Annotated in this window: 47 protein-coding genes (1 of these 47 running past the window's edge); 26 read left to right on the forward strand and 21 right to left on the reverse strand. The window is 44.0% G+C overall.

What is annotated here, in order from left to right; all coding sequences use genetic code 11:
• Positions 1 to 80 precede the first annotated feature (80 nt).
• The 3 genes from FPZ43_RS16085 (at position 81) to FPZ43_RS16095 (ending at position 2448) form a co-directional block, all read left to right on the forward strand.
• Positions 81 to 899, forward strand: a complete 819-nt coding sequence (locus FPZ43_RS16085; RefSeq protein WP_186461869.1) for a hypothetical protein — start codon at positions 81 to 83, stop codon at positions 897 to 899.
• Between the two features lie 228 nt (positions 900 to 1127).
• On the forward strand, positions 1128 to 2012 hold the full coding sequence (locus FPZ43_RS16090; protein ID WP_146382958.1) for an AraC family transcriptional regulator: 885 nt from the start codon (positions 1128 to 1130) through the stop codon (positions 2010 to 2012).
• Entirely contained in the window at positions 1999 to 2448 is a 450-nt protein-coding gene (locus FPZ43_RS16095) for a DUF983 domain-containing protein (RefSeq protein ID WP_146382959.1), read from the forward strand. Before FPZ43_RS16090 ends, FPZ43_RS16095 begins: the two co-directional genes overlap by 14 nt.
• Positions 2449 to 2469: 21 nt before the next feature.
• On the opposite strand, the gene FPZ43_RS16100 is transcribed toward FPZ43_RS16095, so the two are convergent.
• Positions 2470 to 2826, reverse strand: coding sequence for a response regulator transcription factor (locus FPZ43_RS16100; protein WP_146382960.1), 357 nt, complete (start codon positions 2824 to 2826; stop codon positions 2470 to 2472).
• A gap of 51 nt (positions 2827 to 2877) precedes the next feature.
• The gene (locus tag FPZ43_RS16105) at positions 2878 to 5502 is read right to left on the reverse strand and encodes a PAS domain-containing protein (protein ID WP_146382961.1); all 2625 of its coding nucleotides are present in this window, start codon (positions 5500 to 5502) and stop codon (positions 2878 to 2880) included.
• Positions 5503 to 5802: 300 nt separating this feature from the next.
• On the opposite strand from FPZ43_RS16105, the gene FPZ43_RS16110 reads away from it, so the two are divergent.
• Positions 5803 to 6567 (forward strand): enoyl-CoA hydratase/isomerase family protein, encoded by a 765-nt coding sequence (locus tag FPZ43_RS16110; protein ID WP_146382962.1) that lies wholly within the window; start codon positions 5803 to 5805, stop codon positions 6565 to 6567.
• 61 nt (positions 6568 to 6628) lie between these two features.
• Here the strand turns inward: FPZ43_RS16110 and FPZ43_RS16115 are convergent, their stop codons facing one another.
• The gene (locus tag FPZ43_RS16115; RefSeq protein WP_146382963.1) at positions 6629 to 6952 is read right to left on the reverse strand and encodes a hypothetical protein; all 324 of its coding nucleotides are present in this window, start codon (positions 6950 to 6952) and stop codon (positions 6629 to 6631) included.
• Between the two features lie 2 nt (positions 6953 to 6954).
• Positions 6955 to 7440 (reverse strand): ferritin-like domain-containing protein, encoded by a 486-nt coding sequence (locus tag FPZ43_RS16120; RefSeq protein WP_146382964.1) that lies wholly within the window; start codon positions 7438 to 7440, stop codon positions 6955 to 6957.
• Positions 7441 to 7626: 186 nt separating this feature from the next.
• On the opposite strand from FPZ43_RS16120, the gene FPZ43_RS16125 reads away from it, so the two are divergent.
• Positions 7627 to 8067: a hypothetical protein gene (locus tag FPZ43_RS16125; protein ID WP_146382965.1), complete on the forward strand. Its 441-nt coding sequence runs from the start codon at positions 7627 to 7629 to the stop codon at positions 8065 to 8067.
• Between the two features lie 149 nt (positions 8068 to 8216).
• Here FPZ43_RS16125 and FPZ43_RS16130 read toward each other — a convergent pair whose 3' ends face one another.
• Complete coding sequence (locus FPZ43_RS16130) at positions 8217 to 11243, reverse strand: glycosyltransferase family 117 protein (protein WP_146382966.1); 3027 nt, start codon at positions 11241 to 11243, stop codon at positions 8217 to 8219.
• A gap of 126 nt (positions 11244 to 11369) precedes the next feature.
• Entirely contained in the window at positions 11370 to 11762 is a 393-nt protein-coding gene (locus FPZ43_RS16135) for a DUF5071 domain-containing protein (protein ID WP_146382967.1), read from the reverse strand.
• A gap of 253 nt (positions 11763 to 12015) precedes the next feature.
• Between FPZ43_RS16135 and FPZ43_RS16140 the strand changes: the two genes are divergently transcribed.
• The 7 genes from FPZ43_RS16140 to FPZ43_RS16170 all read left to right on the forward strand — a co-directional run bounded on the left by FPZ43_RS16140 (position 12016) and on the right by FPZ43_RS16170 (position 20254).
• Positions 12016 to 13650: a gliding motility protein RemB gene (locus FPZ43_RS16140; RefSeq protein ID WP_261381105.1), complete on the forward strand. Its 1635-nt coding sequence runs from the start codon at positions 12016 to 12018 to the stop codon at positions 13648 to 13650.
• Between the two features lie 340 nt (positions 13651 to 13990).
• Positions 13991 to 15136, forward strand: a complete 1146-nt coding sequence (locus FPZ43_RS16145) for a BamA/TamA family outer membrane protein (protein ID WP_146382968.1) — start codon at positions 13991 to 13993, stop codon at positions 15134 to 15136.
• A gap of 166 nt (positions 15137 to 15302) precedes the next feature.
• Positions 15303 to 16556 carry a DUF2130 domain-containing protein gene (locus FPZ43_RS16150; RefSeq protein ID WP_146382969.1) on the forward strand — a complete coding sequence of 418 codons (1254 nt, stop codon included), beginning with the start codon at positions 15303 to 15305 and terminating at the stop codon, positions 16554 to 16556.
• Positions 16557 to 16676: 120 nt separating this feature from the next.
• Positions 16677 to 17741, forward strand: coding sequence for a M20 family metallo-hydrolase (locus FPZ43_RS16155; protein ID WP_146382970.1), 1065 nt, complete (start codon positions 16677 to 16679; stop codon positions 17739 to 17741).
• Between the two features lie 160 nt (positions 17742 to 17901).
• A complete protein-coding gene (argH, locus tag FPZ43_RS16160) occupies positions 17902 to 19236 on the forward strand; it encodes an argininosuccinate lyase (protein ID WP_146382971.1) in 1335 nt (444 codons plus the stop codon).
• Between the two features lie 11 nt (positions 19237 to 19247).
• Entirely contained in the window at positions 19248 to 19448 is a 201-nt protein-coding gene (locus tag FPZ43_RS16165; RefSeq protein ID WP_146382972.1) for a YwbE family protein, read from the forward strand.
• Between the two features lie 116 nt (positions 19449 to 19564).
• Positions 19565 to 20254 (forward strand): DUF1345 domain-containing protein, encoded by a 690-nt coding sequence (locus FPZ43_RS16170; RefSeq protein ID WP_261381106.1) that lies wholly within the window; start codon positions 19565 to 19567, stop codon positions 20252 to 20254.
• 335 nt (positions 20255 to 20589) lie between these two features.
• On the opposite strand, the gene FPZ43_RS16175 is transcribed toward FPZ43_RS16170, so the two are convergent.
• Positions 20590 to 21888 (reverse strand): MFS transporter, encoded by a 1299-nt coding sequence (locus FPZ43_RS16175; RefSeq protein WP_146382973.1) that lies wholly within the window; start codon positions 21886 to 21888, stop codon positions 20590 to 20592.
• A gap of 120 nt (positions 21889 to 22008) precedes the next feature.
• On the opposite strand from FPZ43_RS16175, the gene FPZ43_RS16180 reads away from it, so the two are divergent.
• Together FPZ43_RS16180 and FPZ43_RS16185 are read left to right on the forward strand one after the other, a co-directional pair.
• Positions 22009 to 23295 carry a DUF2851 family protein gene (locus FPZ43_RS16180; RefSeq protein ID WP_146382974.1) on the forward strand — a complete coding sequence of 429 codons (1287 nt, stop codon included), beginning with the start codon at positions 22009 to 22011 and terminating at the stop codon, positions 23293 to 23295.
• Position 23296: 1 nt separating this feature from the next.
• On the forward strand, positions 23297 to 23518 hold the full coding sequence (locus FPZ43_RS16185) for a PspC domain-containing protein (protein ID WP_146382975.1): 222 nt from the start codon (positions 23297 to 23299) through the stop codon (positions 23516 to 23518).
• A 296-nt stretch (positions 23519 to 23814) separates the two neighbouring features.
• Here FPZ43_RS16185 and FPZ43_RS16190 read toward each other — a convergent pair whose 3' ends face one another.
• The 3 genes from FPZ43_RS16190 to FPZ43_RS16200 all read right to left on the reverse strand — a co-directional run bounded on the left by FPZ43_RS16190 (position 23815) and on the right by FPZ43_RS16200 (position 26011).
• Positions 23815 to 24120 carry a GIY-YIG nuclease family protein gene (locus FPZ43_RS16190; protein WP_146382976.1) on the reverse strand — a complete coding sequence of 102 codons (306 nt, stop codon included), beginning with the start codon at positions 24118 to 24120 and terminating at the stop codon, positions 23815 to 23817.
• 95 nt (positions 24121 to 24215) lie between these two features.
• Positions 24216 to 25133 (reverse strand): DUF72 domain-containing protein, encoded by a 918-nt coding sequence (locus FPZ43_RS16195; RefSeq protein WP_146382977.1) that lies wholly within the window; start codon positions 25131 to 25133, stop codon positions 24216 to 24218.
• Between the two features lie 122 nt (positions 25134 to 25255).
• Positions 25256 to 26011, reverse strand: a complete 756-nt coding sequence (locus FPZ43_RS16200) for an SDR family oxidoreductase (protein WP_146382978.1) — start codon at positions 26009 to 26011, stop codon at positions 25256 to 25258.
• A 245-nt stretch (positions 26012 to 26256) separates the two neighbouring features.
• Between FPZ43_RS16200 and FPZ43_RS16205 the strand changes: the two genes are divergently transcribed.
• Positions 26257 to 27603, forward strand: coding sequence for a serine hydrolase domain-containing protein (locus tag FPZ43_RS16205; protein ID WP_146382979.1), 1347 nt, complete (start codon positions 26257 to 26259; stop codon positions 27601 to 27603).
• A gap of 18 nt (positions 27604 to 27621) precedes the next feature.
• Here the strand turns inward: FPZ43_RS16205 and FPZ43_RS16210 are convergent, their stop codons facing one another.
• From FPZ43_RS16210 to FPZ43_RS16235, 6 genes are all read right to left on the reverse strand, one after another.
• Positions 27622 to 27807, reverse strand: coding sequence for a hypothetical protein (locus FPZ43_RS16210; RefSeq protein WP_146382980.1), 186 nt, complete (start codon positions 27805 to 27807; stop codon positions 27622 to 27624).
• 285 nt (positions 27808 to 28092) lie between these two features.
• Positions 28093 to 28830, reverse strand: a complete 738-nt coding sequence (locus FPZ43_RS16215; RefSeq protein ID WP_146382981.1) for a DNA-formamidopyrimidine glycosylase family protein — start codon at positions 28828 to 28830, stop codon at positions 28093 to 28095.
• Between the two features lie 42 nt (positions 28831 to 28872).
• Positions 28873 to 29730 carry a YitT family protein gene (locus tag FPZ43_RS16220; protein ID WP_146382982.1) on the reverse strand — a complete coding sequence of 286 codons (858 nt, stop codon included), beginning with the start codon at positions 29728 to 29730 and terminating at the stop codon, positions 28873 to 28875.
• A 78-nt stretch (positions 29731 to 29808) separates the two neighbouring features.
• The gene (locus FPZ43_RS16225) at positions 29809 to 30195 is read right to left on the reverse strand and encodes a helix-turn-helix domain-containing protein (RefSeq protein ID WP_146382983.1); all 387 of its coding nucleotides are present in this window, start codon (positions 30193 to 30195) and stop codon (positions 29809 to 29811) included.
• Between the two features lie 84 nt (positions 30196 to 30279).
• Positions 30280 to 30768 carry a hypothetical protein gene (locus tag FPZ43_RS16230; RefSeq protein WP_146382984.1) on the reverse strand — a complete coding sequence of 163 codons (489 nt, stop codon included), beginning with the start codon at positions 30766 to 30768 and terminating at the stop codon, positions 30280 to 30282.
• Between the two features lie 112 nt (positions 30769 to 30880).
• The gene (locus tag FPZ43_RS16235) at positions 30881 to 32170 is read right to left on the reverse strand and encodes an alkaline phosphatase family protein (RefSeq protein ID WP_146382985.1); all 1290 of its coding nucleotides are present in this window, start codon (positions 32168 to 32170) and stop codon (positions 30881 to 30883) included.
• Positions 32171 to 32325: 155 nt separating this feature from the next.
• Here FPZ43_RS16235 and FPZ43_RS16240 point away from each other — a divergent pair, with 155 nt between their 5' ends.
• Positions 32326 to 32577 carry a DUF3072 domain-containing protein gene (locus FPZ43_RS16240; protein ID WP_146382986.1) on the forward strand — a complete coding sequence of 84 codons (252 nt, stop codon included), beginning with the start codon at positions 32326 to 32328 and terminating at the stop codon, positions 32575 to 32577.
• Here the strand turns inward: FPZ43_RS16240 and FPZ43_RS16245 are convergent.
• Together FPZ43_RS16245 and FPZ43_RS16250 are read right to left on the reverse strand one after the other, a co-directional pair.
• Positions 32574 to 33335: an MBL fold metallo-hydrolase gene (locus FPZ43_RS16245; RefSeq protein WP_146382987.1), complete on the reverse strand. Its 762-nt coding sequence runs from the start codon at positions 33333 to 33335 to the stop codon at positions 32574 to 32576. The genes FPZ43_RS16240 and FPZ43_RS16245 overlap by 4 nt on opposite strands.
• The gene (locus FPZ43_RS16250; RefSeq protein WP_146382988.1) at positions 33332 to 33604 is read right to left on the reverse strand and encodes a hypothetical protein; all 273 of its coding nucleotides are present in this window, start codon (positions 33602 to 33604) and stop codon (positions 33332 to 33334) included. Before FPZ43_RS16250 ends, FPZ43_RS16245 begins: the two co-directional genes overlap by 4 nt.
• A gap of 421 nt (positions 33605 to 34025) precedes the next feature.
• On the opposite strand from FPZ43_RS16250, the gene FPZ43_RS16255 reads away from it, so the two are divergent.
• The 3 genes from FPZ43_RS16255 (at position 34026) to FPZ43_RS16265 (ending at position 38650) form a co-directional block, all read left to right on the forward strand.
• Entirely contained in the window at positions 34026 to 35159 is a 1134-nt protein-coding gene (locus FPZ43_RS16255; protein WP_146382989.1) for an acyltransferase family protein, read from the forward strand.
• A 145-nt stretch (positions 35160 to 35304) separates the two neighbouring features.
• Positions 35305 to 37905 (forward strand): FtsK/SpoIIIE family DNA translocase, encoded by a 2601-nt coding sequence (locus FPZ43_RS16260; RefSeq protein ID WP_146382990.1) that lies wholly within the window; start codon positions 35305 to 35307, stop codon positions 37903 to 37905.
• A 76-nt stretch (positions 37906 to 37981) separates the two neighbouring features.
• Complete coding sequence (locus tag FPZ43_RS16265) at positions 37982 to 38650, forward strand: LolA family protein (RefSeq protein WP_146382991.1); 669 nt, start codon at positions 37982 to 37984, stop codon at positions 38648 to 38650.
• 31 nt (positions 38651 to 38681) lie between these two features.
• Here the strand turns inward: FPZ43_RS16265 and FPZ43_RS16270 are convergent, their stop codons facing one another.
• Positions 38682 to 39443, reverse strand: coding sequence for an NUDIX hydrolase (locus FPZ43_RS16270; protein ID WP_146382992.1), 762 nt, complete (start codon positions 39441 to 39443; stop codon positions 38682 to 38684).
• A 177-nt stretch (positions 39444 to 39620) separates the two neighbouring features.
• On the opposite strand from FPZ43_RS16270, the gene bglX reads away from it, so the two are divergent.
• The 7 genes from bglX to FPZ43_RS16305 all read left to right on the forward strand — a co-directional run bounded on the left by bglX (position 39621) and on the right by FPZ43_RS16305 (position 55923).
• Complete coding sequence (gene bglX, locus FPZ43_RS16275; RefSeq protein WP_146382993.1) at positions 39621 to 41933, forward strand: beta-glucosidase BglX; 2313 nt, start codon at positions 39621 to 39623, stop codon at positions 41931 to 41933.
• Between the two features lie 804 nt (positions 41934 to 42737).
• Positions 42738 to 45953, forward strand: a complete 3216-nt coding sequence (locus FPZ43_RS16280; protein ID WP_222430989.1) for a SusC/RagA family TonB-linked outer membrane protein — start codon at positions 42738 to 42740, stop codon at positions 45951 to 45953.
• Positions 45954 to 45974: 21 nt separating this feature from the next.
• Positions 45975 to 47798, forward strand: coding sequence for a RagB/SusD family nutrient uptake outer membrane protein (locus tag FPZ43_RS16285; protein WP_146382994.1), 1824 nt, complete (start codon positions 45975 to 45977; stop codon positions 47796 to 47798).
• 79 nt (positions 47799 to 47877) lie between these two features.
• Positions 47878 to 51447 carry an FG-GAP-like repeat-containing protein gene (locus FPZ43_RS16290; RefSeq protein ID WP_146382995.1) on the forward strand — a complete coding sequence of 1190 codons (3570 nt, stop codon included), beginning with the start codon at positions 47878 to 47880 and terminating at the stop codon, positions 51445 to 51447.
• A 17-nt stretch (positions 51448 to 51464) separates the two neighbouring features.
• Complete coding sequence (locus FPZ43_RS16295) at positions 51465 to 52784, forward strand: vanadium-dependent haloperoxidase (protein WP_146382996.1); 1320 nt, start codon at positions 51465 to 51467, stop codon at positions 52782 to 52784.
• A gap of 22 nt (positions 52785 to 52806) precedes the next feature.
• Positions 52807 to 54357 (forward strand): FG-GAP repeat domain-containing protein, encoded by a 1551-nt coding sequence (locus FPZ43_RS16300; protein ID WP_146382997.1) that lies wholly within the window; start codon positions 52807 to 52809, stop codon positions 54355 to 54357.
• Between the two features lie 9 nt (positions 54358 to 54366).
• Positions 54367 to 55923, forward strand: a complete 1557-nt coding sequence (locus FPZ43_RS16305; RefSeq protein WP_146382998.1) for an FG-GAP repeat domain-containing protein — start codon at positions 54367 to 54369, stop codon at positions 55921 to 55923.
• A gap of 114 nt (positions 55924 to 56037) precedes the next feature.
• Here the strand turns inward: FPZ43_RS16305 and FPZ43_RS16310 are convergent, their stop codons facing one another.
• Positions 56038 to 56709: a PH domain-containing protein gene (locus FPZ43_RS16310; protein WP_186461870.1), complete on the reverse strand. Its 672-nt coding sequence runs from the start codon at positions 56707 to 56709 to the stop codon at positions 56038 to 56040.
• A 74-nt stretch (positions 56710 to 56783) separates the two neighbouring features.
• Positions 56784 to 57671, reverse strand: partial view of a T9SS type B sorting domain-containing protein gene (locus FPZ43_RS16315; protein WP_146383000.1) — the end only. It continues 1974 nt past the right edge of the window; only the last 888 of its 2862 coding nucleotides appear in the window; the start codon falls outside the window, past its right edge — the gene reads right to left on this strand; the stop codon is at positions 56784 to 56786.

Genomic DNA, 57671 nt, shown 5'->3' on the forward strand with positions numbered 1-57671 from the left:
CGAGTATTAAAGTATCATGTCAATCATAGATAGCTGAAAGTTCAAATGTTTTAATATTTTAGCTTAAGTAACTATCTTATATGGCTCCAAACTTATTTCGAGTGTGTTTGCTTTGCTTGTTTGCTGTGATCTTAAGCGTGCCAGTGTTAGCGCAAGAAAAAGATATTTATGTTGAACCTAAGCTGGTTAACGACAAAGGCATAAACCCCTTCAATTACGACAATAAAGTTTTTGTTGACAACAAGACCTACGTATTTGATTATTTTATTGTAAAAGGTAATGACACCCTTAAATATGCAATTGTACCACAAGCAGACGGAACCAAAACGTGGAAGTATGTGCCCCAGAATGATAAGGACAGCAATACGGTTAGTTACCTTGGCATAAAAACATTAGGAAAAATTGGCCCAATTGTGATGGAAAACCCTAATTACAAGCAAACGGAAGTGTTTCTTTATCATTACAACGCCAAACTTAAGCCTTTAGAGACCGAACTAACCGGTGTTATCGAGAACAAGGCTAATGTTTGGTTACATCCATTTAGGTTCCATGCGTTGGAGATACTGCAGCTGTCACCTTTTCCTTATATCAAGCTCCCGGTCAGAGTGGGCTCTACTTATCTTTGGAATCTGGACATAGGCGAAAAATGGCCCGAATTCAGGGCTTTTGATTGGAAGGGAAAGCTTACGCTTAATTGCAAATATGTTGTAAAAGGTACAGAGAAACTTGCCCTGCCTATTAGGACTATACAAGCAACTAAAGTTGAAGGTATTGCTGAAACTGCCAGTGGGCAAAGTTCCTTAATATCGTATTATAACAAACAATTTGGCTTTGTGAAACTGGTGTATAAAAACTTAGATGGATCAACTATTACCATGACGCTTAAAAAGGTTGATTAGATGCTTTCAACTCGCTTAGTTTAGCTTTTATAAATCTATAAATTAGCATATTTTTTTCCTGCGTGCATTAAAGACAATTGTCAAATACGTCTGTAAGGCAATTGTATTCACTACCAGCAAGCTTTAACCACGCTCTAAATAATATATTAGGGTAAAATCAGTAAAAAGTACCACAACATCATTGTAGGATACCATTGCGCTAAATCATTATAGGGTATCTTTGTATTAATGAAACGAGCATTCCCGGTTTATGATATTTGCGCATTGAGCGACGACCAACAGCACGATTTGCTGGTTAGCCGCTTTGCACCTTACCTGCAAAAGCATCAAAACCTGAGTTTGCCGCATAAACACACGTTTTACCACGTAGTGTATTTTACCAAGGGTGGGGGCAGTCATGCTATCGATTTTAAAAATTTTGCAGTCGTACCAAACCAGATTTATTTTATGGCCCCGGGCCAGGTACACCGCTGGAATTTTGAGGGCGAGGTAGATGGGTACATCATTAATTTTTCCGAGTCTTTTTTTCGTTCGTTTTTACTGAGGCCCGATTACCTCGACACGTTTCCATTTTTTACAGGGAATATCGATGATGAGGTTATAAACCTGCCCGCAGATATGCAGGCTGATGTGACCGGCATATTTGAACAACTCATTAAAGAAAGCAGCCGTAACGGCAAATTGAGCCTGGATATGATGAGGGTTTTGATGATTCAACTGTTTATTGCTACCGCAAGGCAAAGCCCTAACAGCAGCAGAGTTACCGCCCCGAATTACAATTATACTTTGCTGCAAAATTTCAGGAAGCTGGTAGATGAGCATTATATCACATTAAAACTGCCAAAAGATTATGCGGCTTTGCTGTACATCACCCCGAACCATTTAAATGCGCTTTGTAATGATATGCTGGGTATGCCGGCCGGCGAGCTAATCCGCGAGCGTGTTATACTTGAGGCTAAACGGGCGTTAGTAAACCTGGAACTAAGCATTACGCAAATTGCCGGTAAGTTAAACTTTAGCGACAACTCGTACTTTACCAAATTTTTTAAGAAATACGCTGGTTTAACACCCGAAGAATTCAGACATAATAACTTAAACAATGGAAACCAATAATATAAAACCGTTTAAAAATATTTCGGCATGGCAGGGTATAGCAACATCCAAATGCCCCAGGTGCCGAAGGGGGCCTATCTTTGCTACGGGACCATACAGTTTTGGCGGGCAAAAAATGTATGAGCGCTGTTCGCACTGCGGCCTCACTTATGAGCGTGAACCGGGCTACTGGTATGTGGCCATGTTCGTGAGTTATGCCCTTAACGTAGCCGAGATGGTAACCTGTGCAGTAGCCATAAGCGTACTTACAGGTTCTAAATCGCCGTGGTTATACACCGGCGTTATATTAGGTGCAGTATTTTTGCTGTCGCCGTTTAATTACCGGTATTCGCGGGTGTTGTTACTTTACTGGCTTACACCAGGGCTAAACTACGAGGCATGGCGGGCCGAGGCTCCCCCCGTTGATTCCAAGCTACCAAATAATTTAAAGGATTAATATTAAACATGACAGAAGCGCTTACCCAATAAGCGCTTCTATTTTTTTAAGCAATTCATCCATCTCAAATGGCTTAGCTAAAAAATCATCAGCACCGGCTTCCATAGCCGATGATTTAATATCCCGGCTTGCCGAGATCATAATTATAGGCAAGCTGCTGGTTGTATCCTGGGCTTTTAATTGTTTGCATATATCGCGTCCGTCCTCGCCACTCATCCAAATGTCAAGCAGCAACAGATCAGGTAATTGGTCCAGTTGAAAAACCGTTGCACCACTTACGGTAGTAGCAACATCGTAACCTTCAAATTCAAGCAGCATCTCCACAGCGTCCACAATCCCCGGATCATCGTCCGCTATCATTATCTTTTTATTTCTCATTTCAAGTATAGCCGTATTGCACGGCCATTAACATTACATATATCTTATAAACTAATCATCCGCTACTACCGGTAAGGAGAAGCAAAAAGTAGACCCTTTGCCCTCAACGCTATTTACCCACATTTTACCGCCCTCGCGCCTTATTATCTCGTTAGAGATGTATAACCCTAACCCCAAACCGGGGAAAGTATGTTGCTTGGTACCACTTACCCGGTAAAATTGTTCAAACACTTTATTCAACTTATCGCCGGGTATGCCAATGCCAAAATCCTGCACACTTAACAAAATCTCGTTGCCGCTGCGCCTCGTGCTCAAAACTATGCGATTTGCGTGGGGCGAATACTTTACAGCATTACTAATCAAATTGGTTATAACCTGGCCAATTCTGTCTTTATCCGCGTAAATGTAACCTGCATCTTCAGCAAAATCCATCACAAAAATATGCTTGTTGGTGGTGTGCTGTAAATCGTGTGCGGTTTCCTGTACGGCGGTATTGAAATCGAACTTTATTTTATTAAACTGTATTTTACCCGAATTTATTTTGGTGACATCTAATAAATCTCCAATAAGATTGGTTAATCGGTTAATTTGATTGTCCATTTTGGCAACCATTGCTGCCTTTTTATCCTCGCCCTCGCGGCTTAGCATGGCCTCCAAAACCTGCGTATAGGCCTTAATGCTTGTTACCGGCGTTTTTAATTCATGACTGGCAATCCCTAAAAAGTCATCTTTTTGCCGTTGTAATTGCTTTTGCTCGTCAATATCAGTATTGGTGCCAAACCATTTTACAAGTTTCCCTTCGCTAATAAATGGCAAGGCGCGCGATAGGTGCCACTTATAGTTACCGTTTGCATCAATCAGCCGGAATTCATATTGATAGTCGCTGCCACTTTCAATTGCAGCTGTCCATCGTTGCAGGCAGCCTTCCCGGTCTTCAGGATGGATATTGTTGAGCCAATCCGGCCCGAGAATTTGTTCAACAGGCTGGCCAAAAAAATCAATTGCCTGTTGGTTTACATAATCAATTTCGCCGGTTGGTTTTGCAGTCCATAGTTGTACCGGCATGAAGTCGGTTACAAACTCAAATTGCTTTATCTGGTCGTTAAGTGCACTGTTTTTAAGTTGCAGTTCAATGTCAATTTTTATGGTTTCGGTAACATCGGTACATGCCCCTACATAGCCAATAAGGCGGCCATCCTTATCATGCTGGGGTACGCCTGTTGCCTGGCACCAGCGTATGTCACCGTTAATATGCCTTATCCTAAACTCGGCCTCATACGGACGATGAGCCCTAAGATCCATTAAAAACTTTTGCCCTGCCCATTCGCGGTCCTCCGGTAATATACAGCTGAGCCAGCCTGTGCCCATGGTTTCATGGTTGGGCTGGCCGGTCCAGTCTTGCCAGGTTTTATTAGCATAGGTTATAAGGCCTTTGTTATCGGCCATCCAAAGGGCAGTAGGGGCGGCGCTTGTAATGGTTTGCAGCAGGCGTTCACTATCAACAAGCGCCTGTTTACTTGCCAGCTCCTGGCTTATATCACGGGCAATGGTTGCCCTGCCCACTTTTTTACCCGCATCATCTTTAATTGCAATTGTAGTGGCGCTTACAGGAATAGCCTGGCCGGTTTCAAAGTGCCGGTATAAAAAATCTCCAGACCATATACCTTTTTCAAGTAGCGTTTGGCGTACACCCGCCAGGCGGGGCGCCTCTTCAGGCATTACAAAGTGTGAGTTGTGCTTGCCAATATCACTTTCCTGAAGCCCCAACATGCGCCTGCCAGCTGCGTTAATGTAAGTTACAAAACCATTAACATCCGACAGGCTTATAAACTCCGAGGTGGCATCTATCAGCATAAGCAGCCTTTGTTGCTCCGTTTTGCTGTTTACTTCGTCAGAAATGTCAAGAGCCGTACCTGCAAAGCGTATGCAGTTGCCAAGATCATCAAAATAAGCTTTACCTCTGCATCTAAGCCAGCGTGTAAGGCCGTCTTGCGCTCCAATGGTTCTAAACTCAACATCGTAATTGCCCCCGCTACTTGGCGAGAGCGCATTTTTTACAGCGGTATCAACTACTGCTCTGTCATAAGGGTGGATATGTTTCAGCACATCGTTGTAGTGCACTTCGGCATCGGTGTCGTCAAAGCCGTAAAGCATTTTACAGCGTTTGTCCCAGGTTACTATTTCGGCAACCGGGTCAAGATCCCAGGTACCCAATTGGGCCGATTCAAGCGCAAAGCGTGTGCGTTCTTCACTTTCCTGCAGCTTTTGCCTTGATATCATCAATTCCGTAACGTCCGTTGCGGTGTTCAGGATACCCCAAACTTTGCCCTCATTGTCCGTAAGCGGCGTATAATTAAAGTTGAAGTAAAAGTCTTGCAGCCGACCGTCAACAAAAAGCTTCACAGGTGCTTCATCGGCAGCGTAAGGCTCGCCGGTACGGTAAACGTTGTAAAGGATATCCATAAAGGGCTGCCCGTCCATTTCGGGCAGTGCCTCGATAAATGTTTTGCCCAATACCGATTCATCTTTATCCCAAACTTTAAGGATGGCTTTATTTACCAGGGTTACGGTAATATCCGGGCCAACGTAAAGCCCCATTGGTTGCGGCGATGCGTCTACCAATACCCTGAAAATATTTTCTTTACGAAGGTATTCCTGGTAATTTGTACTATCCATAAATGAAGCAGAAATGAGCAGACAACACTATAACCGAACTGTAATTACATAGGATTAATGTCCACAAATGTAAGTGTCGGTTTAATCTGCATCTAAAGCATTAATGTAAAACTGTTAAAATGGTTTTGATGTATTTACAATACACTTGTTTTGCAAATTTAAAATTTAACCCATTGTAACGGTAAAGCTTTTGAAAGTTTGCTATTTGCTTATATGGTAAACATAGCAGATATTACAACAATTAAACCTTGCCGCGCAATGTTAACGATGTTTAAGCTCGGCTTCAAGTACTAATTAATTATGAATGATAACGGAGAGGTAAACCTGGTTTACAACGGCGGAATTGCGACTATAACATTTGGCCACCCTGCGCAAAATGCACTGCCATCCCACCTGCTTATGCAACTAAGCGCGGCTATTGAAGAGGCTGGTAGCGATACAGACACACGCGTAATTATTATCCAGAGCGCTGGCGAGCGTACATTTTGTGCAGGCGCAAGTTTTAACGAATTGCTTAAGATAGCGGATGAGGATACAGGTACACGTTTTTTTTCGGGTTTTGCCAACGTAATTAATGCCTGCCGCAAGGCTGATAAGATAATTATAGCAAAGGTACAGGGTAAAGCTGTTGGCGGCGGAGTTGGCATTGCTGCCGCAGCAGATTATTGCTTTGCTACCGAACATGCAGCTGTAAAATTGAGTGAGCTGACCATCGGCATTGGTCCTTTTGTTATTGCGCCCGCAGTTCAACGCAAAATAGGACTACCGGCCTTTACCCAACTAAGCTTGCAAGCAGGCATTTTCCAATCGGCCGAATGGGCAAAAGAAAACGGATTGTACAATGAAGTATATGAGGATGCCACTACAATGGACGATGCCATTAAGCAATTGGCGGAACAACTGGCAAACTACAATCCGGAAGCAATTACATCTCTAAAACGTATATTATGGGAGGGTACCGAGCATTGGGATACCTTGCTTGCCGAGCGCGCGGCCATCAGCGGTAAACTGGTTTTATCGGAGTTTACACAGAAAGCGTTGAGGGCTTTTTTAAGTAAAGCTTAAAGTTATTAAACAGGAAAGACGCGGCACTGCTGCGTCTTTCCTGTTTAATAACCTGATAGGCCTAAAACAAAGCATCTGCCTTGCCTGAGTTTGGAATCTCGATCTTACCTAAATTATATTGACGGTTGTCGGTCGAATCGTTGCCACGGATGCGCCCATTGTTGAATAGGTCTTCCAACACAATTTGGGCATCTTGTTGATGCTGCTCGGCAGAAATTTCTGGCTCAAGTTCATTCAGCTTTACACCAACTTGTTTTGCTGTGGCATATTCAAGGTCGGCCAGGGCATAAACTATTTTATTTTGCAGGGTATCGGCCTTATCGTACTTATATGGCACGTGCAAGGGGCCATATTCCTTTAAAAAATCCTGATCGGGGCTGTCCATAATTAGTTCTCCTGTTTTTGTGTAGCTAATGAATCGCGAAGGGCCTTTATTGCATCATGAGCTATTTTAAGGCCACTCATGTGGCTGTTTAATAACGCTAAGACCTTCTCGTCTTCCCAAATAAGTTCTTTATCGTCCAGTGCTTTACGGTATGCGGCTTTGGCAACGTCTTCGCCGTATTCACATTCTGAGAGCACAGCATGATCATCCTTTTTGCCAAAGGCTGATTTAACATCCATCCAGGCATGATATACTTTACCCGACAGTGTAGTGCCATCTGCAGGAGAGCCTCCAAGTTTGTGTATGTAGTCGTTAAGTTCGTTTACGTAGCCGGCGCTTTGGTCTGCGTAGCCTGCAAATATTGATTTAAGCGGCTCGTCTGTTGTTCCTTCAATTGCCTTTTTATAGCCGGCAATACGATCGTTGTTGATCTTGATGAGATCGTTGAGTGCCGAAATCTGGTGCTGTATGTGTTGTAATGTTCCCATTGTAGTGTTTTTTTAGAAAATGTAAAAGGCAATTATCAGGCCATTGTACCGCGCCGGTTAAACAACAAAAAATTACTTTCATTATCCTAATCATGCACGAAATCAAGTTAATCCGCTACTAAAATACATTTATCTTAAATTAAAATGCTATCATTGATTAACTACAAACACTAAAAATTTAAACCAATGAAGCTAAAAGTTTTGACCCCAACTGCTGCTGTACTGTTTCTGTTAAGCGCATTTACGCCCTTTTCTTTCGCAGAGAAAGATCTTATAGGAACCTGGAAGATTGATGACGGAAGTATTGGTAAGGTTGTTAAGCGTGTAATAGAGAAAACTGTTGAAGCCAATCCTGAAGCGGCCGATCAAATTGAAGAGCACAAAGATGAAATTGCTCAAAGGATAAAAGGCGTAAGACTTAATGTAAAAGCCGATCATACCTATGAGTCGATTTCGCCTGCCGGCACTAACCCGGGCACCTGGAAATATCTGGATGCTGAAAAAGCCGTTGAGTTTACCAAAAAGGATGGTACCAAGCGTAAGGATATTTTACTCGAACTAAGCCCCACCCGTCTTAAAATGGTTAACACCGAGCTAAAGGATACTATTCTGTATGTGCATCCGTAGTTTTATGACTCTTAAAATGTAGCGTATATTCTGCACTTGTCAAAGACCTGACCAGTCATGTCATTGCGAGGAGCGCAGCGACGTGGCAACCTCTTAGCATTTACTAGCTATGCGAAGAGATTGCCATGCTATTGCTCTCAATGACATGATTATTCCCCATCCTGCTTACTTATTACGCCGGCAAACTTGCTTTGGTATTCTTTAAGCTGAGCATGTAATTTATTGCCTATAGCCGTTTGCCCTGCGGTTTTAGCAAACCCGCCCAGGTCGTTAAGCACCTGGAGGCTTATCTGCACGTCGCGCAGGTTAAGGTTGTTTCCGCTGTTTTTCAGCTGATTATAGTTAAATTTAAGCTGGTCGATAACGTAATCATCAACATTGTTCGCCATTTTATTACCAAGAGCAATGTCGCCTAACTGATAAGCTTTTTGAGCCAGAAACATGCGCCTGCCTGCAATATCAATATATGGGTAAATGTATGACAGTTCGTCGTCACATTTGTGTAGTACTTTAATGGCCATATCGCGGTGGCCCTCTAACTGCAAATCGCGTGTAAGGTCAAGGAATGTTGTAAGCAGCACCGGGTAAAACATATTGGTCGACTCGTGATCAAGGAAACGGGCTGTTTTAAAATTGCCGTACTTAAATTTATTCATCACGTTATCATACATAACCATGCTGTTGGTTTTGCTGTACTGGTTTGCTTCGGCAGTATCAGGCTTAAACGGTATAAGTCTGTAGGTAAAACCTTCTTTGTACAGGTATTGCTGCAGGCCGGCAAGGTTACTGTTACCGATGGTGGTTGTAAAACAGATAGGCCTTTTCCAGTTGTTGTGCGCGAGGATGTCCATAACCGCCAAATCATCCTTGGTTACATAATTTGAATTGTATGACCATTGCAGCGTTTCGGCAAGCCTGTCTTTCTGGTTAGGCGCAATTACACCGTTCTTAAGCACATCGGCAGCATTAACCGTCATCTTAAAATTTTTGGTTGGCAAGTAATTAACCATGTCGCCGCCCTGGTTTTGTGTCTGCACATTTTTATCGTCAGACGTGATAAAATCAAAAATCTCCTTAAGCTCTACAGGGCCCTGTATCTTGGCATCCTGGTAGTAAATCACATCACGCACACCTTCCTGATACTTGCTATACGGCAATGTTATAGGCAGCGGTGCGCTTTGGTTCATTTGTTTTTGCATCTGACGTATATACCAGTCGCCGCTAAACAAGCTCAAGTTAACGATGCGCACATCAGGGCGTATGTTTTCTACTTCCTGATCATACCAAAGTGAGTATGTATCATTATCACCATAGGTAAATAAGATAGCGTTTGGCGGGCACGACATCAGGTAATTATAAGCCATATCATGCGCTGTGCGTTTGGTCGATCTGTCATGCGCAGGCCATTCTTTAATGGCCATCAAAGCAGGGGCAAGCAGCAGGCAAACAGCGGTTGACACATATGCAGCCGTGCGGGCATTTAGTTTTTTTGCCAGCATATCTGCAAGGGCAATTACTGCAAGGCCAATCCAAATGGCAAATGCGTAAAACGAACCAACATACGAGTAGTCGCGTTCACGTGGTTGCACGGACGGTTGATTTACGTAAAGCACTACAGCCAGGCCGGTAAAAAACCACAGCAGAGTTACAATTAATGCGTCTCGTTTGTTGTGCTGAAAATGGAATATTAAGCCAAGTAGACCAATAATAAAAGGCAGGGCGTAAAGCGGCGTGTATGATGGATCATTCAACACCGATTGCGGCAGGTTATTGCTGTTGTCGGTTAAGCCTGTTGTCCAGTTGCCGTCAATGCCTGCAGTGTTGGTTTGGCCATCCTCATCGTTATAGCGGCCAACAAAGTTCCACAAAAAGTAGCGGGCATACATTTGGTACACTTGCCAGCTCATCATCCACTTAATATTGTCTACAAAGTTTGGTGACTGGTCCTCATTCATGTTAAGCCAGCCACGGTAAAATTGCACGTCAGACGGGTCGGTGCTGTACATGCGGGGCAGCAGTGTGGTATGGTCATAAACATAGCTGCTTTTATGGCCGGCTATTTCATACTTTTTATCTCCTTTGCGGTATATGGGTCCGCCATCTTTAATATCGATAGGTTTGGCATCAAAATATTGGCCGCTAAGCAATGGGTTTTCGCCGTATTGTATACGGTTAAGGTAACCATACAGGATAAAGGCATTATCCGGATGCGAGTTGTTCAGGTTGGTGTTTGCCGTTGCCCTGATAGGGATGTAGGCGAACGAGCCATAACCAAAATAAATAAAGGCAATACAAACCAGCGCAAGATTAAGCAAAGGTTTCTTTTTGCGGATACTGTAAATAATGCCTGCAACTAATCCTGCAAAAAGCAATATCAAAAATACAAATGCCCCGGTATTGAAGCCGAAGCCAAGCGTATTGACAAAAAACAGATCGGCATATGCGGCAAACTTTACCGTGTAGCCACGTATACCGTATTGCACAAACCCTAAGATTCCAATGCTGATAAAAAAGGCTATCCACGCGCCTTTTGCATTAGTGTTTTTATACCTGCGGAAATAATACACCAACCCAATTGCCGGGATGGTTAATAAATTGAGCAGATGAATACCGATTGATAACCCCATTACATAAGCGATGAACACAATCCATTTATCGGCACCAGGTTCATCGGCATGGGCTTCCCACTTTAATATGGCCCAAAAAACTACGGCAATACACAACGACGACATAGCAAAAACGATGGTTTCGACAGCCGAAAACCAAAAGCTATCAGTATAGGCATAAGCCAAAGCGCCAACCAAACCGGCACCCATGATAAGTACAGTCTGGGTTTTATCGATAATGCGGCCCTGCTTTAGCAATGTTTTTTTAGCCAGGGCGGTAATTGTCCAAAACAGGAACATGATGGTGGCACCACTTGCCAGCGCACACATCATATTGGTAAAATACGGCACTTTGGTATTATCGCCGAATGATAACAGCGAGAACACTTTGCCCAACATTGCGAACAGCGGGTAACCCGGTTGGTGCGATACCTGCAAGCGGTAGGCGCATGATATAAATTCGCCGCAGTCCCAAAAGCTAACAGTAGGTTCGAGGGTTAAAATGTAGCTTGCCGAAGCGATGGTAAAGCAAAGCCAGCCAAAAAGGTTGTTGAGTTTAGAATATTGCATAATATGATAAGCGAGGCAAATATCAGTAAATTTATAAGCTTATGGCTTACCAATTAAATTAGGGCTGGGGATTTAACAAAAATTAACCAATCGCAGCGGCGCCTTATCGCGTTAGTATAGCAGGATTTAATTGCACAGGGATTTATTTGCGAGAACTATCTTTGCAAGATGCTCTACCTCATCTTCTAATTCCATAGTTGTCGGGTGTTCTGCAATTCTTTTTATGGCCGTAAAGAGGTCGGGATCGAGCTTTTCTGTCGATTTACTGACCAAAATAATTGCGTTATACGCCCATATACTATCGTTTGTATTTAAAATGTATTTTAATTCCCGAGCTATCTTATTTATATGGGGCGCAAAATAGTTGATGATTTCATGTGCAATATCCCAATGCAAATCCTGGATACATTCTAATAATTGAGGAACATCTTCCCTCACTTTTTCAATCGGCAATGTAAAAAGAATGCGAATAGCCCCCATGTCTGATTTATGTTTAGGAATGTAGTTTTTGTGTGGCATAGGTTTAGTGATTAATTCAGTTGGGAGGTTGAGATTTTAAATTCTAGGATTTTGCAGATTGATTTCTCATAAGATTACTCGTACATCATAATTTGAGTAAGCTTTGTTCGTCATGTCTTTTCAATTAGTTTCGAAATTATAAACTTATAATATTGTAAAAGCTTTCCCAATAAAATTATCTAACAACCGTCATCCTCATTTATTTACTGTGCCCATTTTACCATTACAATAAATAATACTTATTTTGCTGCGTATGCAAAAAAACATTTTAAGGGTTACGGGTAGGGCTATGGTATTGGCAACTTCTTTGTTTGCTTTTGCTCAAAACGCCAAAGCCCAGTCGGTACCGCTCCCACAATCTTACCAGTTCAATCAAAAATTTAATGCCGATGTATACTCGAAAAGTAACAGCATACACACTACGTTAAGGCCATTTTTGATAGACAGTACTTTACAACGCCGTTATAATGAGCTGATGAATGTTGGGGTTGACAGCACCCGTAAAAACTGGTTTTTGCGCAAATTATTTAACGAGCACTTGTTCGAAGTAAACGAAAAGGACTATACCTTTTACGCGGATTTATTGACAGAAAACCTGATTGGCTACGATTTTAAAAATAAAAGCAAACCCGCTAACTTTAAACCTGTTGGTTTTATATTAAAATCTAAATATGGGCTTAATACGCGTGGTTTCCAGGCGGGTGGTACAATAGGTAAAAAGTTTTCTTTTTACACCAGCGGTTACGAGAATCAGGCAGTGTTTGCCGATTACTATGCTGATTACGTAAGCCAAACTGGCATGGTACCGGGCCAGGCTTATGACCGCAACTTTGGAAAGCTCGAGAAAGATTGGTCGTACGTTACGGCTATCCTGTCATATACGCCAATTCAGTCGCTGAACATTACACTCGGTCAGGATAAAACTTTTATAGGCGATGGTTACCGCTCTATACTTTTATCAGATTATGCAGCCAATTACCCTATGCTGCGCGTAACGGCTAACTTTGGCCCGGTGCAATACATGGCCATGTGGGCATACTTGCAGGATTTCCGTGAAACCAAGTTTGATACCTTTGGAAGTAACAGGCGCAAATGGGGACTTTTCCACTATGCCGACTGGAACGTGAATAGCGACCTATCTTTAGGCTTTTTTAACGCCTATATTGCCCCCGAGGCCGACGATCAGGGTAACCGCCGCGGCTTTGATGTTAATTTTATTAATCCTGTGTTTTTTGCAAGTAGCCTCGGCCCATCAAACTTGCCGGGTAGCGCATTGTTCGGCTTTACAGGCAAGTACAAGGTGTTTGACAAGTCGGCCCTATACTCGCAGGTATTGTTTGATAAGTTGGAATCGACTACCGGTAAGCAAAATACAGGCTCGTTCCAGGTGGGATTACGCGGTGCCGATATCGGTGGTATAAAAAACTTCAACTACCTTGTTGAGTACAATACTTCAAAGCCATATACTTATGCTGATGAAAGGTCAATCACTGCTTATACCTTTGACAGGCAGCCCATGGCACACCCGTTTGGTGCTAACTTTAAAGAGATATTAGGAATTTTAAATTATACCACCGGTCGGTTTGATTTTCAGGGTCAGGCACTTTACGGCAAATACGGCCGTGACGTAGCTGCTACCGATAACAGCGGGAAAGACGTCAATAAACCTTTTGAAACCAGCGCAGGTACAAGCACGGGCCAGGGCCTTAATACCAAACTTTACTATGCCGAAGGTACGGTATCATACATGCTGAACCCGAAATACAACCTGCGTTTTGAAGTGGGCGGCATTTACCGTAAGGAGAAGAATGCGCTTACCGAGCAAAATACAGCCATGATAACCTTTGGCTTGCGCAGTAGCTTCCGCAACCTTTACCACGATTTTTAGTAGTATCTAAATACTCAGGCTTGCCAATAAGCAAGCTAAAACAAAAGCAGCCGCTTCTTCCGGCTGCTTTTGTTTTATAATAATAAATCGCCTCACTTCGTAACATAATTACTTATTATGCGTTAAGCCATTGTTAAAAATGCAAAGTTAAATCGCTTTAATTGCAAATCACATCTGCCAATATCTTATAAATGAGGTATTAACCCCCGGCAGCTAATTGCAATGATATCGGCTATGCCGAATGTGAACAAGCGGTTTAAAGGTTTAACACCTTTGATTTTATCAGGACATGTAACGCCCTACCCGGTAAATCAGCATCATACCCTTTGAAAACGCTTTAATGAAACTTACAAGGTTAATCCTGCTAATATTGGCAGCTTACTTTTACAGCAAAGGCTCGGCCTATGCGCAGCAGCCCGAGAAGCGCTCCTGGCTGGGGCGGCAGGTGCATCGCTTGTTAAATGACACATCGTCTGCCGGGCAGGCAAGTTTTACCATGTACCCTACGCTTGGTTACGCGCCCGAGACAGGTATTGAAGTTGGTGCCTCAGCCTTAAAACTTTTCCGGGCAAAAAATGATACGCTTAACCGTTTAAGTGAGCTGCAGGCATTTGCTTTTATAACCTTCAACGCCCAGTACGGCCTTTGGCTGGATAACGCGATATATACTGATAAGGACAAATGGTTTTTCCTTGGGCGGACACGTTTGCAGCGCTTCCCGATGTTTTACTATGGCATTGGCCCAAATACAGGCGGCGATAATTATGCCGAGGTGGATGCATTTAACGTGGTTTTTAAACAGCGTGTGCTGCGCAAAATTGTGTCTGATTTTTTTATCGGGCCCGAATTTGATTTTCAAAACCTGTCGTCAGTAAATTTCAAACAACCCGAACAGGGGGCATTTGAGTTGCCCACGGGTAGCAGCGGATCAACAAATATTGGCTATGGCGGCGCATTGGTTTATGATAACAGGCACAATGTGCTCAATGTGCGTAAAGGTTTTTTCAGTGAGGTATCATACCTGCACTACAAATCATCATTGGGTAGCAGCAATAGTTTTAATACGGTAAATGTTGATGTACGATCTTTCCACCCCATGGGTAAGCGCAATGTGCTTGCATGGCAGGTTGTAGGTAATTTTCAAACCGGTAATGTGCCTTTCAATCAACTGGCCATGATGGGTGGCGACATGATTACCAGGGGTTATTACCAGGGCCGCTACCGCGATAAGGATTTGATTGCCACCCAGGCCGAGTTCAGGATGCTGCCTTTTCCTTTTCATAAGCGCCTTGGTGCATCGGTGTTTGCAGCCACTGCGGTTGTGGCACCATCGTTAAGCGCTATTTCTGCTAAAAACATCAGGCCAACAGGCGGGTTTGGCCTGCGGTATCTGCTTTTCCCGAAAAAAGATATTTACTTAAGGTTTGATGTGGGCTTCTCCAAAGAAGGCGCTAATTTTTATGTATTTAATGGCGAGGCGTTTTAACAACCTCAACTTATCTGCCTGACATTTTTTTTTAATGTTTAGCTGTATGGCCACTTGCGTTTAGGTTAGCGGCACGTAAGCTTTGTCCATTTTTGCATCAACGCGCAGCAAAATTTTTATCTTTGAAAAAGCACCCGTTTCAATGGTGCGCTATCTCTAATTAATTATGGCAACAGAAGTAAAGTGCCCAAGCTGCGGTCACGGCTTCCCGATAGAGGAAGTAATGGCCGAGGAATATAAAAAAGAGCTAAGGCTGAAGATGCAGGATTACACCCGCCAAAAGGAAGAGGAGTATCGTAAAAAGGATGAAGAGTTTGCCGGAAGGGAACGCCAGCAGCAACAAGCCTTTGAGCAAAAGTTAGCCGCCGAAAAGCAATTGTTGCAGCAGAGCCTTGAGCAAGGTTTGCGCAAGGCTATAGCAAGTGACTTTGAGAATCAGCTTACTATGCTGCAAAAATCTGTTCAGGATAGTGCCGAAAAGCTAAAGGAGTCGCGCCAAAAGGAACTTGAATATCTGCAGCGCGAACAATCGCTTAAGCAAAAAGAAGAGGAGCTTGAAATTGCCCTGCAGCGCAAATTGCAGGAGCAGCGTGCCGAAATAAGCGAGCAGATCCGCAAGCAGGAAATCGAAAAACAAACCATTAAAGATACGGAGTATCAGCTAAGGCTTAAAGAGCTTGAAAAGCAACTGGAAGACCAAAAGCGCCTGGCCGACGAAATGAAACGCAAGGCCGAGCAGGGCTCTATGCAGTTGCAGGGCGAAGCTCAGGAGCTGATCCTCGAGGAGCTGTTACGCACCTATTTCCCTTTCGATATGATAAGCGAGGTAGGCAAGGGCGTACGCGGTGCCGACTGTGTACAAACCGTGCGTAACCAGTTTGGGCAGGAGTGTGGCCGCATTATTTATGAAAGCAAGCGCACAACAGCTTTCTCTAATGATTGGATTGAGAAGCTCAAAAAAGATATGCGCGCCATGGGCGTAGATGTTGCCGTGATTGTTACGCAATGCTACCCAAAAGGGATGGATTGCTTTGGCGAGCGCGACGGTGTTTGGATTTGCAGCTTTGATGAGGTTAAGGCGGTATCGTACATTCTTCGCGATGGTGTAGTAAAACTCTCCAACCTGGCAAAAGCGCAAGAGGGTAAAGGCGATAAAATGCACCTGTTGTATGATTACCTTACCAGCAGCGAATTTTCCGAGCAGTGGAAGGCAATACGCGAGGGTTACATGAGTATGCGCTTATCAATCCAAAAAGAGCGTGATGCAATGGAACGTCTGTGGAAATCGCGCGAGAAACAGCTGGAGAAGGTCTTGTTAAATGCAGCACACATTAAAGGCTCGATAGAAGGCATAGCCGGTAACGATGTAATTCATCTTAGCCTTGGCGATGACGACGACGAGCCTTTGTTGCTTGATTAAGCGATGTCTTACGCTGACGGCAGGCGGTTTGCTGTATTAAGTAAACATCAAGTTATTGTGATTGCTTTATGCCGCGTTAAGGGAAGTGCATAAAAAGTTTAATTTTGCGTATTATAATCTATGGCCGATATAACTGTATTATCGCAACAGGCTTTGCAACTGTTGCAGCAACTCATCTCGATACCATCATTTAGCAAAGAGGAAGACCGCACTGCCGACCTGATTGAGCAGACATTGCAATATCATGGTGTGCAAACGCAGCGCAAGCTTAATAATATCTGGGCCTACAATAAATACTTTGACGAGGCAAAGCCAACCATTTTGCTTAACTCGCACCATGACACCGTAAAGCCCAACTCGGGCTACACTCGCGACCCATACGATGCTAAAATTGAGGACGGTAAATTGTATGGCCTGGGCAGCAATGATGCAGGCGGTTGCCTGGTATCGCTGATATCGGTTTTTTTATACTTTTTTGATAAGCAGGATCTTAAATATAATTTTTGCCTGGCCACAACCGCAGAGGAAGAAATATCCGGCGTAAATGGGCTGGAGCTGATTATACCTGAGTTGGGCAAACTTGAGTTTGGTATTGTTGGCGAGCCCACACTTATGGACCTTGCCATTGCCGAACGCGGCCTGATGGTTTTGGATTGTACAGCATACGGCAAAGCCGGCCATGCCGCCCGCGAAGAGGGCGATAATGCCATCTACAAAGCACTCGCAGATATCGAATGGTTCCGCACGTTCAGGTTTCCGAAAGAGTCAGAGGTCTTCGGGCCGATAAAAATGTCGGTGACAATTATCAACGCAGGTTCGCAGCACAATGTAGTGCCGGCAAGCTGCGTTTTTACGGTTGATGTAAGGGTAACGGATGCTTACCGCAACGAGGAAGTACTGGAAATTATCCGTCAGCATGTAAGCAGCGATGTAAAACCACGCAGTATTCGTTTAAAACCATCATCTATTGATAAAAATCACGCTTTTGTGCAGGCGGGTATAGCGCTGGGTAAAGCCACCTATGGCTCGCCAACCACATCCGACCAATCACTGCTGGATATCCCGTCCATCAAGATTGGTCCCGGTGATTCGGCTCGTTCGCACTCTGCCGACGAATTTATTTATGTAGACGAGATAGCCAACGGCATCGAAACTTATATCGCGATGCTGGAAAAGATTGTTTAGGGTTTGCATTTTAATATAGAATGTCGTTGCGAGGAGCGTAGCGACGTGGCAATCTCATCGCCTGATATTGCCCGCGAAGGGATTAACACGCTATCGCTCGTAATGACATTCGGAAGGTGTCCCCTCATCAAACCAATACATTTAATTTTATATTTGCAGCATGGCTAAATTATGGCAGAAAACCACTAACGTAGATAAACTGGTTGAAAACTTTACCGTGAGCCGCGACCGCGAACTGGACAGGCAAATGGCTGCATTTGATGTGCTTGGTTCCCTTGCCCACACCCGCATGCTGGAGTCGATAGGGTTGATGGAAAAAAGTGACCTTGAATTGGTGCAACGCGAGTTGAAATTGATTTATGCCGACATCGAAAACGATAATTTTGAAATAGAAGCTGATGTGGAAGATGTGCATTCGCAGGTTGAAATGCTGCTTACCCAACGCATTGGCGATGCCGGTAAAAAAATCCATAGCGGCCGCTCTCGTAACGACCAGGTACTGGTTGACCTGAAGTTGTTTTTTAGGAGCCAGTTGCAACAGGTTGTTGAAGAAACGCAAAAGCTATTTAACCAACTCATATCGCTTAGCAACGAGCATAAAGATGTTTTGCTGCCCGGCTATACGCATTTGCAGGTAGCCATGCCATCATCGTTCGGCCTTTGGTTTGGCGCATATGCTGAGGCTTTGGTTGATGATTTGGAAATGGTTTTGGCTGCATGGAAAATAACCAATAAAAACCCTTTGGGTTCTGCAGCGGGTTATGGTTCATCGTTTCCATTAAACCGTACGCTTACCACAAAGTTGTTAGGGTTTGAAGCCTTGAACTATAACGTAGTTTACGCGCAGATGGGCCGTGGTAAAACCGAGCGTATTATAGCGCAAGCCATATCGGCCGTTGCAGCCACACTTGCCAAAATGGCCATGGATCAGTGTTTATACCTGAGCCAGAATTTTGGGTTTGTAAGCTATCCGGAAAACCTGACGACAGGCAGCAGTATTATGCCGCACAAAAAAAATCCAGATGTTTGGGAAATAATGCGTGGTAAATGTAACCGTTTACAGGCGCTGCCCAATGATGTAGCCATGATGACCACTAACCTGCCATCGGGCTATCACCGCGAGCTGCAACTGCTTAAAGAATTGTTGTTCCCGGCCTTTGCCGACCTTAACGACTGCCTGCACATGGCTACATTTATGTTGCAGAATATCTCGGTAAACAAAAATATCCTGGACGATCCTAAATACGCTTACCTGTTTAGTGTTGAAGAAGTAAATAAGTCGGTGTTAAACGGAACGCCTTTCCGCGATGCCTACAAGCAGATAGGTTTGGATATTGAGGCTGGTAACTTTAACCCTGATAAGCAGGTAAACCACACCCACGAGGGCAGTATAGGTAACCTGCAAAATGAGCAAATTACCGCAGCAATGGGCGACGTGGTCGACAGCTTTAACTTTAAAAAAGTGGAAGAAGCAATTAGCTGGCTGGTTAAATAATTTATAACAACATGCACGGACGAAACAGAGCGGACATTTATCCCGGCCTTGAGGTTGATATTATTTTGAAGAAGGACCAGCGCAGCGGCAAGCTTACCCGTGGTGTGGTTGCCAATTTGCTTACCAGCGCTGCCTACCATTCGCGCGGTATAAAGGTACGCCTGGAAGACGGGCAAGTAGGCCGGGTTGCAAACATTGTTGAAGAGGATTAGTTTAGTGCATAGTCAATGGTTCATAGATCATGGCCTCAGCGCTTTAATGATCAGTAAGATAGTTTCATTTTTAATATGATCTACGGACTATTAGCCATCAGCTTAAACTACATAAAGTGCAACCTGTAACCCAACCCGAAAAGAATTTATTGCTTAGGTTAGATGCTCATTACAAGCTGATCATGGCGTTGGTTGTGGGTGCTATTGTGTTTATGTTTGTAAGGCATAAGCCATCGGTTCCGGCTGTTACATTATTGGTTTGGACCAGCATTGCTGCTACTATGATAGTGTTAGATTGGATTGCCTTCATCTGGAGCCACCCAAAAGAAATACGCAAAATAGTTACGCTTGAGGATTCCAGTCGTGTGGTGATATTCTTAATCACCATGTCGGCCGCACTGGTTAGTTTGCTGGCAATTTACCTTTTACTTAAATCAACCAAGGGCCAGTCGGAAGAGGCCATTACCGGCAATGTATTCTTGTCCATGACCGCAGTTGTAGTTTCGTGGTGGATGGTGCATACCGTTTTTACTATGCGTTATGCTCATTTATATTACAGCAAGCAGGAAGGTAGCACAGCCAATAAAGGTGGGCTTGAGTTTCCCGGAAACGACAAGGAGCCCGATTACCTCGACTTTGTGTATTTCTCTTTCGTAATCGGCATGACGTTTCAGGTATCAGACGTGGAGATATCATCCAAACGCATCCGCCGCCTTGCCTGGGCACACGGGCTTATTTCTTTTGCTTTCAATACCGCAATCGTGGCGTTGAGTATTAATGTTATTTCGGGGCTGGTATCAAAGTAAAAACGCCCATGTCATGCTGAGGAACGAAGCATCTATTTACCGATTTGCAATTCTACTACTTACATGGTGCTTATCGGATTCTTCACTGCGTTCAGACGGACAAAAGAGAAAAAAACGCCCATGTCATGCTGAGGAACGAAGCATCTACTTTTTGATTTGCAATTCTACTACTTACATAGTGCCTATTAGATTCTTCACTGCGTTCAGAATGACAAAAGAGAAAAAAACGCCCATGTCATGCTGAGGAACGAAGCATCTACTTTTTGATTTGCAATTCTACTACTTACATAGTGCCTATTAGATTCTTCACTACGTTCAGAATGACAGGTAGGGCATTACTCACCCTCAATCTTAGAATGCTTCTGCGTATCATTCATAAATGAATACACCAGCAGCGATACCAGAATGCATCCTGTAACGTACCAGTAAAACCAGTTTTCATGGCCAAGTTCTTTAAATTTCAGGGCAAGGTACTCTGCCGAGCCGCCGAATATAGATACGGCTATAGCATAAGGAAAGCCAACACCCAATGCACGAATATGCGCCGGGAAAAGTTCGGCCTTTACAACGGCGTTGATAGAGGTGTAGTTGCTCACAATAAGCAGCGCCACCATAATTAATCCGAATGCTGCCCAAAAACTTGCCGTCGTGCTCAGGAAGGTAAAAATAGGCACAGTTGTAAGCGTGCCAAGTATGCCGAACGCTTTTAGCATAGGTTTGCGGCCAATCCTGTCAGACAGGTAACCATACAGCGGCTGCACCAACATGAAAACTACAAGTGTTAGGGTAGATATCAGCGTAGCCTCGCTTTTGGTAAAGCCATTGGTATTAACCAAAAACTTTTGCATGTAAGTAGTAAAAGTGTAAAAGGCAATGGTACCGCCCAGGGTAAGGCCAATTACTGTTAAAACAGCTTTAGGGTGCTGCGCCAGTGCACGCATGGTGCCTCGCGCATCCTTGCTTTTACTTTCTTCTTTAAACGAGTTTGACTCCTGCAGGCTGCGCCTCAAATACATTACAATAATAGCCAGCGCAGCACCAATAGCAAATGGTATACGCCAGCCAAAGCTGTGCAATTGCTTATCTGTCAAAAATACGCGTTGCAAAAGTATAAGCACACCCAGCGCCAGCAGTTGCCCCATAATAAGCGTAACGTACTGAAAGCTGGAGTAAAAGCCCCTGTTTTTCTTGGTAGCCATTTCGCTTAGGTAGGTAGCGCTGGTGCCGTATTCGCCGCCTACGCTTATGCCTTGCACAATGCGGGCCAGCACCAATAAAATAGGGGCGGCTATGCCAATTGTGTTATACTCGGGCGTAATGGCAATAATAAGCGAGCCCGCACTCATAAGTAATACAGAAAATGTGAGTGCAGTTTTGCGTCCGCGTTTATCGGCAAAGGTGCCCATTATCCAGCCGCCTATGGGCCGCATTAAAAACCCTATGGCAAATATGCCGGCGGTGTTGAGTAACTGGGCAGTTTGATTGTCTGACGGGAAAAACGCCCCGGCAAAGTAGAGTGAAAACGCAGAGTAAACATACCAATCGTACCATTCGACCAGGTTGCCCAGCGACCCGCCGATGATTGACCATACCCGGCTTTGCGTGGCAGGAGTATTACTATTGATTAAACTCATGCAGGCAAGATACTAAGTTGCCTTTGAACTGCATAGCCCTGCAAATTGCCCAGGCAATAATTGTTATCGGGCTTTAGCAGCAAGATTGCTTAATCACCCCAAAATGTTATATATTGGTATATGCTTTTCACGGAAGATTTTTTGCACTATGTATGGAAGTTCAAGCTGTTTAACAGGATTGGTTTGCGTACAGCAGGTGGCGAAGAATTGGAGGTTTTATCTGCCGGGCAGCACAACCATAACGCCGGGCCCGATTTCCATAACGCAAGGATCCGCATAGGCGAAACCACCTGGGCCGGTAACGCCGAGCTCCATATATCTGCCAGCGACTGGCAAAGGCACGGGCATACCACGGACGGCGCCTATGATAACGTGATTTTGCATGTAGTTTATCACAATGATGTGCAACTCATGCGCGCCGACGGCAAACCGGTGCCAACTCTGGAACTGAAAAACCGCATCCCTGAAGAGTTGTACGGGCGCTATCATAATTTGGTATTTGGAAACCAAAGCATCATACCCTGCGAAGCCAATATCAACACTGTTGATGGCATTACGATGCAAAACTGGCTCACAAGGATATTGGTTGAGCGGTTAGAAAAGCGCTCGGAAGCGGTAATAGCTGCGCTAAACCACAACCGTGGCGACTGGGAAGAAACTTTCTACCAGTTTTTAGCAGCCAATTTTGGCTTCAAAATAAATGCGCTTCCTTTTGAATTGATGGCCAAATCGTTACCTCAAAATATGTTGGCCAAGCATAAAAATAGTCCGCTGCAAATTGAGGCGCTGATATTTGGCCAGGCAGGTTTTTTGAGAGACGATTTAACTGAAGATTATCCACAGCAGCTTAAACGGGAGTACGACTTTTTGCGCAAAAAATATAACCTGCAACCCATTGAGCAGCACTTGTGGAAGTTTATGCGAATGCGGCCTCAAAATTTCCCTACCATTAGGTTGGCACAGTTTGCGGCCTTGATATTGCAATCTAATCACCTGTTTTCAAAAGTAATGGAAACTGAAGATGTAGCCTCGCTGCGTAAGCTGTTCAGCAGTATTGAGATAAATCATTATTGGGAAACACACTATCACTTCGGGAAGGAATCAAAGCCGTTGGGCAAAAGTTTGGGCACTGCATCGATAAATACAATTTTGCTAAACACCGTGACGTTATTTTTGTTTAGCTATGGTAGGCATCTGCAGCTACAGCACTTTGTGAACCGTGCTTTAAAACTATTGGAGAATATACCGGGCGAGCAAAATAATATAACCGCAGATTTTAGTAGCTTAGGGCTGAAAATAAACTCTGCGTTCGAGTCTCAGGCTTTTCTCGAATTAAAAAACAGTTATTGCAACCATAAAAAATGCTTGCAATGTGGTGTAGGTATTAAAATTTTAAAACCCGCTTAATATGTTGCAAAGTATAATAACTTTTTTTGAGCGCTACTCCTTTGGGGTTTGCACTTACCTGGGCGAGCGTTTTAGCATTTCAATCGCCAAAATCAGGTTGTTTTTTATTTACTCATCTTTCCTGGCGGTGGGTTTCCCGCTTATATTTTATTTCTTCGCAGGCATTGTGCTTGACATCCGCAATTTTGTTAAACGCAAGAGAGCGCGAGCGCTGGATATGTGATTATTTATCGTAGATAATAAAGTAACCGAAATTCCATCAAATTGGTAAGTCATGCTGAACTTGTTTCAGCATCCCATATCCAAATCCACTCGTCTTGATGAGGTGCCGAAATAAATTCGGCATGACTCTGATTAGTTTTGATTGATGCTAAATATCCGCTATCGGTCATGCTGAACTTGTCTAAGCATCCCACATGCAAATAAAATGGCCCTGATCAGATGCCGAACTAAATTCGGCAGGTCGTGTTTTTTACCCTGTCCTGCTGAACTTGTTTCAGCCTCTCACGTGCTTAGTGTTTACGGCAAATCCAAATTTGTCTTCAGATCAAGCATTTGAGGGTTGACAGATTGAATCAGGTTTACCTTCCAGTCTTTATGCCAGTTTTTTAGTTGTTTTTCCCTGTCGATAGCGTCGCCAATACGTTCGAAATATTCATAATAAACTAAATCGAACAGCTTGTACTTCTTCACAAATTGCGATCCCTGATTATTAATGTGCTGCCATACTCTTGTTTTAAGGTCCGATGTGACGCCTATATAGAAAGTTGTTCTATACTCATTACTCATTATGTAAACATGGCCTTGCTTGAAAGTGTATAGCATTTTAATAACATTTAATTATGGCTACCTATCTGTGGGATGCCGAAATAAATTCGGCATGACCTGTTTGGGCTTAATATAGGTTTCACACTAAATTGCTAATCAAACAACCCTTTATCCTTGTTAATAAACTGTGGGCGCGGGATGCTCAGGCCCAGGCGGGTGTTTAGCTTGTTGATTACATAGTCGCATAGTTCGGGCGAGTAACGTTCATCGTGCTGGTGCATAAAAAAATACACCGATTTAAGGCCTTCCTCTTTCCACTGTACAATACGATCTACCCATTCATCGCAGCGGGTATAGTCGGTGCGGTGCAGGCTATTACCCACAAAACGGATAAAGGCATGAGGCGTTGGCAGCATCATGTGCAGGCAATCGCGGCGACCGCTGGCATCGGTAATGATGGAGCCGATGTTAAGCCGCTTAAACAGGTTGAAAGCAGCTTCGCGGTGTTCGGTAACGCTAAACCAATCTTTGTGGCGCAACTCTACAAACACCAGCACATCGGTTGGCAAGTGTTCCAGGTAAGCGGTAAGCTCGGGCAGATTTTTCGGGCCAAAGTTATCGCTCAGCTGTAAAAATAAAGGCCCCAGCTTATCTCCAAAGGCCATAATGCCTTCATAGTACTGTGTGGTGATTTCTTCTGCATTTTTCAGCCTGCGTATGTGGCTGATGCTCTGCGAAAACTTTGGGCAAAATCTAAATTCGGGATTAGCGTCGGCCTTTTCCTTCCATTTGGCTATGGTTTGCGGGCCGTACACCTGGTAGAAAGTTGCATTCAGTTCAATGCAGTTAAAGTGTTTAACGTACTCATCTAAAAAATTAGCATCCTTGGTTTTTAGCGGATATATTTTGCCAACCCATTCCTTACGGCCCCATTTGGCGCAACCCGCATGTACAGCCAACTCTTGTGTGGGCGCAGCTGCGTTCAATACATCTTTGGTAAAAGCCGGGGTGGGTGGCAGGGTATAATCAATAAGGTCTAATTCAGTTTCGGCAACGCGTCCAAATTCCATTTGCTACTTTTTTTATCAAGGCTAAGATAGGGGATAATCCCAAGTTTTAAAGTTAAGCATACAACAAAAGGGGCCGCGAATGTTTTATCCGCAGCCCCTTTAAACATAATTTGTAATCGATTTTACAAGAACATACCACCTGATGCTTCTATGCGCTGAGCGTTAATCCAGCGTGCATCTTCGGTACATAAAAAGGCAATTACACCGCCAATGTCATCCGGTTGTCCCGGCCGACCAAGCGCCGTGATGGAAGATATAAAATCGTGCATTTGCGGGTGGCTATCAAAAGCTTTTTTGGTAAAGTCGGTTTCAACAATGCCTGGTGCTACCAGGTTGGCTGCAATGCCGCGGCTGCCCAATTCTTTAGCCAGGTATTTTGTGAACACTTCAATCGCGCCTTTCATTGATGCATAGGCTGCGTACCCTGGGGTAGCAAAGCGGGTGAGGCCGGTTGATACGTTAATGATGCGACCGCCATCGGCAATTGTTTGCAGCAGTGTTTGTGTTAAAAAGTAAACACCTTTAAAGTGCACATTAAACAGGTTGTCGAAGTCCTCTTCTGTGGTTTGTGCAAACGGTGAAGCCGCGTCAATCCCGGCGTTGTTTACCAGGAAATCAAATGTGTCGCGGCCCCAATGTTGTTGTAACACGCCGGTAAGCTGAGTTTTAAATTCGGCGAAGGTTGCCACTTTTGACGTATCTAATTGCAGGGCGGCAGCTTTTTGGCCCGCTGCTTCAATTTGCGCTACGGTTTCGTCGGCTTCTTCTTTTTTGCTGCGATAGGTTACAATCACGTCGAACCCTTTAGCTGCTACTTTTAACGCAGCGTTTTTACCAAGACCGCGGCTTCCGCCGGTTATCAATGCTATTTTGCTCATGGTTTCTGTTTTTTCTTTGTTTATGATGTTGATACAAAGGTGCTAACAAACCAACGTCAAAAAATGGTTACAGTTTCCTATAAAATGGTTAACAGTTCAGAATTTTCAGGATAACATTTTTAAGATAGCGCTGTAAGGCATCCGTATAAAACTACATGCCTGTCTAATAATTGCAGGGTTGCCTGTAACAAACTTCTTTGCGGTGTTGTCATATTCCAAAATCTATTAAACACCCCAAACCTGTTATGATTAAAAGATTACTCTCTGTAGGTGCACTTGCCTTAATGCTTAAAGCCACGGCTAATGCCCAAACTATCAATAAAGCAAGATTAGATAGCCTGATGGATATCCTTTCATCCAACAATAAAACCATGGGCAGCCTGGCTGTATCACAAAACGGCAAAATTATTTACCAGCGTGCTGTGGGCTATGCGGCGGTAGATAGCCTGGGCAACCCGGCCATTAATACGAAAACAAAATTCAGAATAGGCTCTATCAGTAAAACATTTACCAGCGTAATAATTATGCAGCTGGTTGAAGAAGGTAAGCTTACCTTGGATACTAAGCTTAGCAAGTTTTATCCGCAAATGCCCAATGCCGATAAAATTACCATGACCATGCTGCTGAACCATCATAGCGGTTTATTTAACCTTACCAATACGCCCGAATTTGAATCATACATGCTTACGCCGCAAACACACGAGCAACTGGTAAGTAAAATGGCAGCCTTAAAGCCCGACTTTGAACCCGGCACAAAATACAAATACAGTAACACCAACTTTATTTTGCTTGCTTACATTGCCGAAAAAGTGAGCGGAAAAGCTTACCCTGAATTGGTTAAGCAACGTGTAGTAAATAAAATTGGTTTAAAGGATACTTACTACGGCGGTAAAATTAATGTTGGTGCTAACGAGGCTTTGCCTTATAGCTATAACGGTAAGAAGTGGGTTTTAAATCCGCAAAGCGACATGAGCATACCATCCGGAGCGGGAGCAATGGTATCTACCCCTGCAGATCTGGACAAGTTTATTGAGGCGTTATTTGCGGGCAAGCTGGTAAGCAAAGCCAGCCTTGACAAAATGCTGCCTGCAACAGATAACTATGGGCTGGGAATTCATAAAATTATCAACGGGGATAAGGTTGGCTACGGGCATGGTGGCGCTATTGATTCATACAGGTCCATACTATCATACTATCCGCAAGATAAATTGGCTATTGCCTATACAGAGAGCGGCGGCACGTACGCACCCGAAACTGTAGAGCAAAGTGTTTTTCAGGTTTATTTTAACAAACCTTTCAAACTGCCAAACTATGCCAAGGTCGCTGCAACAGGGTTAGAAAAATATACAGGTATTTACGCCAGCCCTGCGCTGCCTATTAAAATCACCATTAGTAAAGATAACGGGGCACTTGTGGCGCAGGCAACGGGCCAATCGGCGTTTCCGCTAGATGCTACGGCAACTGCCGATACCTTTGCTTTCGAGCCCGCCGGAATTGAAATGGTCTTCAGGCCGGAGAAAGGCGAGTTTACGCTTAAACAAGGTGGCGGTCAGTTCGTATTCACTAAGGAAAAGCAGAGTAAACGCCTTTAAACAAAAACTGCGGTTTGATTAATCAAACTGCAGTTCCCATTTATCTTCGCCGGCATCAACCACTCTGAAAATAGTGCGTATAACGTGGCTGTTTTGATCTGTCGATTCGATGCGTACTTCTTCGTGATCGTGAAACTCCTGTGTTTTAGGCACCCTTACCGAATTTAAAGTATTTGGGTCGCCGGTGGTGGTTATAGTTTTCATGGTTTTGTTATTAGTTTGATAGCGTAACAACCATAAAATGGATTGGTTTCTGTTTCGTATTCAATTGTATGTATATGCACTCCTATTAAAGTAGCACTCATAACAAGATTATTAGGAGTCCGTCAGTCTTTCGTAGCACTCATCTATGTCTTTGCGAGGAGCGTAGCGACGTGGCAATCACCTCGCGTTCATAGGTAAGCGACGAGATTGCCACGCTATCGCTCGCAATGACATTAATTATGTTTTAAACAACTATTAGTCAGCCTAATCAAGACCTAATAAACGCTACTTATACATCTTTTGGCACTTTTCGCAGTAAAAACTTGTACGATGTGAGCGACCGGTATCCTTACGAATGAACGGTACATGATTTCGCGGACACTCCTTTTGATGATAAGCCTGCCAGTGCTTACTTAAGGTGCCCTGCTTTCGCTGCTCAAAAAACTCGTAGCTATACTTGATAGCTTCGTCAATCATCTCCTTCAACTTTTTATTAGGAATAGCACTCACAAGACTGAGCGGATGAATACGCGACCTAAACAGCACTTCGTTTTTAATAATATTTCCCACGCCCGAAAAGATTTGCTGGTCCATGAGCGCATCGCAAGCTAATAGCTCAGGCTCGTCCAGCATTTTTTTGATGGCTTTTTTGCTGTTCCAGACATCACTCATAATATCAGCCTCCCAATCGTAAATTTCGTCGAGCGGTTGCTCAATCAACTGCAACTGGCAGGCGTAAAAGTTAAGCTCGGTATCATTACTGAATAATAGGTGCAGGCGTGGCGGTTTGGTTGTATGCTCATTGATGCGGTAGGTACCAAACATCATCATGTGGATGCGTACGGTAAACTCAGGAAAGCATATTAAAAAATGCTTGCCCCAAGATTTGAAATTTATAATGGTTTTGCCAATGAGTAAATCAGCATCAATAGCATTGTTGTTGCAACTGGCTTCGGTAATTTTTTGGCCTTTAAACTGCTGGGTCTTTTCCTTGAGTATAAGTATGCTTGGGCCTTCGGGCATGTGTTTGGTTTAGCCCAGGGTTGCAAAGATTACGCCAAACGCTTAGTGCTTTTTACGCTTCAGTAAACCACCGGTAGTGTCATCAACACTTTGCTGAACAATAAAAGCTGCCGGGTCAATCTTAAGCACTTCACGTTTTATGAGCGGCACCTCCAGGCGGGTAGCCACCGTAAATATAATTTCGCGAGGGGCGTTGATGTGGCCGTCTTTTCCATAGCCACTTTTGCCCTGGTACACGGTTACACCACGGCCAAGCTTTTGGGTAACAGCCAAGCGGATTTCCTCGCCTTTGGCAGATATAATGGTTATGCCGGTGTATTGCTCAAGACCGTTCAAAATAAAATCAATCATTTTTGAGGCCGAGAGGTAAGTTAGGATAGAGTATAAGGCTTTTTCAACACCAAGCTGAAATACAGCCACGCCAAATATTACTACGTTAAGTATCAAAATTACATCACTTACACGCACTACCTGCGTTTTTTTACTAACCAGCAGGGCGGCAATTTCGGTTCCGTCCAGCACTGCACCACCACGAATGGCCATGCCTATGCCCGCACCTATAAATACACCGCCAAACACGGCTGTAAGCAGCTTGTCGGGCGTAACATCGGGGAAGTGCATAAACGCAAGTGCAAGCGAGAGGCCTCCAATGGCTGCGGCGCTTTTAAGCGCAAAGCCCATCCCCAGTTTGCGGTAGCCTAATATTAAAAACGGTACATTAATCACAAAGATCAGGACAGAAAGAGGAACATGTGTAAGATCGGCAACCAGTATTGATATACCGGTTACACCACCATCAATAAAATGGCTGGGCAATAAAAATCCCTTCAGGCCCATTCCTGCCGAGAGTATTCCGAGTAAAATTAGAAGTGATTCAATTAAGATGTTCCTTATTTTCATAGTACAGTACACGATGTGGGCTTAAGATAGTAAAAACTTTTTAAAAACCGGTTTGGGGTAGCCCAAAGGCATCATGTATTAGCCCACCACCTCGTAGAGGCTTTCACGGTACTGCTTGGGCGTTACACCCTGGAAGCGCTTAAAAAATTTGGTAAAGTTTGATGGATCGAAAGTTAATATGGCTGCCACGCGATTGATGGGGATGTTTTGCTGGATCATGTCGCGGGCTATGTCCATGATACGGGCCTCAACAAAGTAGCAGGGCGAGTGGCCCGTGGTTAACTTTATGGTGTTGCTTAAATGAGTAGGGTGTATAAACAGCAGTTCGGCAAAATCGCGTATCTCGAACATGTTTACAACGCGCTCCTTTACAACATCGTCCAGGTGCTTTTCAATAGCTGCCATAAAATCAGCTGTTATTTCATCCTTACGTGCTAATATCTTTTTTGGAAGCGGCTGTGGCATATACTTTAAACACCAGTTTGCAGGTGGTGTTCATCAAAGCTAAAACTTTAATTGATAGCTCTGAAATGCCATGCAGGATTTTACTTAAGGCTGATCTGCTACAAAAACGGGCGGGGTAGCGGCGGGTATCTTAATTTCGGGACTCAAAGCCGGTACCAACCTGTATAATATATTTTGCGGCATATTGCCTACATCCATAAACCACCAGTTTTTGCCTCCATTTTTGCTGATGGCTAACAGGTATGATCGGCTTTTGTATACGCCGCCTTTAACGCGTAGCGTAATATCTTCGGGCAGTAGTGAATGTATTTCTTCGCCTGCGTTATGGAAACTGCCTGCCGGGCCAATGCTGCCATCAACCTTGGTGATACCCTGCTTGTGCAGTTGCTCCAATTTATCATTAATGGACTTTTGCATCATCAAATCGCCGCCTGCCATTTCAACAAGAGGTGGGTAAGTCATTTTTATGATAGTCGGCTGGTCGTTCCTGAAACTGGCATTCGCAAAGCGCCGCGCTTGCTGCACCAATACTGTCGTGTCCTGCGCAAAGGTAATAGCAGGACTTAAGAGCATTAAAATAAAAAGTATGCGAAGTAGCTTCATCAACAATTAGGAATGTTTGCCGGCAAATATGACGTTATCATACCATTGTTTATTATGAAAGGCAATTAAATTAAACTGCTGCTTACTTCCTCGTCTTTTTTATCAAGATCTTTTTTGCTAACTCATCAGTCCCGTCAATTTTATCGGTGTGTTTTATACCCAGGATGTTTGCAACCAGGTTAAACACATCAACGTTTTTAAACGGCTCAATAACCAGGCGTTTTTTAAATGCAGGTCCCCAAGCCAAAAAGCTGGCGTTCATGTCGGGTACTAATGCAGGGTCGTACCCGTGCCATCCCGGATTGGTCCTTTTACGATTATTGAGGTTGAATACTTTAGGATAATCGGGTATCAGTAATATGTCGCCAATGCGGTTATGCCAATCATCTGCGATGCCATAATGCAGGTGTGCCGGTACGGTTGCCTTGGTGTATACCTTGTAATTCTGCGCTTCTTTTTTTAAGGCTTCATAGGTGGATGGAACGTGTTTTTTATCCTTAGCATAAAGCTCAACCAATATGCCATCGCCCGATACCACGAACTTTGAGGTATCTATGGATGCAGGGACGCTTATGGTATTTTCGTTGTCTACGCGGGTCATGCCATGGTCCGACACAAAGACATAGTTCACGTTTTTTAAGCCGGTGGTTTTTACGGCCTTCTGCAGGGCGTTAACGGCCGAATCTATAAAATGCACTTCGTACTCCGTTTCCGGAGATTCGGGGCCGTATTTGTGTGCAGCATGGTCAACCTCCGGGAAGTAAAAGGTGATAAAATGTGGGCGTTGTACGGCAGGCAGGTTTAGCCATTCCACCACGGCGTTTATGCGTGTTTGCAGCGTAGTTTTCTCGTTATAGATATAGTAGTAAGTTGGCTTTATGCCCTTGATAGTTGCCTCTGATGCCACCCAGAAAAAGCTTGCCGACAGCATTTTTTGCTGCTCGGCCAATACCCAAAGCGGCGAACCGCCATACCAAGTACCATCGGCAACTTTAGCCTTGGCACTCATCGAGTACCTGTCGTTACGGGCGCGGTCGTAAAACGTATTGTTTACCAGGCCCGAGTGCGAAGGATACAGGCCCGATACTATTGCATAATGGTTTGGAAAGGTAACAGATGGATATGACGGAATCATGGCTTTGGCAGTAACACCCTCTGCGCCAAGTCGCTGCAAATTTTGTGCATTGTACTTCTTAGCAAAATCATGCCTGAAGCCATCTGCCGAAATTAAAATTACATATGGCTTTTTTTGTTGTTCGGCGCTGTTTATGCGGCCGGGTACAATTTGTTGGGTGGTGTCAACAGTTGTTTGCGCAAATGCCCTAAATACAAGCGAGAGAAGGAGTAGCAGTACAACGTGCTTTTTTATCATGCAGCAAAAATAATCAATACAAATTATGCGGGTAATAAGCTATTGTAAATTGTTACGGGCACGCAACACATAAGGGTTGTAAACGAAGCCGATGTAGATAACTGAATGCTAAAACAATTAGCTTTCTGGAGGGTTGTTAAAATAAAAGTTAAGATATGGCAACTACAGAAAATAAACCAAACGACGATTTTGATAATGGCATAAACGGTTCAAATACGGTAAAAGACCCCGATGAGTGGACAACCGGCAATGAACCCATGACAGGTGCGCAGCATTCATACCTTAAAACCCTGTCTGACGAAGCCGGCGAAGAATTTGACGAAACATTGAGCAAAGCCGATGCCTCGAAACGGATTGACGAACTGCAGCATAAAACAGGCCGCGGTTTGGATGAGAACAAAGCTTAAATTTCCAGCTTTAAACCATCGTAAGCTAAAAAAATACCCTGTGGCAGCTCCGGGTCAATATCCTGGTGCTTGCCCATGCGGTGGCCGATGTGGGTAAAATAGGTTTCGTCGGCACCAAGATCCTGCGCAAAGGCAATAGCTTCTTCAAGCGTAAAATGTGATATGTGCGTGTCTATTTGCAGTGCATTGATGACCAAAATTTTCGATCCACGAATTTTATCTTTCTCGGCCTCCGAAACTGTTTTAGCATCAGTGATGTAAGTAAAATCTTTTATCCTGAAACCGAGTATTGGCAATTTATAGTGCATTACCTGGATAGGGGTAAAGCTTATGCTACCAATATCGAAAGGTTCGGTACCAATCAGATGCAGGTCGATTTGCGGAATGCCCGGATACTTATAATTTTCAAAAATATAGGGGAACTCCCGGTGCAAGGCTAATTGCACGCGTTCGTCGGCATAGATATCTACCGCGCCCTGTTGCTTATAATTAAACGCGCGGATATCATCCATGCCGGCAACGTGATCCTTGTGCTCATGCGTAAAAACAATGGCATCAAGATGTTTTACGTTTGCACGCAGCATCTGGTACCTAAAATCGGGGCCCGAATCGATAACCACCGTTTTATCTTCAGCCTCAATTAAAATAGAAGTGCGCAGGCGCTTATCGCGTGCATCCGTCGAGGTACAAACTTCGCATCCGCAGGCAATAACAGGTACGCCCTGTGATGTTCCCGTTCCTAAAAAAGTTATCGTCACAGCTGCAGTTGGGTTTGTTTTATCTGGTGTAAAAATGCAGCCTGTTTATCGTCAAGCAATTTATAATCTATTTCAAGCGTACGGGCAAGGTCGGCAATGGCCGCTATCTTGCTTTCCAGATTTGAAAACTTATTTACCACAATCATCTTGCTGCTTTGCAGCAGGCAGGCATTGGTTTTAAAGTTACCTTTCTCATACCTCACCCTATATCCGGCCGATTTTAGCAGCAGTTCGAGTTTCTCAAGCGTATGATTTGTTGGCGTAAGCATGGAAACCAAAAATAGGAATTATGGCAGGGCTATTGAAATTTTAATTGATATAGTTAAAAGAATGACATGGCGGTGTTTGGGTGGGATAAATCGGAACTTACGATTTGTCTCATTAAAGCGTAAGGGACATGCCGATGTATATCGGCATCCCATCAGCCTGGTACGATGGGATGCTGAAAGGAATTGGCATGACCAATCTAATTTAATTGGCTTCAGCCTGATCATGTCGAAGACTCGGTAAAGCGGCTAATGTTTCGACAAGCTCAACATGACACAGAGGAGGCATCAGGCTTAGCCATCCGACACTCCATCAACATTTATAATAACTTCTTAAAATAATTAAAAAACTTTTTAATAGCTTTAAAATCAGAATGTGGGGCACTGTCTCGCAGCTAATAAAACCTAATTATACTTTATTGATATGAGCCAAAAACCTGAAAGGTTCCTTTCGCTGGATGTATTTCGCGGCATGACAATCTGTTTCATGATCATTGTAAATACACCAGGTAGCGGTGCCACACCCTTTGCCCCGCTGTTACATGCCGACTGGTTTGGCTTTACCCCCACAGATCTTGTTTTTCCGTCTTTCCTATTTGCCGTGGGTAACGCCATGAGCTTCACCAGCAAAAAGTTTGACAGTCTTGCCACCGGGCAGGTGCTCTACAGGATATTAAAAAGGGCCTTTATCATTTTCCTGATCGGGTATTTAATGTATTGGTTTCCGTTTTTCGAGCTGCGCAATGGCGCCTGGGAGTTTAAGCCTTTTGCCACAACGCGCGTAATGGGCGTACTACAACGGATAGCCTTGTGTTACCTGTTTGCATCATTACTCGTTTACTTTATAAAATCCGAGCGTACAATTATCATCATCAGTATAATATTGTTGGTTGGCTACCAGGTTTTGCTGCTTACTTACGGCGATGCTGCTGCACCCTATGGCATGCTTACCAACGCAGGTACCTATTTTGATAAGTTTGTTTTGGGTGAGGGCCATCTTTACCACGGCGAAAAAGTAGCATTTGACCCTGAAGGTATTTTAAGCACTTTGCCGGCAATTGTAAATGTTATATGCGGCTATTTTGCCGGGCGCTACATACAACAAAAAGGCAAAACGTTCGAGGCTATCGCTCACCTGATGTTAATTGGCGCATTGTTGTTATTTACCGCCTGGGTGTGGAACATGTGGTTCCCGATAGGTAAAAAATTATGGTCGAGCCCATTTACCCTGCTCACTGTAGGTTTGGATCTGGTTATTATCTCGGCACTTATTTATATAGTGGAGATCCGCAAACTCAATGGCGCCAACTGGACGGGCTTCTTCACCACCGTTGGTAAAAATCCGTTAGCTATTTATATCCTGTCAGAGATTTTGGTCATCGCTTTCTGGATGATACCTGTAGGTAACAAAAGCTTTTTCGACTGGATAAATCAAACCATTTTCCAGGCTGCTGTGCCGGGCGCAATCGGCTCACTATTATTTGCTGTTAGCTACATGCTGCTGTGCTGGTTGGTGGGCAAACTGCTCGATAAAAATAAGATCTACATCAGGGTTTAAAGGCCTTTAGGGATACCTGCGTTGTTGAACTTTTTGCAGAGATGGCAGGTATTATGGTCTGCACACATGATAGTAATGTTACTTAAAATTTAAAAATATCTGTTTAATCTAATAACTTTATATTTGCAAAAAAGGACAGCGCAGGATGCCGGTTAAAGGAAATCAATTCAGATCAAACAGCTTTAGAGACGAGAATCAGCCGGGTAAAACCACTGGCAGGGCAGAAAAGCAAAGGCCGGTAAAACAGATAGTTGAACGCATCCCCTTGTTCGACTTGCGCGACGGTCGCGTTATCAAGATAGTTGGGTTGTTCTTTCTGGTGCTGTCGGTATTTTTCCTTATTGCTTTCACCTCTTATTTATTTACCTGGCAGCAAGACCAAAGCTACGTTTCAAAAGCCAATGGCGGCTGGAGTAACCTGTTTAAAACCAGTAAAGAACTGATTGACAATGGCGTTGCCAACCCAATGGTTGATAACTGGCTTGGCAAGTTTGGTGCCTTATTATCCAACCAGTTTATCTACGAGTGGTTCGGCGTGGCCTCTTTTATCTTCGTTTTTGTATTCTTTACAATAGGTTACAGGCTGCTGTTTAAAATAAGGCTTTTCTCGGTTAGTAAAATGCTGGCCTATTGCCTTTTTGGGCTGATATTTTTATCGGTAGCCATTGGCTTTATGCATGCCTTTGTTATTGATTACCCGCACTTTTTAGAAGGTGAGTTTGGCTTTTGGACAAACCGCCTGCTTAGCGCCCAGGTAGGGCAGGCCGGAGTAGGCGGCATATTGATTTTCGCCGCGCTTACAGTACTCATTATTGCATACAACATCGACTTTAAACTACCGCAACGCAAAGAGCGTACGGCAGCAATGGACGCAGTGGCAGCCGTAACGCCCGAGCCGGTTGATATGGAAGATGAAGAGATATCACTCCCGGTTGAATGGCCACGAACAGGTAACCGTTCGCGCGTGCCGGTAAACGATGTGCCCGCACCTGTTACACCTACCGAAAGGTTAAAGCAAGAGCCGTTGATACCTGCGCCCGTTTTTCATGAACCTGTTGTATTAACGCCCGATCCTACGCCTGTAATGGCAGCAGAGAATGTAATGCTTACCGAGCCTGAGGAGGACAACGAAATTCCGCTTACTATTGACGTTGCGAGGCCAACCCCGGTGATGAATATTGAGAAGGACGACGATACGAAAGCCAAATCATTGGTTGAGCAGTTTGGTACTTACGACCACAAGCTTGAGCTATCCTCGTACAAATATCCGCCGCTTGATTTACTTGAAAATTATGGCTCGAATAAAATATCGGTAAATAGTGATGAGCTCGAAGCCAATAAAAACAAGATTGTTGAAACGCTTAATCATTACAATATCGAGATCGATAAGATCAAAGCTACCATCGGGCCAACAGTAACTTTATATGAGATTATTCCGGCTCCCGGGGTGCGTATTTCCAAAATCAAAAACCTGGAGGATGATATCGCACTAAGCCTGGCCGCTTTGGGTATCCGTATCATAGCACCAATGCCGGGTAAGGGTACCATAGGTATCGAGGTGCCAAACCAGCATCCCGAAATGGTGTCTATGCGCTCGGTGCTTGCTACCGAAAAATGGCAGAACAATACAATGGACCTGCCAATTGCCTTGGGCAAAACCATATCAAATGAGGTATTTATAGCCGATTTGGCAAAGATGCCGCACTTGTTGGTTGCAGGTGCTACGGGTCAGGGTAAGTCGGTTGGTATTAATGCCTTACTTGTATCGTTATTATATAAAAAGCACCCTGCCGAGCTTAAATTTGTTTTGGTTGACCCTAAAAAGGTTGAGCTTACGCTGTTCCGCAAAATAGAAAGACACTTTTTGGCAAAACTGCCCGATGATGGCGACGCTATTATTACCGATACCAAAAAGGTAGTTAATACCCTTAACTCGCTTTGTATCGAGATGGATCAGCGTTATGATCTGTTGAAAGATGCACAGGTGCGTAACTTAAAAGAATACAATACCAAGTTTGTTAACCGCAAAATAAGCGACCCCGAAAAGCATCGTTACCTGCCATTCATCGTATTGGTAATTGATGAGTTTGCCGATTTGATGATGACGGCTGGTAAGGAGGTTGAACAACCTATTGCCCGTATTGCACAACTTGCCCGTGCGGTAGGTATCCATTTGGTGATTGCTACGCAAAGGCCGTCGGTAAATATAATTACAGGTACAATAAAGGCTAACTTCCCGTCACGACTGGCGTTCAGGGTATTATCGAAGATAGATTCGCGAACCATTTTAGATGCAGGCGGTGCCGACCAGTTGATTGGTAGGGGAGATATGCTGCTATCTACAGGCAGCGATTTGATACGTTTGCAGTGCGCTTTTGTAGATACGCCGGAAGTTGAAAAGATATCTGATTTTATTGGCAACCAACGCGGCTACGCAACCGCCATGTACCTGCCCGAGTATGTTGGCGACGGTGAGGCCAGCAGTACCAAAGAGTACGACCCGGACGACCGCGATCCGATGTTTGAGGATGCAGCCCGCCTGATAGTATTGCACCAGCAGGGATCAACATCGTTGATACAGCGTAAAATGAAGCTGGGTTACAACCGTGCCGGTCGTATTATCGACCAGTTGGAAGCAGCCGGTATCGTTGGCCCGTTTGAAGGCAGTAAGGCCCGCGACGTGTTATATCCTGACGAGTACAGCCTGGAGCGCCACCTCGAATCGTTACAAAAACCACGCGATTAAACTTATTTAAGTTACATCACTCTAAACCATTATACGCAATAGTGGTTATTGCTTGTGTTTTAACCTTTGTAACAGCATGAAAAAATTTCTTATATATATATTATTCTCGGCCATTGCAGTAAACGCGTTTGCCCAAAAGGATGCCGACGCCAAAACCATCCTGAATAAGCTAAGCAAGCAATACCGTACCTATGATGCTGTAAAAACCGACTTTACATTAACGATTGACAATCCGCAGGCGGGCGTTAACCAAACGCAGACAGGTACGCTCATTACGCGCTCAAAAACCAATAAATATAAAGTGAGCGTTTATAAGGCTGGTGGTAAGGCGTTATCCCAGGAAATTATTAGTGATGGCAAAAGCCAATGGACTTTTTTGAAAGATGCGAACGAGGTGCAAGTAGCCGATGCTGATAACAGCGAAGAGGCTTTTAACCCTGCCAAATTGTTCACTATATATGAGAAAGGATATAAATACCTATATACAGGCACTCAAAAGATATCAGGCAAAGTTTACCAGGTAGTTGACCTTAGCCCCGAAAACGAAAAATCCTCTTATTTCAAAGTAAGGCTAATGGTTGATAAGGTGAAAAATCAACTTTACAGCGCCCAGATATTTGACAGGAACGGCAGCAAGTACACTTATACGCTGCGAACGTTCACGCCAAATTACAAAGCTACTGATGCTACATTTGCCTTCAATAAAAAGAGCTATCCCGGTGTGGAAGTAGTTGATTTAAGGTAAATCTCAATAGATTAAATTAACGTTGCTGTAATTACCAGCCGCCACTCAGGCCACCGTCCAGCGCTGCCTGGTAATGTTCAAGATTAAACTCATACAAGTAAGGGGCTTTGTGCGCACCGCCTTTGCGTGTTTCTTCCAGCTTGTTAAGTATGCCAAAGCCCAACATACGGCGTTGAAAATTACGCCTGTCCAACTTTTTGCCAAGTATGGTTTCATATAACTTTTGCAGCTCGGGCATGGTAAATTCCCGCGGCATCAGGTTATAACCAATTGGCTGATAATTTAATTGCAGCCTCAAGGTGTCTAAAGCTGTTTTAAATATCAGCTCATGATCCAACTGAAAGGGTGGCAGGTCATTTATATCCTGCCAGGTGCATACCTCAGAAAACACGTCCGGTGTAGGATTAGCGTTCACAAAATCAACCAGCGCGTAATAACCTATCGATATAAACCTGCGGTCGAAAAAGTTTTTTTTCGCAGGCAGCATATCCCTGTACATTTCATTATGAAGTTTGGTACGGTCGGGGTCGCCAAAAACATGAAACTGTTTCAAAAATATTTCATCGAGCCCTGTACGCTCCTTCAATATGCGATTGGCCGATACGTCAATTGGTTCGAGCTTCCTTACAAAGCCGCCGGGCAGTAACCAGGCATCTTCATTATTACTCTTGAGCATTAAAACTTTCATCACACCTTCGTGAAAGCCAAACACAACACAGTCAATAGAAATATTGTTCAGATAAATCTCGTCTGCTTCGGCCCATAAAGTTTCCAGTTGCTCCTTTGTTAACATTATTTATAGTGCAAAAAAATGCTTTGAATGTTTAAATTTAATATCTACAATTGTGTACCAATTACACCTTTAATAAAGGGTGGTTATGCCCAATTATAATAACTTTAAATTATTTTAATACATAAAAGCTCATTATTTTAATAAAATAGTGGTTGCCATAAATATTCCCTGTTATTGATGAAAACAATATTTACCCTCAAAAATGCCGTTTGCGTAGCTACAGCAGCACTTTTTGTATTGCCGTTCAATTCGGCCAAGGCACAAAAAGCTAACCCCGACGCAAAAATGAACGCTTTTATTGGCGATATCATGAAAAAGATGACCCTCGATGAAAAAATAGGGCAGCTAAACCTGATAACGAGCGGTATGGCTATAACGGGCACTGTTACCAATAATGGGGTAGAGGCAAATCTTAAAAAAGGCGCTATAGGTGGCATTTTTGGTTTGTATGGTACCCAACAGGTGCGCGAAATGCAAGAACTGGCCATTAAAAATTCGCGGTTTAAAATTCCGTTGATTTTTGGTTTGGATGTGATACACGGGCACCGCACTATTTTCCCAATTCCACTGGGTATATCCACCACGTGGGATATGGGCCTTATAGAACAATCAGCACGCATTGCCGCGCGCGAAGCTACAGCCGAAGGTTTGAACTGGGTGTTTTCGCCCATGGTTGATATTGCACGCGATGCCCGCTGGGGCCGTATATCTGAAGGTAGCGGCGAAGATCCATGGTACGGCGGGCAGGTTGCCCAGGCCATGGTTAAGGGTTACCAGGGTAAAAGCATGACCGATGCAGATGCCGTTATGGCGTGCGTAAAGCACTTCGCCTTATACGGTGCCGCAGAGGCCGGTCGTGAATACAATACTGCTGATATGAGCAAGGTAGCTATGTATAATTATTATATGCCACCTTACAAAGCAGCTGTTGACGCCGGCGCAGGCAGCTTCATGAGTTCGTTTAACGTTGTTGACGGTGTGCCTGCAACGGTTAATCGTTGGTTGCTTACCGATTTGCTGCGCAAGCAGTGGGGCTTTAAAGGTTTTGTGGTGTCTGACTATACAGCACTTAATGAGGTTACCAACCATGGCCTTGGAGATTTGCAAACTGTATCTGCCCTGGCGCTCAAAGCGGGCCTGGATATGGATATGGTGGGCGAAGGATTTTTAAGCACCTTGAAAAAGTCGTTACAGGAGAAAAAGATCACCCAGGCAGAGATCGACCTTGCCTGCCGTCGTGTTTTGGAAGCCAAATATAAATTGGGGCTTTTTGCTAATCCATACAAATCGCTTGATCCTGCAAGGGAAAAAAGCGAACCCATGTCTGAAGCTAACCGCAAGGCTGCACGCACTACTGCCGAGCACTCTTTTGTATTGCTGAAGAATGACAACCAGGTACTGCCTCTTAAAAAAGCAAACTCCAAAATAGCGGTTGTTGGCCCGCTGGCCGATAATAAGCGCGATATGCTGGGTACCTGGGTTATTGCAGGCGAATGGGAAAAATCTGTAAGTGTGCTTGAGGGTATTAAAAACGTTGTGGGCAACAGTTCGCAAATTACGTACGCAAAGGGTGCTAATATTACCGAGGATACCGCATTTATGGCAAGGCTTAACTTTTTTGGCCAGCAAATGGTATCTATAGATAAAAGATCATCAGACGATTTGCTGGAAGAGGCTGTGAAAGCAGCTAAAAAATCTGACGTAATTGTAGCGGTAGTTGGCGAGTCGCAAAGTATGAGTGGCGAATCATCAAGCCGTGCAGATATCAGCATCCCTGAGAGCCAGCAGCGGATGTTAAAAGAACTTGCCAAGTTGGGTAAGCCACTTGTTATAGTGTTATTTAACGGCAGACCGCTCACCTTGACATGGGAGAACGAGCATGCATCGGCAATTTTAGATGTATGGGCACCAGGTACTGAAGCTGGTAATGCAGTAGGTGAGGTGTTGTTTGGCAATTATAACCCATCGGGTAAGTTAACCACCACGTTTCCGCGCAGTGTAGGGCAAATACCTTTATATTATAACCACCTTAACACAGGCAGGCCTTACACAGATGGCCCGGCTAAGTTTAAGTCGGTTTATCTGGATATAAGTAACGATCCGTTGTACCCATTTGGTTATGGCTTAAGCTATACCAAGTTTAGTTACACCAACCTGCGTTTAAGCAAAACCAAACTTAAGGGTAACGAAACTTTGCAAGCTACGGTAACGGTAACCAACACCGGCGGTTACGCAGGCGAAGAAGTAGTGCAGTTATATATAGGCGACCCTGCTGCAAGCATAGCCCGCCCCGTTAAGGAACTTAAAGGCTTCCAGAAATTGAATTTTCAGCCCGGCGAAAGGAAAGATGTTACCTTTAATATCACACCGGCCCAGCTTAAATTTTACAATAGCCAATTAAAGTATGACTGGGAAGCCGGCGACTTTATTATACAGGTTGGTACAAGTAGTTCTGACGTTAAAACAGGGCGAGTAAACTGGGCTAAGTAGTGATTTTGGGAATGAATGAGCGCTAAAACATTTATATTTTTTAATACAGAAAATGCCCTGGCTTACCGCCAGGGCATTTTTCGTTTAGATTTTTAGGGTTAGTGTAATTCGCTGAACTTGAATTGGCGGTATTCGTGTTTTCCACAAACGCACACTTATCAACATAACAGGTTGTTAACGAGAATTTAACAATTGATGGATTGTGAGGTTAAATGTTAACTCACTATGAACATTGATTTTCAAAAAAAAGGCAGCAGGTCAGGTAATAGGAATTATTAAAAGTGCCAAAGCCATTATTTATATCAAAATAGCGCTTTGTAACCGCGCTGTTACATTGTAAACTTTATATTGATTGGCGCACTGCCATTACAACTTATATTTTAACGCCGTAATTATTTATGAATTTCGTTATAATAATAAGCCGATAATAAATAATTCATAATTCTATAAATCACGCTTGTGTAACCTATACACTCTATTTATATTAGGGCATTACCAATTATAAACCTTTACTATAAACCAGTAGAGTAACAAATTTTAATAAAATGATATCCCACTCAGGCCGAAGTATAAAGCCTGCTGGGTTGCTTATACCGAATTTAATTTTTGGCGTTAGTGTAACTATATGATTAAACTTTTACATTTTTTTCTTCTTGACTTTTCTGTCAGCCGCCGGGCCTTCTCAACCCGTCGTGAAAAAAATATATCAGTATTTAATCCGTTGGTTATGCCCGCCCGGTGCCATATAATGACATTGAAATAGGATCTTAAATCAAATATATTAATCAACTAAATCTCAATCTCATGTTTAAAAGTTTACTCCTTAAAGGAAGAACGCTTTGCCTGCTTCTGTGCTGCATGGTTTCTTCATTGGTAGTTTATGCTCAAACAAAACACACCGGTAAAATTACCGGCAGCGACGACAAGCTGCCCGTAGTTGGAGCCAGTGTGCGTATTAAGGGCACTACCATTGGTACGCAAACAGATGTTAACGGTACTTACAGTATTTCTGTAAAAGCCGGCGACGTTCTGGTTGTATCGTACATTGGTTACACCACGCAGGAAGTTACTGTAGGCGCCAGCGAAACAATTAACGTTGTTTTACAGGCCGGCAGCAACTCGTTGAACGAAGTAGTAGTTACCGGCTACACCTCGCAACGTAAAAAGGACATTTCCGGTGCGGTTGCCACGGTTGACGTTGGCGCTGCTACAAAATTACCAACTGCAAGCTCTGACCAGTTATTGCAAGGTCAGGCATCGGGTGTTACTGTGGTAACAAACGGCCAGCCTGGATCTTCAAGCCAGGTGTATGTACGTGGTATTGGTAACTTTGCAAACTCACAGCCACTTTACGTTATTGATGGTGTTCAAACCAACAACATGAACGACGTTAACCCTAACGATATCGAATCGATGTCGGTACTGAAAGATGCTGGTGCTACCGCTATCTACGGTATTGCGGGTGGTAACGGTGTTGTTGTGATCACTACCAAAAAAGGTAAAGTAGGTAAATCTGTATTTACTTATGATGCTTACTACGGTACTCAGCGCCCATTAGGTGGTAACGTTTGGAACGTACTTAACGGTGCCGATTATGGTAAATTATTAGCACAGGTTGACCCAACTAACCCATTGTTGATCAACGGTAAAATTGCTGATTACGGTTACCAGGCAGGTTCAAACCTTCCGGCTGCTAAAGGTGTGGCTAATGAAGGTGCTGCAGCGGTTAACCCATCTCTTTACCGTTTCGATCCGCAAAATCCTAACAACGATTACCTTATCCAGAAATTTAACAACGGTGCCGGTACAGATTGGTTCCACGAAGTATTTAAACCTGCACCAATGCAAAGCCATACTATATCTGGTAGCGGTGCAAACGATAAAAACTCATACTTCTTCTCGTTAGGTTATTTAAATCAACGCGGTACTTTAATTGATAGCTACTTCAAAAGGTACCAGGCTCGTATCAACACAACCTTCAACATCAAAGATTTCTTCCGTATCGGCGAAAACGCTCAGATCTATTACAATGAGTCGCCGGGTAGCATCTTAAATAACGATGAAGGTAACCCTATCTCTTACACTTACCGTATCCAGCCACAAATCCCGGTTTATGATATCGGCGGTAACTACGGTGGTACCTGGGCTGGCCCTACTCAGTTAGGTAATGCCAATAACCCTGTTGCAATTGCACAGCGCCGTGGTACAAACAAATTCCAGTCATTTAACATCGTTGGTTCTGCATTTGCCGAAGTTGATTTCCTTAAAAACTTCACAGCTCGTACAAGCATCAACGGTTCAATCAACAGCCAGTACTACCAGGAAATTCGCTACAACACTTATGAAAATGGCGAGTCGCACACAAGTAACAATGGCTTTTTACAAAATTCAAGATACTACACCAACTACAACTGGTCAAACATCTTAACTTACTCTAAAATTGTTGGTAAGCACAACGTTAAAGTGTTAGCCGGTTACGAGCAAAAAGAATACCGCAACCGTTTTATCGAAGGTTCTGGTACAAACCTTTTCTCTGTTGATCCCAACTACGCTAACTTAAGCAACGTAACTGCAAACAGGGTATTAACAGGCGGTGTTGATCCAAATAGCCAGCCTACCCAAACTCAGTCGGTATTTGCCCGTTTAGATTACATCTTTAATGATCGATACATCTTAGGTGCAACAATCCGTCGTGATGGTTTCTCAGCTTTTGCTCCGGGACGTAAATGGGGATCATTCCCGTCTGTGTCTTTGGCATGGCGTGCTTCTCAGGAAGATTTCCTGAAAACAGTTGAGTGGTTAACTGACTTGAAAATCCGTGGTAGCTACGGTGTATCCGGTTTTAACGCAAACGTAAGGGGCGATAACGCTTTCAATACTTTCGCATCTGATCCGGGTGGTTCTTACTACGCTATTGGCGGTGGTATCACTAACCCTGCAACAGGTTTCTTCGCTCAACGTTTTGGTAACTTAGCCACTTCATGGGAAAAAGATAAAGTTGCCAACGTAGGTTTTGATGCATCTATCATGGGCGGTAAATTCGACATGAGCTTAGAGTACTTCAAAAAAACCTCTTCAGATCTACTTTTCGGTGTAACCTTACCTGCAACAGTGGGTGGTGCTACGGAGCCGATTGTTAACGTAGGTTCGGTAACTAACCAAGGTATCGAGGCTGCATTTACTTACCACGGTAAACCGTCTGCAGATTTCACTTACAACGTTGGTGTTAACATCACTACTTACAAAAACAAAATCACTGAGTTAAATACAAACTTCTTTAACGCAGGTTCACGTATAGGTAACATCGTTTACCAGCAAGTAGGTTCTCCTATCGGTGCTTTCTACGGTTACAAAGTTGCTGGTTACTTCCGCGATGCTGCTGATGTAGCTGCTTCACCTACTCAGGATCAAGCTGCTCCTGGTCGTTTCAAATACCAGGATACAAACGGCGACGGTGTAATATCTGACGCTGACCGTACTGTATTAGGTAACCCTAACCCAGACTTTACTTATGGCTTGAACTTAAGCGCTGCTTACAAAGGCTTTGACTTTACTGCAGTATTCTACGGTTCGCAAGGTAACGATGTGTTTAACTACACCAAATACTGGACACACTTCTACAGCTCATTAACAGGTAACAAGAGCAACGATTTGTTGTATAACGCCTGGAGCCCAACAAACTTAAATCCTAAAGCTCCTAAAGCTGAGGCCGTAAGTACTTTCAGTACAGATGCTGCTGTTAACTCATTCTATGTTGAGAACGGTTCGTTCCTTAAACTGCGTACTTTACAAATTGGTTATGACTTTGGTGCTTCGATACTATCAAAACTTGGTGTTAAAAGGTTACACGCCTACATCCAAGGTACCAACCTGTTCACTGTTACTAAATACACCGGCTTAGACCCAGAGGTACAAGCAGGTAACACCAACGGTAGCAACGGTAACTCGTTAGGTATTGACTACGGTAACTATCCAAACAACGAAAAAAGATACATACTGGGTGTTAACTTATCTTTTTAACCAATCAAAAAATTTGAATTCATGAAAAATCTCAAAAATAAACTGATAATTCCCGGAGCTATTTTGTTAGCGCTCTCTGGATATACATCATGTAAAAAATTCCTGGATTTTACTCCGCAAGGATCATTAAATAAAGACGTATTGGCCAATAAAGCAGGTGTTGACGGCTTGCTGATAGGTGCTTACGCTTTGGTTGACGGGGTATTAAATAACGGCCCTGCCGACCCATGGACCTCAACAACCAATAACTGGGTATTTGGCGGTGTTGCCGGTACAGATGCTCACAAAGGTTCAACTCCGGGCGACCAGCCTGGTGCTGCTGCTATCGAAAGCTTTACAGCTACAGGTAACAACGGCTACCTTAACCCAAAATGGTTGGTAATGTACAATGGCGTACAACGCGCAAATGACGTTATCAGGGAATTGCCATTGGTAAAAGATGGTTCTATCACTGCCGACCAGGCAAAGGTTATGGTGGCCGAGGCTCGTTTCCTGCGTGGTTTCTATCACATGGAGTTGGCTAAACTTTGGCGCAACGTACCATACGCTGATGAAACCATCACTTATGATAACGGTAACTATAACGTAGGTAACCCTGGCCCTATCTGGGACAAAATAGCTGCTGATTTTGCAGCAGCCGCGGCAGACCTTCCGGGCACACAGCCGCAAATCGGCCGTGCAAACAAATGGGCAGCTAAAGCTTTCCAGGCAAAGGCGCTTATGTTTGATCATAAGTATCCTGATGCTTATACTATCCTTAAAGATATTATAGCAAACGGTACAAACGCTGCCGGTACAAAGTATGACTTGGGTAAGTTTAACGACAACTTTAACCCGCTTACTAAAAACGGTAAAGAAGCTGTATTTGTGGTGCAATCATCAATTGGTGACGGTGCAAATGGCTTAAATGGTAACGGTGGTGATGTGTTGAACTTCCCATCTGCTGGCCCTGCTACTTGCTGCGGCTTCTACACCCCATCATTCAGCTTGGTTAACGCATTTAAAGTTGACGCTGTTACAGGATTACCGTTGTTTACTACTTATAACAACTCGGATCTTAAAAATGACCAGGGTGTGGCTGCAGGTACTGCATTTACCCCTGCTACTGATGCGGTTGACTCACGTTTAGACTGGACAGTAGGCCGTCGTGGTATTCCGTACCTTGACTGGGGCTTAATGCCGGGTGCATCATGGGCACGTGACCAGGTTAACAGTGGTCCGTACATCCCAATCAAAAACGTATATCGTAAAGCAGATCAGGCAACTACTTCTGATACTTACGGTGGTTGGGCTCCAAACCAGTCAACTGCAGTAAGCTACAACGCTATCCGTTTCTCTGACGTATTGCTATGGGCTGCTGAGTGCGCTGTTGAAGCTGGCGAATTGGCTACTGCCGAAGGTTACGTAAACCGCGTTCGTCAACGTGCTGCAGATCCAACCGGGTGGGTACATACTTATGTTGATGCAAGCAACCCTACAAACGGTTTCACTACTACACCTGCTGCTAATTACAAAGTAGGTTTGTACACAGGTCAGTTTACTTTAAACGGCCGTACTTATGCACGTACAGCAGTTCAGTTTGAGCGCAGGCTTGAATTGGCTATGGAAGGTCACCGTTTCTTTGACTTGCAACGTTGGGATGGCCGCTTTGGTGGCGTTATGGGCGCAGGCTTCATGGCTAATGAGATCAACTCTTACTTAGCTCACGAAAATGCTGTTCCTAACTTCCCTATCGAGTTGATCAAATCTGCCAAATTCATTTCTGGCAAGCACGAGATCTACCCTGTGCCACAAACACAAATCGATATTACCAAAGGTAACATCAAACAAAACGACGGTTATTAATAACCGCCTTTTTATACCAAAAAAGAGGGGGAGAGGTATTCTTCCCCTCTTTTTTATTTTATATTTGTTTTAACTGATTATGAAACCCCTAAGATTACTATTGCCGGTACTTGCCGCTTTGGCAGCGCTTTCGTCATGTAAAAACAAAACCGTTTTCGAGCTTATTCCTTCCTCGCATTCGGGTATTGATTTTAAGAATGAAATTGTAGAGAACGATACCATAAACCCGTTAGATAAACTTAATATTTACAACGGCGGCGGTGTGGGTATTGGCGATTTTAATAATGATGGTTTACAGGATATCTATTTTATTGGTAACGCTGTTTCGAACCGCCTTTATCTTAACAAAGGTAATATGCAATTTAAGGATGTTACCAAACAGGCCGGTGTAGCAGGCAAAGGTGGCTGGGGCAGGGGTGTAACCGTCGTTGATATTAATAACGATGGGTTGCTTGATATTTATGTTTGTAATACGCTCTTACAGGACTCTGTTAAACGCCTTAACCTTTTATACGTTAACCAGGGCGCAGGCAAAGATGGCGTTCCGTCTTTTAAAGAACAGTCTGCCGAGTATGGACTCAATATAAACATACACTCAACCATGGCGTCATTCTTTGATTATGATAACGACGGCGACCTGGATATGTATCTTACCGTAAATGAGGCGCAAAATACCGATAATACAAGCTCTTTCAGGCCGCTTGCTCATGATGGCTCGGCAAAAAGTACGGGCAGGCTTTACCGTAACGATTACAACCCGGCGCTTAAGCATCCGGTTTATACAAACGTATCAAAGGAGGCCGGAATTTTAATTGAAGGTTATGGCCATGCCACAACCATTGTAGATATTAACCGCGATGGATGGAAAGATATTTACGTTACAAACGATTTTTTACCTAATAACATCCTGTATATAAACAACCACGACGGTACATTTACCGATAGGGCACAGGAGTATTTTAAACACACTGCCACCAGCGCTATGGGGCAGGATATTCAAGACATCAACAATGATGGCCTTGCCGACGTATTTGAGCTGGACATGGACCCGGAAGATAACTATCGTAAAAAGATGTTTATGCCCGCCACCTCATACCAGTTGTTTCAAAATTTCGACAGGTATGGCTATCAATACCAATATAATCGCAACACGCTACAGCTTAACCAGGGCCCGCGTCTTGGCCAAAATGACTCGATAGGCGCACCGATATTTGCCGAGATAGGTTTTATGGGCGGCGTTGCCGAAACCGACTGGAGTTGGGGGCCTATGATAACCGATTTTGATAATGACGGTTACAGGGATATAGTGGTTACAAATGGTTACCCCCGCGATGTTACCGACCATGATTTTATCGCTTTCCGTAACGACTCTTATCAGTTGGCAAGTAAAAAGCAGGTGCTTGATCAGATACCTGTAGTTAAGATTCCTAACTATGCTTTCCGCAATACCGGCAAGCTAAAGTTTGAGGATGTATCAAAATTGTGGGGAATGGATATCCCATCATTCTCTAACGGTGCCGCGTATGCCGATTTGGATAACGATGGCACGCTGGATATGGTTATTAATAATATCAACGATGAGCCATTTATTTACCGCAACAACTCGCGTAAGCTGAGCGAAACAGCTAATCACTATCTTCAAATTAAGTTTAAAGGCAGTGCGCAAAATAAAAACGGCATAGGTGCCTGGGCCGACATTTATTACGATGGCGGTAAGCACCAGGTTTATGAAAATACGCCGTTCAGGGGTTATCTCTCAACCATCCAGAATATTGCCCACTTTGGCTTGGGCACGGTTAACAAGCTCGATTCGGTTGTGATAAAATGGCCAGGCGGCAAACAGCAAAAGCTTGTTGACGTGAAGGCCGACCAAACACTCACGGTAGACGTTAATAGCGCCAACCAGGATTATAATTTTGGTGTGCCGGTAGTTAATAAGTCGTCATTATTTACCGAAGTGACACGCGACGCTGGTATCAATTACATACACAAAGACGACGATTTTGCCGATTTTAATATCCAAAAACTTATTCCGCACAAACTGTCGGAATTTGCGCCTGCTATTGCTGTGGGCGATGTTAACGGCGACGGCTTTGATGACATGATTGTCGGCGGCACATCCAAGTATCCTGCACAGTTATTTTTACAACAAGCCAATGGTAAGTTTGTGCAAAAGCCGCTCGCCTCTACATCTGCCGACAAGCGCAAAGATGAAGGCTTATTGTTGTTTGATGCTGATGGCGATGGCGACCTTGACCTTTACGCCGCAAGCGGTGGTTATGAACAGCAGCCCGGCACACCAGCCTATCTGGACAGGTTTTACCTTAATGATGGTAAAGGGAATTTTAAGCAACAGGCTGATGCGTTGCCAACCAACTATACCAGCAAACTATGCGTAAAAGCTGTTGACTATAACAAAGATGGTAAGCTTGATCTGTTTGTATCTGGCAGGGTGCAGCCATGGAGTTACCCTAAACCGGTGTCGAGCATGATTTTGCGCAATGATAGCCAAAACGGAAAAGCCAAGTTTACGGATGTTACTGCAAGTGTTGCAAAGGAACTTAAAGACGTTGGTTTGGTATGCGATGCCTCGTTTACGGATTATGACAACGACGGCTGGCCAGACCTGATCATGACAGGTGAGTGGATGCCGGTTACTGTTTTGAAAAATGATAAAGGCGTATTTAAAAATGTAACATCAACTACAGGTATTGCCAACCAGTTTGGCTTATGGACAACCATCGCCGGCGGAGATTTCGACCACGATGGCGATATAGATTACATAGTTGGCAACAGCGGTACAAATACTTTTTATCGCGCGTCCGAGCAGTATCCCATGTACATAACCGCCAAGGATTTTGATAAGAATGATAGCTATGATGCGTTTCCGTCCCTGTTCTTGAAAGACAAGCAAGGCAAACTGCAGGAGTTTCCGGCACATACGCGGGATGATATTGTGAAGCAGATGATTAGCATGCGTATCAAATTTCAAAACTACAAATCATTTGCTACGGCAACCATGGATAGCGTAATAACCCCTGAGATGCGTAAGGATGCGATAAGGCTCAAAGTAACCGACATGCAGTCGGCTTATATGCGTAATGATGGGCATGGCAAGTTTACGCTTGTGCCACTACCCGTCGAAGCTCAAATATCACAGCTAAATGGTATCGTTATAGATGACTTTGACGGTGATGGCAACCTTGATATCGCCCTGAATGGCAACGATTACGGCACCGAGGTAAGTACCGGCCGCTACGATGCTTTTAACGGGCTTATATTGGAAGGCGACGGCAAAGGTGGCTTTAAACCGATGAGCATTTTGCAGAGCGGCTTGTTTATACCCGGCAATGGTAAAGCATTGGTGAAGTTGCAAAGCGCCAAGGGCGGCTATTTGCTGGCAGCAAGCCAATACCGTGGCCCGCTTAAAGTATTTGGTTTGAAAAAGCCGGTACAAAGCGTAAAGCTGCAACCTTTAGATGCCTATGCAACTGTAAAGTATAAAAACGGAAAATCTGCCAGGCAGGAATTTTATAATGGGCAGTCGTTCTTGTCACAATCCGGCAGATTTTTTAATATTGATCAAACAATGGCCGGTGTAAATATCACAGATAGCAGGGGCCAAAGCCGTAACATACCTTTAAACTAAACTACATAGCCGAACACATGAGATACCTAAAGCTTGCAGCTATGGCCGTTTTTTGCTTATTGCTTTTTAAATGCAGCACTAAGCCAAAAATTAAAATGATTGCAGATGCCGATGTACTGCACCAAAATGTTGATGCGCTAACGCAGGTAATTATTTATGATGCCTTTAGCCCGCCCGTGGCAAGCCGTATTTATGGGTACACTTCATTGGCCGCTTATGAAGCAGTGCGTTTTCAGGATAAACAATATAATTCGATTGCCGGGCAATTACATGGTTTTAAAACCATGCCCGAGCCGCAAAAAGGCAAGCAGTACAATTTTACATTGGCTGCAACAAAGGCTTTTTTTACAGTTGCCCATAAGGTTACGTTTTCTGTAGATACGCTTAAAAAGTATGAGGCTAAAATTTTTAACACGTACCAGGCCAATCTTGACGACAGCACCTTTGCCCGCTCAATGGCTTTTGGCGAGCAGGTTGGTAAAGCTGTACTTGCACGCGCCGGTGCAGATAATTATGCCAAAACGCGCGGTAAGCCCCGGTTTTTGGGAAGCAATGATAACGGCAAATGGCGCCCAACTGCACCCGATTATCTTGACGGTGTGGAGTTTTGCTGGGGCACACAACAAACATTCGTAGTTAAGTCATCTACAGATTTTCCATTGCCGCCACCGCCACCCTACAGCGACGATAAAAACAGCGAGTATTTTAAGCAGGCTGTTGATGTGTACGAGCAAAGCAAAAAGTTAACACCAGAGCAACTGGAAATAGCCAAGTTTTGGGATGATAATCCTTTTGTGATACAACACAACGGGCATACCATGTTTGTAAATAAGAAAATCACCCCCGGCGGTCACTGGATAGGTATTACAGCAATTGCATGTAAGCAAACCAAGGCCGATGCCGTAAAGACTGCGCAGGCTTATGCGCTTACCTCAATTGCGTTATATGATGCCTTTATTTGCGGCTGGCAGGTGAAATACACAACAGAATACATTAGGCCTGTTACCATCATCAATGAGCATATTGATGATAAGTGGCTGCCTTTGCTGCAAACACCGCCTTTTCCTGAATACCCCAGCGGGCATAGTGATATCAGCGCTGCATCGGCTGTGATTTTAACACACCTGTTTGGTGATAATTTTGAATATCAGGATACCAGCGACTTACGCTATATTGGCCTGCAACGACACTTTAAATCATTTATGCAGGCATCTGACGAAACATCAATCAGTCGTTATTATGGCGGCATTCACTTTAAAAACAGTGTAGACCAGGGCGCCGTTCAGGGCAGGCAGATAGGGGAATTTATTTGGAATACATTAAAGCTGAAAAATTAATCGGCAAAAGCACTTTGTTACCATGAAATTGAACAAGCGTTTATTATATACAGGCTGCATTTTATCATCAGTATCATTAATTGCTATAGCCACTTTGCTTGATGGCTGCAAAAGCAATAAGCCAGGCAAAGTCTACAAACTTACAACGGATACCATTGCCGACGGTAAAAACCTGGCACAAATGCATTGCACCAAATGCCACTCGCTTGTACCTGTAGATGCTTTGACGAAAGATGTATGGACAATGCATGCGCTACCTGCAATGGCCAAATATCTTTCCATAGCCACTTACGGGGCCGATTATTACAAGAAAGAGGGCGACACCACTGGTCTTTCTTTACAGGAATGGCAACGTATAGTAAATTACTATAAAACCCTGGCACCAGATACTTTGGCTGCTGCAAAGCCGCCCGTTCCGCTGCAGAACGATTGGGCGGGTTTTGAGCTTAAAAAGTCAAAGCCGACTAGCGAAATAAGTTTCACCACCCTCGCAGCATTTAATCCCGCAAACGGAAAAATTTATACAAGCGATGTAATGGGCAGCGACCTTACCGAATGGGTTAATTATAAGCCCGTTCGTACTGCCAAGTTACCATCCCCGGCGGTGCATGCTAATTTTGGAATCGACAGTGCCGCAGCCGGGCAGTTTATGCTTTCGAGCATAGGCAGGCTGGATAATGTTGATTTCCCTAACGGGCGCATTGTAAAAGCTTATGCTGGTAACGCCGGCATTATAAAAACCAAAGATGAATATACCGAGCTGCCAAGGCCAGTACAAACCCTGAATGCTGATTTTGATAAAGACGGTAAGTCGGAACTGGTTGTACTGGGCCAGGGCCATTTACACGGTGGTGTGTATGTGTTTAAAACCAACGGCGCGGGCGCTTTACAGCAGTTCGCAACGGTATCTGATAAGCCCGGAGCGGTACAAGCCGTAGCCGGCGATTTTAACAGTGATGGCTGGCTGGATATTATGGTATTATATGGTGTAAACGATGAGTCGCTTACGTTGTATCTGAATAATAAAAAAGGAGGCTTTACCGCAAAGGATCTGCTTAGGTTCCCGCCGGTGTCTGGTTCAACAAGTTTTCAGCTTACGGATATCGACCATGATGGACAGCCCGATCTGATCTATACCTGTGGTTATAACTTTCGCGATTCGCGCATCCTGAAACCATACCACGGCATGTATATCTATAAAAATACAGGCAACTTCGACTTTAAGCAGAGTTGGTTTTATCCTATAAATGGTTGTACCAAAGCTATTGCTGCCGATTTTGACCGTGATGGCGACATTGACATTGCCAGCATTGCCTTCTTTGCAGATATGAAAAATAAGCCGGCTGAGGAGTTTATTTACTTCGAGCAAAATGCTGCTATGAAATTTACTCCGCATGCCATACCCGTGAGCCAATACGGCCGCTGGATGACACTTGATGTAAACGATGTAAATAAAGACGGCAAGCCCGATATTATATTAGGCAACTATGCAAGCGGTTTTCTGTTCCAGCCCAACTTTGAACCTGCATGGGATGAGCATATGCCTTTTATTGTGTTGCAAAACAACCACTAAGCGTAATAGATGGAGCGGGAAACTTTGAGCACACGGATTGTAAGGAGTATAAGTTTAGCTATAGGTATTACGGCGGTAACAGCGTTTAGCTTAGTCAGCCTGCAGGGTTGTAAGGATAAAGCCACGCGACTGGCCGAAGAGCGCATTGACGAAGGGCGCGAGCTATCGCAAAAATACTGTAAAAGCTGTCATCAATACCCAAGTCCGGCCTTGCTCGACAAAACTACCTGGCAAAAAGGTGTACTGCCAGCCATGGCGCGGCAACTTGGCTTGCAAAACGAAATGGGTATGCTATATGCCGATAGATCGTCATTACTGTCTGTTGATGACTATAACAAAATTGTAGAGTTTTACAAAATTGAGGCGCCTGATACCTTGGCTTTGCCTAAGCCAAATTCTGTTAAGGATTGGGCTATGTTTGCCGTTGAGCAACCGGCAAAGGTTGATAAGAATGGCTCACCTGCCATGACTACGCTTATCAAATTTAATCCCTTAAATAAGCGCTTGTACTCCGCAGATATGGCTAACAACCTGTTGAGCTGGGATAATAAGCTTAAGTCGGAATTGGTTGCTACCATGCCATCGGCTGTAACTGCGGCAAACTTTTATAAAAATGCAGCGGGTGAAAATGTATTTATGCTTACCTGCATTGGCATACTGCCGCCAAACGATGAGTTGAAGGGATTGATGCAGGAATTGGTTTTGAATGGTAAGAGCTCAAAGCCGCGACAGGTTTTTGATAGTTTACCAAGGCCCGTACAAACCGCGACAGGTGACTTTAACAAAGATGGCCTGGCTGATTATGTTACCTGCGGCTTTGGGAATACCAAAGGCGGTTTGTTTGCCGTAATGCAACAACCGGATGGCAGCTTTAAAAAACAGGTTATACGTGCAGTGCCCGGCGCAATACAGGTAGAGGTTGGCGATTTTAATAACGATGGCTGGCCGGATATTATGTGCCTGTTTGCCCAGGCAGATGAGGGTATTTGGGTTTTCCTAAATAATAAAAAAGGTGGATTTGAAACCCGTAATTTACTTCGCTTCCCGCCGGTGTACGGATCTAATAGCTTTCAATTGGCTGATATTAATAATGACGGTAAAAAGGATATTATTTACACCTGCGGCGATAATAATGATTACTCGAGTGTGTTAAAGCCTTATCACGGGCTGTATATATTTATCAATCAGGATGACCTGTCTTTCAAGCAAACTTACTTTTATCACATCAACGGCGCATCCAAAGCAATGGCTGCCGATTTTGACGGTGATGGCGACCTTGACATTGCCACGATAGCGTTCTTTGCCGATTTTAAGTATCACCCAACGGAAGGATTTATATTAATGGAGCAAACAGCCCCGGGCAAATTTAAGCCGCATGAGTTACCCCTTAACAAATACGGGCGCTGGATAGCCATGGAGGTTGCCGATGTTGACGGCGACGGCGACCAGGATGTAGTGCTTGGCAACTTCTCTGTTTTTGGCGATAAACTTATCAACCAAAAAGGTTACAAGCCCGACTGGGATATGCGCGAGCCCATTATTCTGCTGCGTAATAAAAGCAAATAGCAAGCTTCAGCAACAAACAACAAACCCCGGCTTGGTCATGACAGGCGCGGGGTTTGTTATTTATATCGTAATGGATTGGCACTACGGGAAGCTTAGCCAATCCCATCAGGCCGGCTAAAAATCGCTTAGTAACTCAAGTTTCTTTTGATTGTACTCTTCCTGCGAAATCAAACCGCTTTCGAACAAAGTTTTAAGGCGCTTTAATTTCTCGGTGAGCTCATCCTTTTTAGGTTCCTCTGCAACAACTGGTGCCGGAGCAGGTGCTGGCGGCACGGGTGCAGCCGCCACAGGTTGCTGAATCAAAGGAGCCGATGGCTGGAAAGCTAACTGTGCAGGGTGATCAATCTGCACCGATCCCGATTCGGCACGTTTTTCTTCCAGTTCGCGCTGGCGGCGGGCCTCGCGCTCGGCTTCCTTGCGCTCTTGTGCGTATTGGTAAAGCTTACGGGCCTGTACCTTAGGCAGGTAATCAACCCCCATCTCGGCGCCGTTGGTGGTTTTTACGCTGAACACCGCGCCAATTATTTCTTCTTTCATTACCACGTCAACAATGTCCTTCCAAACAAAGTCAACAAACTTTATAGAAAGGCCCAGGTTGGCCGGGGTAAAAAACAGGATGCGTTTATTGGTAATGGCTATGCAATCCGGAAATAGGTTCACAATAGGCTTTTTCTGTACAGCAATATAAAGTATTTCTTCGCCGCTTGTTAAAAGGTCAACCAGGCGGCTGTAAACTTTTTCAATAGCTTTTGGGTCTTGTTCGTCGCGCAAAAATTTATCCATCATGGTATTTAAAATTTCGGTCGTGTCAAAAGTAATAAATTTTATGCCAGTTATTTTAATTGCGAAAAGGGCGGTACTTACCTAACTAATGTTACCCAGCCTTTACCTAACGCGGGCGAGCCGTCAGGCATAATATACTTAACCATCCAATAATATACGCCTGCGCCGTATTGTACATTGCCGTTGGTACCGTCCCAACCGCGGCGTAGGTCGGTAGTGGTAAAAAGCTGCTGCCCGTTCCGGTCAAATATAGTTAGGCGATAATTTACCGGATTGCTATCCTGGTTGGGCCTGAATATGTCGTTCACGCCGTCGCCGTTAGGCGTAAAGGTGTTAGGGAAGGATACGTCTATACAATCCTCCTGCTTAAGCACAATATTTATCTCATCGAGCACGCATCCGGTTGCATTCAGTACTTTAAATTGGTTATTGCCAACACCAAGGTTGCCAATTTTTTGCCCCACATTGTAAAAGTTGCCGTTATGCGCTATTTGAGTCGCGCCCCTTAAATTGCCCGACTCAACAAAAGTAACGTTACCGGCAAGCGTACAAACAGGGTTTTGTATTTGTACAGTAAGCCCTGGTTTGTTTAATACCTTAAAGTCGGGGACTGTAACGGTTTGCTCTTTATAATCACCACCAGATGATGTAATGGTAAGCATATAATTTCCAGGCAAAAGGTTATTAAAAACGCCTGATGTATTAGTTGCCCCGGCAAGCTTGTAAGTATAGGTATCGGGATGCGAGGCAGTAAGCACGGTTACACTTGCCAGGCCAAAGGCGTCACATTCCGCATCGGTTTTGATTTGAGTTACGGTAATGGGCGGGCAGGTTTGCTGTATCAGTATGAAATCTCGTTCATCAACAATACAACCGGCAGCATTAAGTATAGTAAAATGATGGGTACCTGCTTTTAAATTAGTGAAGGCGCGCGACTGATCAAAAGCCTGCCCGTTGAACCTTAT

This window comes from Mucilaginibacter pallidiroseus, assembly GCF_007846085.1.
In the GTDB taxonomy this organism is placed as follows: Bacteria; Bacteroidota; Bacteroidia; order Sphingobacteriales; family Sphingobacteriaceae; genus Mucilaginibacter; species Mucilaginibacter pallidiroseus.

Excerpts from the sequence above, each read along its gene's own strand:
- FPZ43_RS16145 (WP_146382968.1), top strand. The coding sequence starts at position 13,991 with ATGAAACTTACAAGGTTAATCCTGCTAATATTGGCAGCTTACTTTTAC.
- FPZ43_RS16135 (WP_146382967.1), bottom strand. The coding sequence starts at position 11,762 with ATGCCACACAAAAACTACATTCCTAAACATAAATCAGACATGGGGGCT.
- FPZ43_RS16210 (WP_146382980.1), bottom strand. The coding sequence starts at position 27,807 with ATGAAAACTATAACCACCACCGGCGACCCAAATACTTTAAATTCGGTA.
- FPZ43_RS16295 (WP_146382996.1), top strand. The coding sequence starts at position 51,465 with ATGAGATACCTAAAGCTTGCAGCTATGGCCGTTTTTTGCTTATTGCTT.
- FPZ43_RS16300 (WP_146382997.1), top strand. The coding sequence starts at position 52,807 with ATGAAATTGAACAAGCGTTTATTATATACAGGCTGCATTTTATCATCA.
- argH (WP_146382971.1), top strand. The coding sequence starts at position 17,902 with ATGGCTAAATTATGGCAGAAAACCACTAACGTAGATAAACTGGTTGAA.
- FPZ43_RS16120 (WP_146382964.1), bottom strand. The coding sequence starts at position 7,440 with ATGGGAACATTACAACACATACAGCACCAGATTTCGGCACTCAACGAT.
- FPZ43_RS16165 (WP_146382972.1), top strand. The coding sequence starts at position 19,248 with ATGCACGGACGAAACAGAGCGGACATTTATCCCGGCCTTGAGGTTGAT.
- FPZ43_RS16250 (WP_146382988.1), bottom strand. The coding sequence starts at position 33,604 with ATGCTTACGCCAACAAATCATACGCTTGAGAAACTCGAACTGCTGCTA.
- FPZ43_RS16260 (WP_146382990.1), top strand. The coding sequence starts at position 35,305 with ATGCCGGTTAAAGGAAATCAATTCAGATCAAACAGCTTTAGAGACGAG.
- FPZ43_RS16310 (WP_186461870.1), bottom strand. The coding sequence starts at position 56,709 with ATGATGGATAAATTTTTGCGCGACGAACAAGACCCAAAAGCTATTGAA.
- FPZ43_RS16100 (WP_146382960.1), bottom strand. The coding sequence starts at position 2,826 with ATGAGAAATAAAAAGATAATGATAGCGGACGATGATCCGGGGATTGTG.
- FPZ43_RS16115 (WP_146382963.1), bottom strand. The coding sequence starts at position 6,952 with ATGGACAGCCCCGATCAGGATTTTTTAAAGGAATATGGCCCCTTGCAC.
- FPZ43_RS16180 (WP_146382974.1), top strand. The coding sequence starts at position 22,009 with ATGCTTTTCACGGAAGATTTTTTGCACTATGTATGGAAGTTCAAGCTG.
- FPZ43_RS16190 (WP_146382976.1), bottom strand. The coding sequence starts at position 24,120 with ATGCTATACACTTTCAAGCAAGGCCATGTTTACATAATGAGTAATGAG.
- FPZ43_RS16150 (WP_146382969.1), top strand. The coding sequence starts at position 15,303 with ATGGCAACAGAAGTAAAGTGCCCAAGCTGCGGTCACGGCTTCCCGATA.
- FPZ43_RS16265 (WP_146382991.1), top strand. The coding sequence starts at position 37,982 with ATGAAAAAATTTCTTATATATATATTATTCTCGGCCATTGCAGTAAAC.
- FPZ43_RS16290 (WP_146382995.1), top strand. The coding sequence starts at position 47,878 with ATGAAACCCCTAAGATTACTATTGCCGGTACTTGCCGCTTTGGCAGCG.
- FPZ43_RS16155 (WP_146382970.1), top strand. The coding sequence starts at position 16,677 with ATGGCCGATATAACTGTATTATCGCAACAGGCTTTGCAACTGTTGCAG.
- FPZ43_RS16200 (WP_146382978.1), bottom strand. The coding sequence starts at position 26,011 with ATGAGCAAAATAGCATTGATAACCGGCGGAAGCCGCGGTCTTGGTAAA.
- FPZ43_RS16215 (WP_146382981.1), bottom strand. The coding sequence starts at position 28,830 with ATGCCCGAAGGCCCAAGCATACTTATACTCAAGGAAAAGACCCAGCAG.
- FPZ43_RS16095 (WP_146382959.1), top strand. The coding sequence starts at position 1,999 with ATGGAAACCAATAATATAAAACCGTTTAAAAATATTTCGGCATGGCAG.
- FPZ43_RS16185 (WP_146382975.1), top strand. The coding sequence starts at position 23,297 with ATGTTGCAAAGTATAATAACTTTTTTTGAGCGCTACTCCTTTGGGGTT.
- FPZ43_RS16085 (WP_186461869.1), top strand. The coding sequence starts at position 81 with ATGGCTCCAAACTTATTTCGAGTGTGTTTGCTTTGCTTGTTTGCTGTG.
- FPZ43_RS16225 (WP_146382983.1), bottom strand. The coding sequence starts at position 30,195 with ATGCCACAGCCGCTTCCAAAAAAGATATTAGCACGTAAGGATGAAATA.
- FPZ43_RS16105 (WP_146382961.1), bottom strand. The coding sequence starts at position 5,502 with ATGGATAGTACAAATTACCAGGAATACCTTCGTAAAGAAAATATTTTC.
- FPZ43_RS16110 (WP_146382962.1), top strand. The coding sequence starts at position 5,803 with ATGAATGATAACGGAGAGGTAAACCTGGTTTACAACGGCGGAATTGCG.
- FPZ43_RS16270 (WP_146382992.1), bottom strand. The coding sequence starts at position 39,443 with ATGTTAACAAAGGAGCAACTGGAAACTTTATGGGCCGAAGCAGACGAG.
- FPZ43_RS16235 (WP_146382985.1), bottom strand. The coding sequence starts at position 32,170 with ATGATAAAAAAGCACGTTGTACTGCTACTCCTTCTCTCGCTTGTATTT.
- FPZ43_RS16205 (WP_146382979.1), top strand. The coding sequence starts at position 26,257 with ATGATTAAAAGATTACTCTCTGTAGGTGCACTTGCCTTAATGCTTAAA.
- FPZ43_RS16125 (WP_146382965.1), top strand. The coding sequence starts at position 7,627 with ATGAAGCTAAAAGTTTTGACCCCAACTGCTGCTGTACTGTTTCTGTTA.
- FPZ43_RS16090 (WP_146382958.1), top strand. The coding sequence starts at position 1,128 with ATGAAACGAGCATTCCCGGTTTATGATATTTGCGCATTGAGCGACGAC.
- FPZ43_RS16220 (WP_146382982.1), bottom strand. The coding sequence starts at position 29,730 with ATGAAAATAAGGAACATCTTAATTGAATCACTTCTAATTTTACTCGGA.
- FPZ43_RS16140 (WP_261381105.1), top strand. The coding sequence starts at position 12,016 with ATGCAAAAAAACATTTTAAGGGTTACGGGTAGGGCTATGGTATTGGCA.
- FPZ43_RS16240 (WP_146382986.1), top strand. The coding sequence starts at position 32,326 with ATGGCAACTACAGAAAATAAACCAAACGACGATTTTGATAATGGCATA.
- FPZ43_RS16175 (WP_146382973.1), bottom strand. The coding sequence starts at position 21,888 with ATGAGTTTAATCAATAGTAATACTCCTGCCACGCAAAGCCGGGTATGG.
- FPZ43_RS16255 (WP_146382989.1), top strand. The coding sequence starts at position 34,026 with ATGAGCCAAAAACCTGAAAGGTTCCTTTCGCTGGATGTATTTCGCGGC.
- bglX (WP_146382993.1), top strand. The coding sequence starts at position 39,621 with ATGAAAACAATATTTACCCTCAAAAATGCCGTTTGCGTAGCTACAGCA.
- FPZ43_RS16280 (WP_222430989.1), top strand. The coding sequence starts at position 42,738 with ATGTTTAAAAGTTTACTCCTTAAAGGAAGAACGCTTTGCCTGCTTCTG.
- FPZ43_RS16130 (WP_146382966.1), bottom strand. The coding sequence starts at position 11,243 with ATGCAATATTCTAAACTCAACAACCTTTTTGGCTGGCTTTGCTTTACC.
- FPZ43_RS16305 (WP_146382998.1), top strand. The coding sequence starts at position 54,367 with ATGGAGCGGGAAACTTTGAGCACACGGATTGTAAGGAGTATAAGTTTA.
- FPZ43_RS16230 (WP_146382984.1), bottom strand. The coding sequence starts at position 30,768 with ATGCTCTTAAGTCCTGCTATTACCTTTGCGCAGGACACGACAGTATTG.
- FPZ43_RS16285 (WP_146382994.1), top strand. The coding sequence starts at position 45,975 with ATGAAAAATCTCAAAAATAAACTGATAATTCCCGGAGCTATTTTGTTA.
- FPZ43_RS16195 (WP_146382977.1), bottom strand. The coding sequence starts at position 25,133 with ATGGAATTTGGACGCGTTGCCGAAACTGAATTAGACCTTATTGATTAT.